Source organism: Sulfurimonas lacustris (genome assembly GCF_059705355.1).
Window position 1 is genome coordinate 1,663,771 of the sequence record NZ_AP046125.1, and the last position, 55,402, is coordinate 1,719,172.

The following is a 55,402-nucleotide window of genomic DNA, read 5'->3' on the forward strand; positions in this document are numbered from 1 at the left end:
TTCAAAAGCCCAAGTTCTCCCGTTAGCAACACTTTTTTTGTAGTATTGCGTTCGCTGACTTGCTCTATATCTCTCTGAGCATCTCTGCTTATCATACGGTTCTTATTTTTTTCTTCAACTTCTTGCTCTCCGAGGAACTCACTTATAAATTTTTGCCCCTTTGGATCATCATACTGAAGCATTAACTTTGTACTCAAGAGCTGAAAAATATTTCGCATGAGATGTTCGCCGTAAAGCTCTTCCAATCTTGCCAAATCTTGAGTAGCCAGCACAACACAACCGCCTTTGCTTCGTCCTTCAGCAAGTTGATCATTAACTTCACTCAATTTTCCGAGAGTTTGTGCCTCATCTAAAAAAATCCATATCCTTCTATTTGGATTATTTTCAAGACTAAGTATTGTTCTAGTCATCATATCAAGCATTACTCTGAAATACCCCTCGTAATTGCCTTCTTCTTTTTTTGTTTGCACTAAAAACAATCTCTGATCTATATTTTTATTTGCAGTTGATTTTATGAACTTAGTTATCGAAAAATCGCTCTCTTCAAAATAAAATTCAGGTCGCATTATCTTTATAAAGTAGGGTTGTAGATTCATCATGATACTTCCCGCCGTTGCTTCTGCCGCTTCCGTCAGTAGAGACTTTATGCTCAATCCATATTTATCGTTTACATCCTGTAAATTAGCCCATATCTCTTCTTTAGTTTGAAACTGTCTAATAAAATCAATAAGCTTTTTTGTAGAAGGTTTCGGACTTGTTTTTACTTTTATGATGATGCCTTTAAGTATCATCCGTGCCGTATTGTCCCAAAACTTCTCTTTTGATTGCGTATCCGGTATAAAAGATTTAACTATCTTATCTGCCTCATCAAGCATCTCCTGCTCATCATCAGGTATATCTAAAAAGAAGTTCCATTTAATGCTTCGTGCATCAGCAGGATAAAATAAAAAATCTCTATCCGCCCTGTAATAAGCTATCCAAAAATCAGGTTTTCTATCATATACAATCATCGTTTCTTTAAAATGGACAACTTGCTCAAGCACTGAAAAAATACCTTGAGTTTTTCCGGAACCCGCCATCCCGATTATTCCGATACTTCTATTTTCATTTGTATATGGCAGCGGCACTTTTTCTTTACCTATGAAAAGTCTTGATTTTTCTTTAATCATCTTTCTCAATTTTTTTGCATCTTCAATTCTATTACCTCTAATAAGACTCGTGCTCTTATCGATTACAAGTTTATCAATCAGCAAAACACTTACTATAAAACCTACAACACCACCCCAAATCAAAGCATTGAGAACCCAATCGCTTAATGCCCAATCATAAAGAAAAGACAACCATTTCGCCAAAATCGGTATCGGAAAATCTTTAAAATAAGCATAAGTTTCATAGTTTCGTATATCGAAATGAAATAAGATAAGATCTATATTGAACATAACACTCAGCGAAACAACAAAAACCATGCTGCCGACAACACCAAGTATTGCCAGTTGTATTTTTCTTAGTCTCAGTGGGCTTATAATCAGACTAGTCATTTGGCAACTCACATTGGATAGCAATTGCAACTTTTTTTATATCTTTAGTGTAGTCCACATTAAACTTATTTTTTTCAATTTTTCTTTTTAGTTTGTACACTAGTTTTATTTCTCTTGCCAATGTTTTTAAGTTTTCACTGCCTTTTGAGGATTCTATTTCCTTTATCAACTTATTGACAACAGTCAACTGCGCCGCCTGTCCAAGCATCTTCTCACTCCTATTTTTCAATTTACTCTTATTCATAATTTTCTAAATTTTCCCACGGGAAATTTTTATAACAATTTATAAAAAAAACAAAGAAGTGCATTAATTTCTACTCAAAATAGCTTTGTAAGTAGAAATCAGATTTTTTCTATAGATTTGATTATACTTCTCTGTTTTAGAGTGATAAGCAGCTATACCTCGCCATGAATATCCGACTTCATTTACCATTTGCTCTACATAATCGCAAGCTTTATGGTAGCTAGGTTCTATTTTGAAATACTCTTCATGTTTCAATCTTTGATATTTATAATTTAACTGATATGCCCCCAAATCAACATTTGTAATACCTACTTTAACAAGATAGTTTAAAAAGTTTACGCAACTATCTAAACGCTTGCAATCAAGAGTTCTTTCATCCAAAAAGAAATCCTTATAGTGTGCTTTTAGAGATTTTGCCTCTGCAGGATTATTGAACGAGATAAGATATTCATATCCTGGATTTTTAGTAGAGTGCCTTTCGTTAAGCAAGATTGACAGCATCAGGTTATTATCAATCTTGCAATCCCCAAAGATATTTGTAACAATCAAACTGCACACAGTAATCATTCTTCTAATTATCTGTAATTTCATCTTCTTGTCTATACTTCAGCAATAACTAAAATTTTAATTTCAAGACTTTCATTGTCAGGCATACTCTTATTCCTTTGTATTTTTGTATAATACTTTTATTCATATTTTTTATGAATAATAAGTAAATTTAAACTGGAGTGATAAAAATGCTAAAAAAAATAACTGCGTCATCGATGCTGGTTGCAACTTTGCTTTTAAGTACTGGATGTGCTGTAAAGACAGGCAATGAGAACTTAGGTACAATGGAAAAGAGTGAGCTTGATACAAAAATTGTAAAAGGCAAATCCACAAAACAAGATATAAAAGCACTGTTGGGCGATCCTGATAGAACAGATTTTGATAATAACTCTTTAGAGAAATGGACATACTTGCACACTAGAAAAGATGCTAAATTTGTAAATTATGTTCCGGTTGCAAACTGGTTTGTTGCTGGCACTAACGACACTACAAAATCATTAGTCATAGTTTTTGAAGAAAACGGTGTTGTAAAAAACTTTATCACTTCTGATGCAAAAGGTGAAACAAAAGGCGGATTATTCCAATAATTTATGTCCGACTTGTGTCGGGCAACAGAAAGAGAAACGATGAAAAAAATCAGTACGACAGCATTGCTTCTTTGTTTATCGCTTTTTGCGCTAGATGAACAAATAGTTTACCAAGATGCCAATACCACCAATTCTGTACCAAATGATAAAAATTCCATACCACAAAAAACAATAAATTTTTTTAGTGGCATAGTTGATGATTTTAGAGAGTTTGCAGCTGACAATAATCTCATAGATAAAAGTAAACGATAGTTTTTACATCCCCATACCCGAACTTCTTACCTGCTCTTTTTCAATATTTATATCTTCCAATACTTTTTCTTGTAAAGCTGCATCTTTGACTTTTTGGTTTTCTTCACTTTGCTGAGTTTCAAATTCTTGTTCTGGCGTATCTTCTTGAGCTTTACTAATCATAGATACAGTTTTGGCAAATTCTATATCATCTCTTAACTCCGCTTGAGTCTCTTTATCTAAACCACTCTCTTTTAAATGTTGCTCTGCTTGTTTTAGCTCACCTTTTTCTATCAAGCTTTGTATGTCTTCTATCTTCGCTTCTTTATTGTCTATAACATAGTTTTGCCAGTCCTCAACGGTTGCGTTGCTTATAAGCCTTTGCTCTACATCAACGCCATTTTTTACAAGGTCATTGATATCTTGTTTGTACTCCCCGACAGCTTCATATTTCACAAAATCAAATTTTTCTATATTTGCTTTTTCTACGATATCAGATACAAATTTCTCTCCGGGCATATCGTTTTGATTATAAAATGTAACTTTTTCAAAACCTTGCTCATTTAGTAGCTCTGCTATTTTGCTGGCTTGCCCTGTACCGTTTCCAATAATGACATTTGTTTCGTTCAGGTCTATTTTAGATGCAGCGGCTGCATAATCCATTTTTGATTCAAATACCGCATAATCTTTTGTATCATTTTCTCCTGGAATAAGTGTCATATCTTTAGGTCCAAAAGATTGTGTTTTCATAGTTGTCCCATCTCTTAAAACTTTAGGATTTAAAAAATGGATATCCGCGCCTACTTTATCTAGCTCTATCGGTTTACTCATATCACCCGTTAGAACGCCAACGCCCATATTGGTATAGCTATACTCTTTTCCATTAGCTCCTACACCACTTATTTGCCCCTCTATGATATACATGTTTTTAGGGATAGAATCTATTTCCCTGTTTGACAAGAACTCTATTGCTTTTGTATCATCCGGAGTAATCTCCCTATAACTTACAACTTTTGAATTTATATTATTTTCTTGAGCTTTTGCAATGTTGATATTTTTTATCTCTTCTAATCTTGATAAATGTTCAGTAGTTAATTGAATTTTTGCCATATTTTGGCTTGATTCGATAGCTTCTGCAAGATAATTTTTTAACCCGCTTGCATCAAGAGAATAGTTGAGTGCATCTTTATAGTTCATGCCTGTTGCAACCATAACCACATTTTCAATAGTACCGCTTTCTCCGCTTCCGAAATCTTTAAACTTCCACACACCGCTTCTACCTAAATACATTGAAGCACTTGGGGTTCTGTCATCTGCTCTAAGTCTAAAACTATAGTTGCTGCCACCCTGTTTTGTTGTAAAATCAATGCCTAGAGAATTTAATACATTTGAAGGGTCTGAATGTATAAGTGTCTCTTTTGTCATAGTCCTTAGAGAATCAATTTCGGCTTGAGATAGCCTAAAATTATTAATATAGCTAGATTTTTGCTGTATTTCGTCAGATATTGCTGGAGCTTCTGCCTCTTCTTTGGTTAAAGTATTCTCATGTTCTTTTTGTTTTGGCAGCATATAGTTATTTGAATTTACCTGCTTCCAATCTTTTAAACTTGTATTGCTTAGTTCTTTAAACTCATCGGTTCTTTTAAAATTTATAATTTGCTGTTTAGTTTCTATCTTTTGGATACTAAACTCTTTTTGCAGCTCTTCCCTTTTAAATCCTGCGTTCTCTAAAGCACTTACAGATACTTGCTGCTGTTTGTCGGCAACATGGCTGATTCTTTCTATCTTATCTTTTTGTTCTGGAGTAAACTCAGGGCTTTGGATCGCTTTTGTTAAAAGTGCATCAAACTTTTGCCCATTGTCTCCATTCTCCAGTTTGATACCATCCATCTCTACTATTTTTTCATCTTTTGAAAAAAAGTTTGTATCAATACCGTATTTTTTTAAAGAGGACTCCGTGATATCATCATAAGCTTTTATCTTACCTCTCAAGCCGTCCAACCGCTCTATATTTGTTTTTTTTTCTTCTTTGGATATCTCATGTGACTTAGCTGCTTTTTGAAAGTACTTAATTCGAGCTTCTATCACATCAATAAGAGCTTTTCTTGTATCGTTTGCAAAAGCCGTTTTGTCTAGTTTGTAATGATGAGTTAGCTTAATTGCACCCATCCTGTCTTCTGGCATAGCAAAAGGTATATCTACTCTTGTGTTTAGATTTTCCAACCTACTATATGTCTCTTTTGACATCCTATCTTTATTTTCACTGTTCCACTCTCTTACGCTCCCCACATTTTTATCAAACCATTCTGTGCTTTTTACAAAATTTTCCATGCCTTTTTTTGTTAGTTTTCCATCTTCATCTTTTTCAAGATTAAGTGAAAGATTTTTGACATCTTTGTCTGTTAGTACAAGTCCTTTGTCGGTAGCTATTTTATCTGCCAAAAATAATTTATCATGTTGTTTTAAAAACTCGCCAAAACCTTCTATATCTTTTGGGACTTCACCAAGATTATATTTTACAGCAAGAGCATTGGCATCATTTGAAAATTTTGTGAATGTATCTGCATATCTATTTTTAGCATTAGTCGTAAACTCATTGTATTTATCTTTATTTGCCTCAAAAAACTGTTTAACCTTATCGGTATCTTTTTGCATTGCCTTATCATCAAATTCAAGATTATATTTTTTTGCAATTTTTTCAGCCAAATAAATATTTTGCTTTGCAAATTCTGCACCGGGAACATCCCCCGTAAATCTTCCAATTTGCATCGCCAAAGAGAAATGTGTCTCGTCTTTATAAAAAAATGTAAACATGTTTTGTTTTGCTTCGGCAACAGTTTGAGTATTTTCATAAAATCTCATCTTTAGTTCAAAGAGTTCATCTTTAAACATTTTAATACCTTCGCCATCAACATCATTCGTTTTCATCAAAATGTGTGCATGTGGATTATCTGTGTTTCTATGAACTGCATAAATAAAATCATAATTTTTATTATATTTTTCTCCAAAGTCAGACAATGTTTTATTTATTATTTTTTGAAATTCACTATCACTCATTTTTAAATTTGGATTTGGAGAAAACACAACTCTTCTCTCGCCTGTTATATCGTCTCCAAAAAATGATTTTGCTTGAGCAATTGATAATTCAAAACCATTCTTATCATAGAGAATTCCACTTTTAAACTCATCACCTAAACTAGCTTCTTTTGCACTATCTCTTGACATATACTCAATATGCTCTTCTGCTCTTTTTAAACTTGCTGCATCATTTTGAGCACCTTCTCTTGCAAAATAATCAATAGCTTTTGTTGCTCTTTCTCCAGCTTTTTTACCTACGGTATAAGCAGATTTTCCAAAATTATCAGCACCTGTAAACTTTACAATTGCAAAATTTCTAACAACTGTAACGGCACCACTTCCGCTGGCGATCTTTGCACTTAAAGACGAGGATGTCTTAACGACACCATCATCAACTATTTTAATAGGAGCTACGCTTGCGCTACTATCACTCGTTTTTACTTCGGGAACATTTTTAAATGAAGCTGCTTCAGATTTTACACCGCTACTATCTGATGTTATCGGTAGTGCAGTGCTAGATATCTGGGTAGATGATGAAGAACTTTTGCCATCATCACTCCCAACATTTATATCATCGATATCTAAACTTACTCCACCACTTTGATTTGATTGTTTTGAAGATGAAGAGCCACTTTTTATAGGTTTCTCACTATTTTCAATAGCCTCTTTTTTTAACTTTTCTCTCTCCAAGTAAAGGAGTAATTCTTTAGAATCCATTGCAAAATCCTTAACTTAAGTGTTCAGGAAAAATATTACTCGTAATATTTTCTTTTGAGTTTAGTGAATCAACAGGATGTGTTTTTAGTGCCGCACTTTTTGAAAGCGATACTATCCTTCTTATTTCTCCAGATATTTTTTCTGGTTCCAAGTCGGCAAAAATCAATTCACCAAAAATATATTTTATAAGATGATGATTGCTAAGTATGTAACTCAAGCTTCTAACATTTTGTATTTCAATTTTTGAAAATTTCTCTTCAATTGTCTCAATGAGTTTTCTTTCAAAACCATCAAATCTCTTAACGACTTTTTCTTCTTGTTTAGCAGAAGCATGGTATGCCTCTCCCAGCTTTATTCTCACGGCTTCTGACTTAGATATATTGTGAGCGATACTGTCTTTTGTAATCATCTCGTATAAGCTATCATCAACGGTTATAGAAAATACTTTCATCATCTTTCCTCTTTGTGTAATTTGCTCTTATTCATAATTAGATGAATTTAACAGCCATCTAACAGCGTTGAAAATTTGTCTAACACAGATGAAAACATAAGTCCTTGTTTTTTTAAAAAACAACCAATTTAAGAAATAACATATAAAATAACAGCGACAATAACAGTTGACAAACCCCATCAAAAGGAGAAAATCAAAAGATTATTAACAGAAAAAATAACACAAAACATCATACCGTTTTAACTTGCTCTCAAAAAAATATATTTTTTTGAAAAAAATTCAACACTTAGCAGCAATAACATTTCCAATCTCAAAAGACAACTACATCAACAACCTACAACACAACTACGAGAAAATAAAGTAACTCAAACTTCAACACAAAATAAAAATCATTTAAAAAAAATAGCAATAAAAAAAAGAAAAAAACTTGATGATTTATTTGGTAAAATTGAAAATAAGATGTAGAAGTGTCTGTGGTATATTTAGCAGCCAATTTTTATCCGAACTGCTAAATATAAAATCTATTTTTATGAAATGTAATTCTCTTTTATGAAATTTTTTAAATCCTCATGAGAGATTTTTTCTTCATAAAATTCTATAGCCTTATCGGCTATTTTTATTTTGCTTTGAGCTTCAAGCTGCTCTGCTTCCTCAATAAGTTTTTTTGATTGTTCTTTTGCTTTTTGCAAAACTTCTTTTGCTTTAAGTCGTAACTCTTCGATTTTATTTTCTGCCATTTGCACTTGACTCCTGTTTTATTTTTTTGTCAAACATTATTCATAATTACTTTTAAAATATCATCTTTGTATATTTCAATTACTCTTTTTTTATTTTATCTAGTTGCTTAATACAAGAATAAAGTAATTTTTAACCCACAGATAAGGCTATAGAATTTTATAAAAAAATTACTGATGTTGTAATTTGAAAATTCATAGGAAAGATGATGAAAATTTGATTTTTTTAGAAGCTTATGAGGTAGTACAACTACCTCATTTTTCATTTACAAGATAATTTTTTTGTATTTTTTTTTAAAAAGTACAAAAAATCTTTATCCTCTTTTGAAATTTTAATACCATTTTCTTCTACTGTTTTCCAGTCGTTAAAACAAATCAATTTTATTAAATCGCGCTTCCCATCGATAGTTACAATTTTTTTAAATTGTTCTTTATATTTGTTGTAAATCCAAATAATCTTTTCAACATCATCTTCATCATCAAATATAATTCCATATTCTGATTTTAATCTATCTAATCCACATCCGACTATAGATGCCTCGTCGGATTGGTTTCCATATTTTTTTGCAAGTAATATATTGAATTTTGGCATATTTTTTCCTTTTGTTTATAAAATATTTGCTTTATCCATTGACAGGGAGCAAAATTTGTTCGGTGCCGTTTTTTTGTTTTGCTGCTGTTACGGCTTCTTCCAAAGTTGGATAAAATCCGTGATTTGTGCTTCTATCCCACGCTCCGCCGTCAAGACATCTTAGGTTATATCTAAAACCGGTGTGCCATGCATTTAACCAGTTGCTTTTTTCTGCTTCTAATCTTTTTAAGTACTGCTCTTTTGTTCCTATTTGTTCATCAGTAAATGAGCAGGGCGGGGCTTTTAGTCTATGGTAATGCTCTTCCCAAGTTTCTTGTTCTAGTTCCTCTATAATGATATATGGCTTGCACCAAAACTGCTCTAACTCTTTTTTGCTTCTTTTTTCGTTTGGTGTGCTGTCAAAATATTTACTTAGCTTTGGATTTACTACTATCCCATCGATTTCAAAAGTTTGTCTCATAATGCAACTCCAATTTTATATTATTCATAAAAAAAGCAATTAAGCAGCCGTAGCCACTTTAATCGCTTGTGTTAAATTATCACACCATACACCGCCCCAATAGTCAGTCATAAGATCATCGTTATCATTTACACCTCTGCATCTGATACAAGTGATATCTTTGGAATCATCATCCATTCTGCCATTCACCATAAATTCAACTACATGTCTGTTTATCTCTGCCCAAAAGAGGTTACCGTCTTGCTTTACCTTGCCGTGTTTTGAGAGTTTTTTAATTGCGTTTGTGAGTTTCATTTTTTTATCCCTGGAATGAATATCTCTAGCCTATATAGCTAGAGCATTTGCAAGATGTTTTATGAAGTGTAAAACATCACCGTTTTTAAAATCAATTTGAACTAAGATATCTTTGATTTTTCTCTGCTCATGCTTTGGAGCAATTACAATAGCATCAACAACAGTTTGAAGTGTCATAAAGTTAGTTCCGCTTTCTCCTTGAGCTTCGATTGAAGTTTCAAGACTTATGTTTTTCTCTTCAAAGAGAGTTTCAAGATACTTTTTCATCTTTTAACCTTTATATTTGTTTTATAGTATAATTATAACAAAATAACGAGTTAATGTCAAGTAATTAAACAAATATTTAAGTAAAATATGAATAAAATAACAAAATAAAAAGTTTTATAGGATACAAATATGATTGAATTAAAAGATGTGTTAGATAGATTAGATATAAATGCAGCTTCTTTTTATGAACTAGCAGGAACTACACAGCAGAAGTTATCTTATGCTAAAAAACATAATCAGGAAGCTTATGAAAATTTTCTCTTTAGTGGTATATGCAGACATTATGAAATGGATCCTGGAAAACTTATTGATTTGATAGAGAGCATCAAAAAGATAAAAGAGTCTATTTAATTTCCCTGGGTAGAGACATAAGAAATCTGTAATCTTCAAAAGATATAATTACGCAACCAATAAGATATAGTTACTTTATGTAATAAATGTCCGCAATTTGCAGGAATGCTAATTGCTCATTGGCAATTGTATGATACAATCATTCAAAAGAAGGAGAGAATATGCAAATAAGAGATGTAACTTACGTATAACAAGTCAAAGACTTGTTATCTATTGAGAGGTGCTCTTCCTTTGGGCATCTCTTCCATTCAAATTAAATTCTTCATATATCCATTTAAAAGATTTTCCTAAGTTTGCATCACGATGAACTTCAATTCTATGCTTTATATAATCTTCCCACAGTTCATAATTAGATTTTATTGGATTCTTCATAAGTTCAACTAAAATATCTCTATCTAAAACATTATTTTTTAGTGCTGCTGCGATTTGCTCGTATATATTAATAAGGTGCAAAATATTAATTACAATTTCCTCTCTCTCCTGCTTTGTTATACATGGATCATAATCTGCCTTTGCTACTCTCTTGTAATTTTTATCTTTTTCTTCACAAACCCATTCATGCAAAGTAGAAGGCAGCAGCTTATTATTTGCTTCCCTCCATGTAGAAAAGTTTATGTATTCTCCATTAGCATCTTTAATTACTTGTTTTGATGGACATGTAAGCTCATCAAGTTTTTTTCTTGTTTGACTTAACTCATTTACAACATCTTTAAGAAATGATGTTGTAAATGACCTTCTGTTCCAGTCATGATTAGCTTCTAACTGTTTTTTATGTAGATTTGAACTGTTTTCTAAATTCTTTCTGTTGTAGCGAATGCTAATGATGATGGCAATAGTTGATATTGCCATACTTGCTAGTGTCAAACCAATATACCAGTTTAATTTATTGGCTGCTAAGTTTAATGCTTCAATAGTGACATTGTTATCCATGTATTTCCTTCACTTTGTTTTAATTTTATCTAATTGCTCAATACAAGAATTTAAAGCAATTATGTAAAGTTTTTCACTTTTATCTTTCATTAATTCGTTTTTATTAATAGTCTCTAAACATAAATATTTTGTATCATTTGATTCAAAATTAGGCTTATCCAAATTAATAGCCTGTGCTGCTGCGAATCCTACACTAAATGCCAAACCTTGATCAACTTTACTTAGTTCTGTAGCATCAGCCAATGATGCTATCAAAAAACAAGATACTATTTTCACAAATATTTTCATTATTTATCATCCTTTTTTTTATTTGCTCTTATTCATAATTTCACTTTTCTAAAACATAAGAATTACCTTCACAAACACAATACTCATTTATCTGTTCTTTGGATTCTTTTGCTTTAGCTTTAAATTTCCATCCGTCATTTAAAGCTTCTTGTAAATTATCATATCCACTATTATTAAAGACATGTTGCGAACATGTTTCACGACACATTTTTTCTGCTGCTTGTTCAGATACATGTTGATATCTTCCACCTAAATCTTTATATCCATATGCTCTGTAGCTACAGCTCTCAAGAAATGTTATGACATGTTGCCCTTTTCTCTCTCTTAATTGTTCAATTTTTTTAAGTTTGTTTGCTGCTTCCAGATATTTTTCTGCTTTCTCTTTTAGTTCTTTCTCTTGCTCTATTTTTTTTAATTCTTCAGTTGCCTCTAAATATCTTTCTTGTTCTCTTTTCTTAAAATTTAATAAATAGTTTTTGAAATCTTTTTCTCCACTATTGTCTACTTTAAATTTGAAAAAAATATCAATGTCTCTAGTATTGTGAGATTCATACTCTGATAAATATTTGTTAAAATTTAAGCTTATATTTTTTTCTAAATTTAAGATAGAGTCACGAAAGAGAATATCCTTTGATGGGACCAATAAGCAAGGGGAACTACTAACAGCACTTCTTGTTCTATCATAAAAAGTGCAAGAGGTAGCATCTGTTTTATTGATTATATTGTCTTTTATTGTATAACAATGTTTATGATTTTTTGTAAAATTATCAATTTTTTCTTGGTATAAAACGCATTCACCGTCTGTTGTTTTAAATGTTGAAAAATTCTTTATAAAATAATTCAAAAAAATTTGTTTTTCCCTGCTTGTCATATTTGATGCTGTTTTATCAATTTTTAACTGAAATGGCTGAAAAGCAGGTGCAGCACAACCACTAACTAGCAAAGCCATAATGCTACTTAAAATCGCTGTTCTCATTTTATTCTCCATGTTTAAATTCTCCCTTTATTCATATTTTACTTTCTAAATTCTACATAAATCAAACTGCTGATTTTGCATCTTCTAATAATATGCCGTTTGTTTCATCTGCCTCTATCTCTGCTTGAGCTGCATCGGCTAAAATTTGATGATAATAGAGTTTTTGTTTTTTTTGATTTAGTTTTCTAAAAGCTTCTAAAATTTCTATCTCTTTTCCAGAAATATTATAATCCAGTCTATTTGGAATAGATATTTTAGCTTTATCATCTATTTTCATTTGAGTATATTTGAGTATATGTTTTTCTGGGATTTTACCTCTCTGCTTCCATACATCAAGAGTGTTTTGCGATACAGAAAGATAATTTGCAAGTTCTTTATAGGTTTTCAAACCTGTTTCAACAAGCCATTTTTCTAGTGTTTCCTTAGCCTCATTCATAGTTTTCCTCTTATGTACTCAAAAGCATATACAAAATATTGACAATCTACTCAAATGTGTATATAATAGCTCATAAGTTATATATTTCTATAGATTTATATAGAAACTAATCTTTTATTTTAGCAAAAAATAGGTTGATGTTTGCAAAAGCATATTTGACTGTGGTTTTTGTTTTAAAGTGTTCTTGTGTCTTGCTCTCTTTCTACACAAGAACACTTTAGAGTAAAAACTCTAAAAATTTCCCGCGGGAAAAAATAACAAATCAAGGAGAAACAAAATGAAAGAAAATATATCTGAGTTAAAGATTGCAAAGGGAACGACTATTCATTACAACGGATTTCCTTTTGAGCTTAAAAATGACACGGAAGTATATGGTTTAGAGAGCAATATGCATTTAGCCAAAAGCTATAAATGTTGTTGTAACCATGAGGAGCATTCATCTTCTAGTCCATACCAAGCTGAATCACGAGAGGATGATAGTTCTGTTACAAATAGCGTATCTGTTTCATGAAGACATTCAAGTAAAAAGTCTCTTATTTGAGATGCCGTATTGTTTGATTTGATGATGTAGATGTTGTTCATGCATTTCCACCAGTTGAAATTACTTTCTAGTTTCTCTGAGATGCATTTGTATTTTTGTCCTACGGCATTAAGGTCATAGGTTATTAAAAAAGATTTCATTTTAAAGTGTCCTTGTGGTTTAAATGGTTTCATTTTATCACAAGAATACTTTAGAGTAAAAACTCTAAAAATTTCCCGCGGGAAAAAGTTATTTGAAAATTTATTGTTGAAGTATTGAGGATGGAAGTTTTAGGGGGCAAGGGGCAAAACCCCCTGGCGTTACCTAAGTAACGGTGCAAAGACGCACATAAGCAAGATTGCAAACATAAGCTTATCCATAATGTCCCCTTTCTAAATGTGAACTCTGGAGGGCAAAAAAAAAGGCTAGAGGCTCATGACTTCCTCTAACCTACTTGCCGCTCCATTGTTCACATGAAGAAAATTATGTTTGCAAATAAAATTATAATGATTTAAGTTTAATAAGTCAATGTGATTTTTAGATGACAAAAAAGTTAATTTAGATTTTAAAAAAAGGAGAACCAAAAGATGAAATATAAACAGTTTCAATTCCTTGCAAGTTTAGCGGCTGAACAAGGAATCAAAACAATCGGTGAATTTAAAAAATTCGTGAAAAATTATAGTGCAACTAATATTAATTGCAACTAAAAACTAAACATCTCAACTACTTCAACAATAAATTTTTAAAAGAGGATAAAAAATGAAAATACAAACAACATTACACAAACTAGACATCACTTTGGATGCAGGGCTATTAAAAGAGATAGAGACATCACAAAGTCAAGACGAGCTTATCGAAAAGCTATTAACAATCGTTGCCAATCGCCCTAAACTTCACTCAAAAGAAGATGTTATGAAATTGACAGGCATACCAAAACAGCGGTTTGAACACCTCGTGCGTGAAAATAAAATTCCACACATTTATATCAATAACAAAATTAGACTATTTGATATTGATGAAGTGTATGGATATCTTAACAAAAATTGCAAAGTAGGTGTAGCATGAACTGGAACTGGCAAGAAGCTCTATCAGTAAAATACAACAGAGATGAGATTTTAAAAGATTTACTAAAAGATCAATCTCTATTATTTGAATTGGCAAAAGAAGATGTTGCAAAAATATTGCAAAAAACAAACTATAACTATATAGTCAGGAAACTACACTACAACGAAATCTACGCTCTTGGGCTTGAAGTAACAAAAAAGCAAGTTGAGAAGATTTTGGAGAGAAAAAAGGGATTTTTGTTTTGTAAAGATGCAAATTGTACTTTTGAAAACTTAACACTTGTAAGAAAGATAGTTCAACGCATAGCAAACAACATCAAAAACCTATTTGACGAGCGATATGAAACTTGTATCAAGGAGAACTTGAAAACAAAATACATAGAAAACAATGAAGAGGGGTCTTATGATGATTATCTAACAACAATGATACTAGAAGAAGAAGCTAAAGAAATCTCAAGCAAAAGAACTAAAGAGCATAACAGCTATGTAGAGTATATGCAAGAAATCATAAAAGTTGATAGTAATGGACAAACATTACTATCATTTTGCTAAGGATTAAATAATGTCAGCTATTTTCCAGTGCTTTTTAACTGCTAAATACCCAATTACAGCAGCTAACATAAAGCCAATCGGCACTACTAAAACACCTATGTTATCCATTTTTCATGTCCTCCAAAGCCCTTATATAAGTATTCAATTTTACATAAGTCACAAATATTGCTATAGATACCAACATAAATACTATAGCAAATACATATCCATAATTACTGTTCTTCTGCAAAAAATTAATTGCATAAGCACCAAATCCACCACCTATTGCAGTCAATATAACAAGTTTCTTATACAAAGCATCTACAATCTTTGCAATAAGTTCACTCTTTTCTTTATTTTCCAAAATAACTTCCAAAAGGCATAATCATGAATGAACAAAATTATAACATAAACATAGAAAAAAGCATTTTAAGCTCAATACTTTTTGAGCCGCAAACATTACAAGATATTTCAAAAATATTATATGTTGAAGATTTTTATCTTCCTACGCATCAGCTCATCTATGATGCAATGCTTAAACTAGACAAGCAAGCGTTACCGATAGATGAAGAGTTTATAAAGCGTAAGTTTCCCAAAGTAGATGATGATGCCATGTTGCAGATCTTAGCTGCCAATGCCATTTCACAAACAAACCTTTTCTCATACATTAAAGAGCTTAAAAAAGACAGTATTGCAAGGCAAATACATCTTACTTCTCTTGAGCTACAGCAAAAGTTTGATATCAAGCTAATAGAACGGCTTAACTTACTTAAAGATGAGTTTGAAAGTCTTGATGGATTTCAAAAACTCAAAAAAGATAGCTTCAGTAACATCTTTGATAAATTTGACATTAATTTTGAGAAAGTCGAAAATGTTAAATTTGAATATTTAATGGATAACTTTTTAGTCAAAAATGAAATCACTATGATATCTGCTCGCCCTGGAACAGGTAAGAGTTTGCTATCTGTTGCAGTGTCAAATATGCTGCTTATTTACAAAACGATAGAGCAGGTCTTTTATATAGACGGCGACAATAGTATTTCAACACTAAAAGATAGGAACATCCATCATCTAAAAAAACAACATGGTACAAAGTTTAGATACTTTGTAGGACTTGGCAAAAGTGAACTTTGGCAAATCATAAACACTCTTAAAAAGATGGATTTGTCGGATGCGTTGATAGTTTTTGACAGTATCAAAAACTTCATAAGCGGAGACAGAGACAAAAACAAAGATGTATCGCCCGTAATGGAAATACTCAGAACATTGAGAAATAACGGTGCAACCGTGGTGTTTCTTCACCATCAAAATAAAGCTCAAAAAGACTTTACAAGTGATTATGCAGGCTCATCGGCTTTTGAGGAAGACACATCAAATGCGTTTACTCTCAAGCGAAACGATGATAAAAACGCTTTGATACTAAAACCGTTTAAAGCCAGAGCCGGCGATTTACAAGAGATAGCATTTAGCTATAACGCTCACAATCATACTCTTACAAAACTAGACCTAAGTTACGCGAAACAGACTAAAGAGATGGACGAGATGATAGAAGAGACTATAGAGTTTTTAAAATCATCTCGAAGTAGACCAATGTGGAGTGAGTTGTCAAAAAATCTTACTGACCTGGGATATGACAAAGAAAAAGCGGCAAAAGTCATTAAAAACAATGAGGGTAAACTTTGGAAATTTGAGAGAGGCGACAGAAACAATCAAAAATTATACTCTCTTGTAGAAACTACTATAAAATCAAAAGTAGTAGAAACAATTTATGAAGATATCGCAAATACTGCTCCGATAAGTCCGATAACTCCGAGAACCTTTAAAATAGGGATTTGCGAGGGGTTAGATGTAGTTTCCGACAAGTCCGACAAGTCCGATAGCCGAAATATACCGCCTGCTTCTCAAAATTTCCCGCTGGAAAATATAACAGTGGCACAAGTAATTTTGGCAAATAGCTCTAATAAATTTTTTCTTGATATGAATGACACTGTTCCGATGGGCGCTTTTGAAAAGATAGAAATGCCGACGCTGTAAAAAATATGAATAATAAACAGGAAGGTTCAAATGAAAAAATATATACAAACTAAAAATTTACCAACTATATTTGATTTAAGCACCGATTACTTTTGCCAAAGAATGGGTAAAGAATTTATAGAAAAAGTTCACTATTTTATTCCGCCAAACTCGTCAAAAACTAAAAAAGCGGTACTCTGGGATATTGAAGCTTTAGAAAATTGGATCAGAGGTAACCAAATTGATGATGAGCTTAAGTCTTTGCTAGATAGAAAATAGGTTAAAATTATGTCGTTAATTACAAATGGCACAAGTCCTTTAAAAAAGGAGCAAGAGTGCAAAACATAAAAGCCTCTATAATAAATAGAGAAGATAGAAAATTTTGGTATGTAATGTACTATGTGTATTTTGAAAACGGCACTGTTAAAAAAGTTGAAGAGAGTTCTAAAGTTTTAAAAACAGAAAAAACTCTTAAGTATATGCAAACAAAATATCTGCCTGCATGGATTTCTAAAAAACAGAATGAATTATCTTTGCAAAAATTTGAGAGCAAGAAGTTTTCATGTTTTTTTCAAAAATATCTGATTGAGCATGATACAGATAAAGGTTTTTTAAACAGATTACCAATTTATCGCAAAGTTGTTCAATATTTTGGAGATTTTGAAGTCTCTAAAATTAATCGGCAGATGGTAAAAGACTTTTTGTTCTCTCTTGGAGATATAAAAAATGATAGCAAAAAGAAATATCTCACTTGTATCAAAGGTGTTTTAGATATTGCACTAGATAGTGAACTGATTTCTAAAAATGTAGCAAAAGATATCATATTTGCAAAAGAAGCCAAAGAAGCTATAAATCCGTTTTCGACTGATGAAATATTGCTACTCTTAAAAAATGCAGATGATATGCTTAAGAATTACCTTGGTATTGCATTTTATACAGGTATGCGAAGCGGAGAGATATTGGGACTTATGCATGGCGATATTTTATCCAATAAGATATCAGTTAAGCGTTCTATCTCAAGAGGAAACATAACTTCACCTAAAACGATAGGGAGCATAAGAGATATCCCAATGTTTGAAAGTGTCAAACCGTTTCTGAGAGAACAAATAAAACAAAGCTCTAAGTCTTTATATTTATTTAACCAAAACGGTACAAATATAGATGATGTTTCTTTTTTTAGATATCGCTGGAGAGAGCTGCTAAAAGTTTGCAATATACCTTATAGAACTATCTATAACACCAGGCACACTTTCATAACTGCAATGCTGAATAGCGGTAAGTTTAAGATTATGGATATTGCTGCAATCGTAGGACATACATCACCGCAAATGATTATGACTAGATATGCAGGGTTTATCAAAGAGAATCATCTAAAGATTGATACTAATTTAGAAATCTTTAGCGACACTTTTAGCGACAGTTTAAAATTTAAGATTGATTGACAAGGCTCCAAAAGTGCCTTCTGGTGGTGGATAGGGAGGGATTTGAAAAAGCACCATGGTTTTTTACTCTTTTGTGATATACTTCTTTTTGTGAAACAAGTTAATCCGTCTGACTGATTATCAGACTATGGAAGTAAGGGCTAGGGCTTCGGCTTTAGCCTTTTTTTTTGCCTTTTTTTCTGGCAAGGTTGGGGAGGGTGGGAGCTTCCAGAAAAGGATTTTATTTGTTTCATGCACTCTTAATAGTCTTTTTAATTCTTATGGTGTTCGCACCTGCTTTGAATTAATCAAAACAGAGGACTTAATCACTCCTCTGGCTATTATGCCTCCATCGGTATAACTTGATACTCTAAAATCTCTCTATTCTCTTCTATGTATGTATATGCGCCTTTTGTTAAACAATTTTTTGAGGTTACATATAAAATTTTTCTTTTGTAGTTTTTTACCAAATTGTTAAAAGATTCATTTTTTTCTAAATACTCTCTTACATCTGTTCTAGTTGCTTTTACTTCTTTGTGGTCTATCTTCCAATTCTCCCAATTCTTGCATTGTACAAAATAGAAATATTCTTCTTTTTTGATTATCAAATCTATACTACTATCTTGTACTCCCTTTTCTTTTCCATGTTCCCAAACAATGTATCCATTTTCTCTAAAGTAGTTTGCTATATATCTTTCGTACTTATCGCCTTTTTCTTTTTTTTCTGCTTTTGTTATTCTTTTTTTTACTATTGTTTCTTCTGGTATTGTTTCTTTTTTTTCAGTTTCTTTTTTAATCTCTGCAACTTCATTTATAATTTCATATTTTCTTTTTACTTCTTCATTCCACATTACATATTTTTGTTTCGTTCTTGCGTTGTATTTTTGCTCTGCTCCATTTTTTAAACCTTTCTCAGTAGCTGTTTGCCAAGTTCCTTTTTGTTCTATCCATCCTAATTTTATAAATATTGCTTCTAAATCATTTTTTGATATATCAAAATGTTTTGCTATTTCTGTGCTTGTTTTTAACTCTATGCTTTCTAATTTCTTCATTTCTGCTTTTTGATGTTTTTCTATTTCTTTGTTTATTGCATGTATTCTTTTCATTATTCCTCTAAACATATTGTCCTACTTTAATTTAAATTTGCCATTACTAGCATCTTTTTTGATTTGTTCCAATCGTTCTAAATGTCGCTTTGTTTCTTCTATGCTCTCATCAAGTGCCATACCTTGATTTATTAATCGCACTAAATCGGGCTTTTCTTTTTCCCAATTATCTAGTGTTCTTAATGAAATTCCTAGTAGTTCTGACAGTTCTTTTCTTGTCATTTTCGTATTTTCCTATTTTAATATGCAAATATTGCATATATTTAAGCTCTCTTTTATGTTATTGCAGATAATATTTTAATTATATGCAAATATTGCATTAAAGGAAGTGACAATGCAGACAAATACAAAAAACCCTCTTTCTCCAAAAGTTCAGAATCAAGAGCTATTTCATGTAAATAGTTTAAAAAATGGATGTAGTGTCACTTCTGCTCTCTATGATAACAAAAAAGCTCTTAAACTCTTAAACGACATGAGTTTTTACGGTTATCCTACTTCTTACGTTTCACTTATTATTGAAGATATAGAAAATCTTCTTCTCTCCTCTGATAGCAATTTCATTATTGAACGTTTGGTTCATGATTTATCACTTGAAGAAAAAAACTTTAAATCTTATAAGCGAAAACTTAAAAAATTAGGTTTTGAGACATTAGAGAAGCATGAGCAAATACTTTCTAAGTGTTGTGTAGCATGATAAACGCTTCCCCCTTGTCGTTCAATAAGTCGTTAAAAAATAGATACGCATCCACGGAACAATGCATTGAGTTTGGAGTAAGTCGTTGATATCACGAGCATTGAGCCAGAACTCGTAAAAAGCTGGTCTCCTCCCGTCAGTCACTTCTCGGGAGTAAAAAAATAAAGGTGATTTGTTAGGTACTTAGAGCATAAACCGTGAGATAAAACGATAGGTTACTTTTTTTTCCTATCTAAGCGAAAAAACTCACTTTATGTTCTAAGTACTTAATTATGACAGTAGTTAAGTAATAAAAAAACAAAAACACTGAGGAGTGACAAATGGCAACATTACATCTTATCGGGCAACTTATGGAAGTTAAACCGACTGAATACGAGGACAAAAAAACCTCTAAAATGAACTACAACACTGAGATAACAGTGATGTTTCAAGGCTTAGATGAACAAGGTTACAAAAAGTTTACAGTTGAGACTGTTACAACAGATGAAGATTATTTTGAAGAACTAAGAGAAAAAATCGGCTCAACCGTTGCGCTTCCATACGTTATGAAAGTCGACCAGTACGGTGTAAAAACTTACCCCGACCGTTCTATGCCTGTGCTTGTTCTTGATAAAAACCCTCTTGATTATAGCAAATTTGAAAAAGCAAAAACTGTAAAACCAGTTACTAAGTAGATATTTAACCACTATTTTTTTTAAAAATAGGGGCAACAAATGAAATGCGTTAGGGATTAAAAAAAGTTCTTTAAAGTTAGTGATACTCTCTTGGCTCTTGGCTCTTGGCTCTTGCGTTAGGGATTAGAACACTTGTGACATGTACCGTGTACTGGTTTTGTTTACAAAATTCAAGCCCGCCCCCTTTAGGGGAACGCCCTTATTGTTGAGAATTTGGGGAATTTAATCCACTTGTTAGTAAATTCAGGCTCGGGCTAGGCGCTCAACAAAAAAGCCCCGCAGGGAAATAAGAAAAAAAAGGTTAAAAAGTGAATAGATTCAAGCTCTTAAATCTCTACTCTCTGCAACACTCAATCAAGAACTGCAAAGATAAAGAGAGAGTTTGTAAATTAAGAAGCATGAGAGATTCTATCCTCTCTAAAATTCGGGTCGCTTAGCGGTTAAGAGTATGCCGAAAAACAAAATTTTCCTTAAAAAGGGGTTCTTATGAAAAAGTTTCTTTCTCTTCTTGGCGTTGTTGGTTTAATGGCTGTACAAGCTCAAGCGGCTCTTACAGTTGACCCAATTTCTCAAACTGACTTTATGACAGTTGCGGGTGCGGTTGTTGTTGCTATGGGTGCTTTCTATGCTGTTAAAAAAGCTCTTGGGCTTTTAAGAGGCTAAAAAATGCCTGTACTTCCTGTCATTAACCTTGAAGTGATAACCGCTACTTTTAGCGTTTTTCTTGTTGCTCTTGGTGTCATGTGGGGAGTAAACAAAGCAATTATCTTGCTTAAATCTCATTAACTCTTTTTGAGTTTTTGGGATTTAAAAATCAAAAAAAGGAAGTGACAAAATGAAATATCTAAAAACATTAACATTCATAATCTTTTTAAATATCTCAACTCTGAACGCTTCTATGCTCTTAGACGCTAATGGTTACTGTATAGAAGATTTCTACATAAAAAACGGTTCTTTCTACTATCTCCGCTCTGACAATAACACTTGGTACTCTACAACGACAGACAACTACACTTTAAAAGTTGTACCCAATTTTATATATCAAGCATCAGACCAGACTTGCAGACCAAACACCGCTTACATCTTAGGAATGACACAAGACGGTTTCCATTTCTTAATGGCTCTCATGGGCTTAATCTTTGGCGCAACGTTCATGTTCTTTACAACTCAAATCTTTACTAACGTAGGCGGCAAAAGATGATCTACATAGAAATAACAGATATACCAACGATAAACTATTTCGCTTCCATACTTATAAACTTAACCGCTGTTATAGCTCCTCTTTTTGGTGCTTTAGCTCTTACAAGACACTAATATGAAAAAGATACTTTTTCTAGTTTTGTTTTTAAACAGTTATTTGTTTTCTTATACGCTTTATTTTACAAATACTTCTGGTTATATGGAATGTGTTCAAAATAATTTAAATATTTCTGAATTTCCCAATGCAGTTCGTAATGATATTAATCCTACATTCCAGTATCTTGGCTTTTCTACATCTTTAAACAGTCATGTTTTTTATCCAGGATCATCTTATCGTGCATATTGGGCTTGCGGCGGTGCTACTTGTCCTTCGGGAACTTCTTATGATTCCCAAAAATTGGCATGTATTCCTACTTCTTGTCCTTATGGTCAGGAAATTATTGGTTTTTCTTGTGCTGTTCCTCCTACTTGTACCCCTCCTCAAATTTGGAACTCTGACACTGATACTTGTGTTGCTCCTCCTGCTCCTGATGCTGATGGCGATGGTACTCCAGATAAATGTGACTTTGATCATCCCGATTTTAAGATATTGGATTGTGATGGCGATGGTAGAATGAACAGCGGTGACCCTGATTTAGATGGCGATGGAACAGATGATAAATATGATGTTGATATGAACAACGACGGTGTTCCAGATGCACAACAGCCTGAAAGTCCAAACTATAATCCAAATTGTCAAGGTGCTGACTTATCTCGTGATTATGTTAAAACGGGTATTATTTATCCAGAAACTAATTATTATTTAAAAGGCAATATGTTCGTTTCTCAGTGCATTGCTTTGGTCGATTATGATACTATTGATTCTTCTTTTACTGCATTTGATAAAAATCCACAGTGTAATGCTTTTTACTGTTATGTTCATCTTTTAAAACCTGATTGCAATGATGAATCCGGTAAATATATTCCTCAGGGTTCTGGATGGATTTATAAAACTGGTATTCAGTCTCAAGCACAATGTAGTGCTTTAGTTGATTATGTAAAATACTCCCAATCTACTTTTGAGGCTCCAAATCTTACTAAATGCCCAGATTCTAAATATTGTTTTTTAAAACGTGTTGAGAATATACCAGATATAAATAATTCTATTTCAGAACCAATAGACATAAATCGTACCTCTTCAGATTTACAGCCTCTTTTAGAAGCTCACAACGTTTCAAATCAACATCTTACAGATATAAAAACTAAGATTGAAACTACAAATACTAAGCTTGAGGATTTAAAAGGTGTTTCAAATGAGATTTTAAACAAAAACGAGAGCATGGACGCTTCTCTTAAGGGTTTAAAATCTAATAGTGAAAAATTATTACAGAATAATTTAGAAGCCCTTTCTTCTCTCACAAATATCTCAAATGCTTCTCAAAAAGCAAATGATATAAACAAAGCTTTTTCAGATATTGCAACAAAAAACCAAGTCATTGGTAATGAACATCTTTCTTCTATAGATGGTAAGATGAATACTAACAATTCACTTCTCACAAGTATTGATAATTCTCTTAAAGGTGATGGCACTTCTCCCGATACTTCCGCTCTTGATGGTGCAGAATCCGCTCTTACTGATTTTGGTTCTTTTGTAAATAGTGTCACTTCTCAATTTTCTACTTTTAAAGATAATATTCAAGGTAATTTAGATGATGTTATGAATCAATACAATAACGCTAAATCTCTCTTGACTTCTGGTCAAGCTCCTACAATGAGCGGTGGCGGTTCTCTTGAATGCGCTTCTTTCAATGTTTTTGGTAAGCATGTTGTGCTTGATTTGTCTTTTCTTTCTGTTTTGTCTCCTGTTTTTTACTATATTTTCACAGCCTATTTTATGTTTTTAAACTTTTCATTTTTGATTAGACATCTTTTTGGAAGTGGGAATTAATATGATAGCCGCTCTTTTTGCGATTTTTTCTGGCGTTGGTGTAATTGTCAAATTTATAAAAGCCTTTCTTGTCAAATATGTTGGCTTTGCCGCAATTTTGTCTTTTCAGTTTGCTATAACTGCTTCTACTATTGCCTTCGTTCTAGGTTTTTATGCTTTTGTAATAAGTTCTTTTGTAACTGCTTATAATTTTGGTGTTTCAACTGCTCAATATATATCTACTGGAGGTGGTGTTTCTAATCAAACTCTTACTTGTTTTCTTTCATTGCTTGAGTCTTTGGGCATTGTTGGTGCTATTAATAACGCCTACACAATGTTTTTCGCTTCTCTCTCTATGATAGCGGCTTTTCATCTTATGAAGTTCACTTATTGGGCTATTAAACAAATTGCAAATGAATTGTTCAAACTTGGTGTACTTCTCGGTCAGGCTTTAACATGATAACTTTCCTCACTGGTGTTCCAGGTTCTGGCAAGAGTTATTATGCTGTTGATAAGATATATAATAATTTCTCAAACGACAAAGAAGCTATAAGAGATAAAAAGGCAACTTTTAAAAACTGTTATACAAATATAAATGAGTTTAAATTTGACAAGGTAGAAAATTGTTTTTATCTCGATTTTGATGATTTAAAAGCAAATCTTACTAAGCTTCATAAGCTTTATAAAGCAAAATCAACGGATGAGGAACTTATAGAGTTTTGCAAAGAGCATAATATTTTAAATACTCTTTTTGTAATTGATGAGGCTCATAATTTTTTTGACAACAAAGATCCTGTTCTCACCTGGTGGCTCTCTTATCATAGACATCTTTTTCACGAAATTATTTTAATAACTCAGAATCTTTCTCTTGTAGAATCCAAATATAAATCATTTAGCGAGTTTTTTTATAAAGCTTTCCCGCAGTCTCTTACTCTTTTTAAAACTCATTTTAAATATAACATTTATTGCAATTCTCGCATGTCGCAAATTTCAAAATCTGGCACTATAAAGATAAAGCGCAATCCTAAAGTTTTTGAACTTTATCAAAGTGGCGACACTATAAATAGTTCTAATATTATTTTGAAATTTCTTTTATTTGCTTTATTTTTTCTCGCTCTTGTTGTTATTATTTTTTATTTTTACAGCGAATCTTTAAAGGGAGATACTGTAACCGAATCCGACAACAACACATCAAAAGCAGCTGCACAAAGTACTCGCAACACATCCGATAAAACCTCGCAAAATAAGTCTTTTTCTAACACAAATCAAATAAACCAAAATGAAAACAACGTAGTTTATTTAGGTGAAAATTCCGAACAATACAGAGAAGCCAAATTTTTAACTTTCTCTTGTAATACCTCTATATGCTATAACAATTCTCTTTCTCTTCCTGTTCCGCTTGTAACTCAGTTCATAAAATCAAAAAATATGAACCTTATCTACTCTCAAAACATCAACAAAAACTACATAAAACTTTTCATTTCATGCAGTGAAGATTTTTATATGTTTTTAAATTCAATCTCAAATCAAGGAAGTTCAAAAAATGAAGAAAAGTCTTTTGTTAATGGTTTTTTTCCTCCTGCTCAACCTACAATTAATCAAAGCAGATGAAAATCTAAAAAGTATAGCTCTGGTTGATTTTGTTCAACTCGTATCTACAAACAATAACATAAACATATTTGTGGACGAAGAGCTTAAAAAAGAGGGAATTTCGCTATTTATTCCTAATGAGCTAGATTCTACAAATCTTTTCTTTTTGTTTAAAAACTCTATGCAAAAGCTTGGCTATGTTGTTTCTCAATTTGGCGACATTTATTATCTAAGCAAAAACCAAAAAGAGCTATACACCTATTTTATCAAGTTAAAATATAACTCTTTTCAAAATGTCTCTCAATATCTCGCTTTTAAAAATATAAAGTTTCAATTTATAGATTCAATCAACAGCTTTATAATATTTTCAGAAACTGACAATATAGACGTTATAAAAAATGAGATTGTCAAGATTGATGCGCAACTAAATCAAGTCACGCTCAAATTTACAATAATTGAAGTTAATGATGATGATATCAAAGAGCAAGGATTAACGCTGAATTCTCTCTATGTTTCTGCTTCTGATGGTTATAAAAATGTCATTGATACGTTCGTAATACCTTATTCAAGCTCTAAGCCTATTTTCCCACGAACTACGTTCTATGGTGCTCTAAAGCTCTTTAATGAGCTAAAATATTTTAACATTGTTCAAAACCCTCATGTTTTGGTCCAGCACTCAAAAGATTTTACATTTTCCGCTGTTACAAATATACCTTTTCAAACTTCAAAAGTCATAACACAAGCTTCTAACTACTCAAATCAAACAAGCATAGATTACAAGGACGTAGGGCTTAAAATCAACGGTAAACCGCTCATTTATGATGACTATATAAACCTTGATTTGGATTTGGTTGTTGAGGACATTTTAAGTACTACCGATAACATCCCTACAACTTACAAACGTCAACTCAAATCAAATACTAATTTGAAGTATGGAGACGTTCTTATTCTTAGTGGTATCAAGCAAGAGAAAAGCACTAAAGATACTATCTCCGTTCCTTTGGTTTCTGATATCCCTTTTGTAGGTAATTTATTCAAGTATGAATCAAGTAAAAAGAATATCAGCACTATCTCAATAGCAATAGAGGTAATACGGTAAATGTGCCTTTGGTGGGCTTTTCCGTCCCATTTGTGAGCCTGCGAACAAATGGGCGGTAACGCCCCTCTTGGCTATCTATAAAAAGTTAGCGGACACGCTTAAATAAATTCAAATAGGAAGTGACAACATGACAAACTACGGTTTAACAAAGTACCAGATTCAAAAATCAAAAGAAAAACTCTTAAAAAACAAAGAGTTTATGCATCAAAACGGTATCCATCTTGATGACAAAATCATCCCCTTTGCTGACTTCGTGGCAAATAGCTACATGAATGCAGATAGATACATAGCAGAGCTTCAACATAGAGCATGGAGTGTTTATGATTATGCAAAAGAAAAAAATCTTTCAAACGCTTTTATAACTTTGACGCTTCCCTCTCACTGGCATCCAAAAAAGACCTATAAAGGTCACTTGATAACAAATAAACAATTTGCTGGGCGTAAATATATCACTACAATCAAAGGCTATAAAATCTTAAATTGCCATGTAAAGCAAAAGTTTAACGGTTTAACTTTTGAGCCTGTTCTTGATTTCTCGCAAACAGTGGATTTTTATACTCCACGTAACGCATCTGTTGAGCTTTCTGAAATGTTTAAAAAACTCCGTGACGATAGAAGCTACAAAAGCATCGAAAAAGAAGACAGAGTATATCTAAGAGTTACCGAACCTCACAAAGACGGCACACCGCATTTACATATCTCTTTATTTGTTCCTGCCGACAAAGTAGAATCAATCGTTAAAGCTTGTAACCGTCTCTTTCCTGCTCCGCTCTCAAAAGTAGAAACTAACGTACAATCTCCAATATCTTACTTGATGAAATACATTTTAAAAACGCTTGATGATTTAAGAGAAGATAGCGACAAAATCACAAATCTTACACTTTGGTATCTCTATCACGGCATTTGCAGATTCTATACTAGCCGTACATTTGTATCTCTTGAAGTTTACCGCAAACTAAACGGCATGTACTCTCTCATAGACTTAACAAAAGCCTACAATGCGGAAGATGTAAACGTTTACATAGACACGCAAACCAAACAAATCAAGCGCATTGACAACGAACACGGCACAATCTACACGCAAAAGCCTGTAAACTGGGCTAACAAGCTTGATGATGTATCATACCTAGAATCGCAATTTGAAACTATCTACAAAGACAAAGAAGCTAAACAAATAGACGTAATCATAGATGGCGAAACATTCGTTTTCTTCAAAAACACTCTCAAAAAAACTAAACTTATGCCATATCAAATGAACTCTTTACAGCTCTGGGACTATTTCGAGGGCTTAGACGTTGAAACGTGTGACTTGAAGCACTACGCATATACTAAAAACATCTTGATTGATAGAGGCTTAATAGACGAACCAAAAGTTAATCTAGCCGCTTATCAAGATAATTTCTACAAATTTGAAGCTGAGGAGGTTTTTTAATGCTTTTTTCTTACTATTCATCCCTATATCTCGACTTTAAAAAACATGAGTTAAAAAACTCTACTCTTGACAAATACACAAACATAGTAAAATCAAGAATAAATCCATTTTTCAAAGACAAAGATATAACTGACGTAAAAGCATCAGATATAAAAATCTGGCTCTACTCCATAGAAGATGTAGGCGCAAAAAGCAAACGCCATTACATGGGCGTATTAAATGGCATACTTCAAGAGGCTCTCTATGATGAAGCAATTACAAAAAATCCTCTAAAGCATGTTAAGCTTCCAAAATATTACCGTCCTATCATCAAACCTTTTAACGCTGACGAGGTTCAACAAATCATGAACCATAGCTACGATAATAATTTCAAGTTCTATATCGCAATCGCTTTTTATACTGGTATGCGCTCGGGAGAGATAATAGCACTCAAAAAAGAGGATATAGACTTAAAAAACAAAATCATCCATGTAAAAAGAACTCGCTCTAAATTTGGAGAGAGTACACCAAAAACTCACGGAAGTATAAGAGAGATTCCGATTATCGAGTTACTAGAACCTTTTATCCATGAGTTATACAATCTTCACGATAACGAGTATCTTTTTATCACTCAATACAAAGAACCATACAGAGACACGCACTCTTTCGTAACAAATCACTGGTTACCGCTTCTTGAACTCTTGAAACTAGAGTACAGACGTCCATACAACACACGTCATACATACGCTACAAATATGCTTTACAATAACCTTGTAACGCCTGTGCAACTCTCGCAACTCTTAGGACATGCAAATACTCAAATGGTTTATGATGTTTATGTTCGCTATATAGAATCAAACTATCAAGATTTTGACAGAAGTATCTCAATTTATAAGTGACGGGATAGGGAGGGATTTTGTAATCTTTTTTAAGGGCTTTGAAAGTCCCTAAAATAGGGCTTTGTGGTGGATAGGGAGGGATTTGAACCCTCGGTACGGTTACCCGTACGCATCCTTAGCAGGGATGTGGTATCGGCCACTCACCCACCTATCCGTTTGGAGAGTGCAATTATAGTCATATATAAATAATATAAAGCTTAATATGGTTTTTTTCTGAAATATGACTTGCTTTTGCTACACAAAAATCTTAAAATGCCGATAACATAACTTCAAAAACATTTATTTGACGGAGGCGGCGGCTGAAAACTTCTCTCTTTTTACTCTTACCTTTTTTTCTTCATGCTTCTAGCTATCCTGAGTTGCAAATTTTTCAGCTTGAAAAACTAGAAAAATCTCTAGACACGACATCTAAAAATAGAGTTATCGACTATTTTAAGACATTGGACACCCTCAAAGCCCTTCCGCTGCAAGAGCGTCTTGTGAGAGCAAATTTCTACCTCAACCAGCTGCGTTCACTTCCTGATATTGTCACCTACAAGCAAAATGACTACTGGGGTACTCCAAAAGAGTTTTTGATTTGTGGGTATGGCGATTGTGAGGATTTTGCTATCATCAAGTATTTTACGCTTTTAAAACTTGGGTTTGAGAAAGAGAAGCTCTTCATCACCACCTCAAACGAAAAATTTACAGGGCAACCTCATATGGTACTAAGCTATTTTGAGTCTAAAGAGAAGCCACCACTCATACTCGACAACCTAAGCTATAAAGTTTTGGATTTGTCAAAGAGAGTCGATTTAGAGCCAAAAATATTTATAAATGAAGAGGGAAGCTACAAGCTTGACACGCACAACAACCTAACCCGCATAGGTGATATGCCGCGTAAGTTTAAAGAGCTTCTTGAGAGAATTGCGCTAGAGAGCTAAAGCGTTTGTAGAATTTTTGCAACCACCAAAGCAGGGTTATCCGATTTGTAAATCGGGCGCCCTACTACTATAAAATCCACATCCGCACTCTTTGCATAAGCAACATCCGCTACTCTTTGCTGATCACCCGCATCCTCACCAAAAGGGCGAATCCCCGGTGTGAGCGTCATAAACTTCTCATTTGTTATATTTTTGATAGAGAGGCTCTCATAAGCTGAACAGACAACACCGTCAAGCCCGCTCTCATAAGCATCTTTTGCGAATTGGTCGGCTTTTATTGCGATAGAAGCACTATAAACCTCACTAAACTCATCATCGCTAAAAGATGTAAGAGCAGTAACTGCTAAAACTACAGGGCGGTTTTCGTACTTTTTTAGTCTCTCCATAACTTCTTGCATAGCTCTTTTTCCGGCACTTGCATGGACGTTGAACATATCCACGCCAAGCCCCATGATAGACTCTGCGGCATCCGCCATCGTATTTGGTATGTCATAGAGCTTTAAATCCAAAAATATCTTAAAGTCGGGATTTATCTTTTTGATATCTTTTAAAAACTCTTCCCCGTCACGGATGTAAGAACGAAGCCCGACTTTTAGCCAGACTGGGTACTCTTTGATTTTATGGATTAAGTCTAAATTTTCTTGTTTTGTAGGTAAATCAAGGGCTACACAAAGCTGCATCGGTTCTCTTTTTCTTTGATTTTTGGATTGAAATTGTAGCATTTTTGCATACGAAAGGAAAGTTGGCGAGGTGGTATAAAGCGTATGCGCTTATCCGCTTTGTGTAGCAAAGAAGAATTACTCAGACAGAATTGTTTTGTTTTGCAAAAAGAAGTTCACGCAACAAAATCATCCGCTTGACATTTTTTTAATGGGGTTTGGTATAGAATTACACCATAAAACAACAAAAGGCAAAAGCAGTGAGTATTTATAGAGAGTATGACATCAGAGGGATTTTTGAAAAAGAGTTGAATGAGCAGAGTGTTACACGCATAGGGTATGCGCTTGCGTCAAAAATCAAAGGTGAGTATGTTGCGGTCGGGTATGATGCGAGAAGCCATTCGCCAATCCTTTTTGAGTACCTTGTTTATGGGCTAAATGCTGGCGGGAAAAAGGTTTTGGACATGGGCATGGTTCCGACACCCGTAAACTACTTTTGTAACTATAACGAGTTTGGGGGAGTGCTTGCTTCTGCTTCCGTGATGATTACAGGTTCACACAATCCGAGCGAATACAACGGCTTTAAGGTTACCATAGACAAAGCGCCGTTTTTTGGAGAGCAGATTTATGCGCTTGGGCGTGAATGTGAAGCGATGACGAGTGTTCCGGGTGCCGTGAGAGATGTGACAAAAATCGATGCAACTTCTCGTTATGTTGACTTTTTGGTAAGTGAGTTTGCACACCTCAAAGGGATGCCGACGCGCATAGTTTATGACTGCGGCAACGGTGTGGCGGGTATTGTGACGGAGAGGATTTTTGCGGGGCTTGGGCTTTATACAAAAGGACTTTATGTTGACCCTGATGGAACATTTCCAAACCACCATCCAGACCCATCAGACGAGCATAACCTTGAAGATATCAAAGAGCTTCTCGCTAAAGAGGGCGACATCGCTTTTGCTTATGACGGCGATGCAGACCGCATAGCTGTTATTACACACAAAAACAACATCAAGGGCGATATGATGGCTCTTTTATATGCGATGAAGATGGACAAACCGACCGTTGTTGGCGAGGTAAAGTGTTCTCAAGTGATGTATGATGAGCTAGAGAAGCGTGGCGCAAAAGCGGTAATGTACAAAACCGGACACTCAAATCTTAAAGTAAAAATGCAAGAGATAGGAGCAGACCTAGCGTGTGAAGTAAGCGGTCACGTCTTTTTCAAAAACCGCTATTTTGGCTATGATGACGCTATCTACGCAACGCTTCGTATGTTAGAGCTTGTTCATGACGGGATTGACCTTGATGCAGAGCTTGCAAAACTCCCACAGGTTTTCTCGACAGAAGAGATAAAAGTAAAAACAACGGAGAGTGAGAAGTTTAAAATCATCGACAAAGTAAAAGAGCTGCTTAAAAACCCTCCTGCATCTTTTCCTGCTATCAAAAACATCATCGATGTCGATGGCGTGCGTATCAACTTTGCGCATGGATGGGGACTTGTACGAGCTTCCAACACAACGCCTATCTTGGTAACTCGTTTTGAAGCGACCTCACAAGAAGAGGCAAAAGAGTATGAAGAGGCTATAAATGCGCTTATCTTAGAGGCAAAAAACGCTCTGTAATAAAGGATAAATCATGAAAACACATACACTTTTGATGCCGCTTGATATGCACCTACACCTACGTGACGGTGTGATGCTTGAAAACATTGCACCTTTGAGTGCGTACAGTTTTAGCGGTGGTTTGGTTATGCCAAACCTTGTGCCTCCTGTTGCAACGCTTGAAGATATAAAAGCTTACAAAGCACGCATTATGGCGTCTGTGCCAAATGATTTCTTTGAGCCATATATGACGCTTTTTTACAAAAACTATGACAAAAAATTTCTTGCAAGCGTGGCGGAGCATATCGTGGCTATCAAACTCTATCCGGCAGGCATTACCACCAACTCTGAGGGCGGCGTTTCGTCGTTTGACATAGAGCAGATGCGCCCGACACTTGAAGCGATGAGCGTACTTGGCATTCCTCTTTGTGTACATGGCGAGACGGATGGTTTCGTGATGGACAGAGAAGCGGAGTTTATGTCTATCTATGAGTTGCTGGCGCAAAACTTCCCAGACTTAAAAATCATTATGGAGCATATCACCACAAAAGAGGCGGTGGCGATGCTAGATAAGTACAAAAACCTCTATGCGACTATTACCGTTCACCATCTTCTTTTTACTCTTGATGATGTTGTGGGCGGTATGATGATGCCGCACAACTTCTGCAAGCCCATCGCAAAACGCCCTGAAGATTTGGATGCACTCTTAAGCGTTGCGCTTGAAGCGCATCCAAAAGTGATGTTTGGTTCAGATTCTGCTCCGCATCCAAAGGAGAAAAAAGAGTGTTCTGGATGTGCGGCGGGTGTCTTTAGCGCACCAATCGCACTGCAAGTCCTCTGCGAAATCTTTGAGCAGTATGACAAACTTGAGAACCTCCAAGCGTTTGTAAGTGACAATGCACAAAGTATCTATAAACTCTGTCCGGAATTTAAAGAGGTGATTTTAGAAAAACGCCCTTTTGTTGTGCCACCACACTATAGTAATGTTGTTCCGATGCTTGCAAACCAAACAATCAGTTGGGCGATAAGAAGCGTTGAGTAGGGTCTTACTCCTTGAAGATGACCTGCTTTTTGCAGAGTCTCTTGTCGATTTGCTTGAAGAAAACGGCTTTGAAGTTGTGCATGTCGCAAATGGGCAGAGTGCGCTAGAGAAGACTTTTTCACAGAGATTTGACCTCTATCTGCTGGATATCAACGTACCACTCATCGATGGAAACACTCTTTTACAAGAGCTGCGAGACGCAAAAGACACCACTCCCGCCATTTTTGTAACATCCCACAAAGACAAAGAGATGCTCAAAAAAAGTTTTCTTTGCGGTGCGGATGATTTTATCACCAAACCTTTTGACAACGAGGAGCTTCTTTTGAGAATCTCCGCTCTTCTCAAAAGAGCAAAAAGTGATAATGTTTCATGTGTCGGGCTGCTTTGCAACGATGCACTGCACAAACGATTTTTGTACAACAACCAAGAACTTGAACTCTCCAAAAAAGAGTATGAACTTCTCTTGCTTCTTGTCAAACATGTAAACGCAACAGTACCAAAAGAGATGATTTTGGACGCACTTTGGAGCAGTAGCGAGGGTGGAAGCGAGGGGGCTTTGCGTGTATATATCAACCGCATCAAAGGGCTTCTTCCACAGTTAAACATAGAAAATATTCGTGGTATCGGGTACAAACTTGTTTCGTAATCTCGGTATCGCTATCTTTCTCTTCTATGTTCTAAGTGTCACGGCTCTTTTAGGTGTGCTTTACTACTTTGTCACTTTTGTACAACTGCAAAACCTTCTACCGCTCTTTGCGATTTTGCTTCTACTGACACTCTTTGGAGGCTTTGTTATCGCCAAACTCTCCATCGACCCGCTTGCAGAGTACATCAAAAATCTGCAAAATCTCTCCACAGAGACGCTTCATGAACTCAACCTTCCCATCAGCACCATCAAAACAAACATCGGTATGCTCAAAAATAACCTTGCAAGCGAAAAAGAGCAAAAGAGGGTGCAGAGAATCGAGAGTGCATGTGAGATGCTCAAAGAGCGTTACAACGAACTTGACTACATGATAAAACTTCAAAGTGCTAACATCACGCACGAGAGTATCGCACTTGATGCACTTGTACAAAACAGAGTTGCTTTTTTGAAGCAAATCTACCCGCACATCACATTTTCGCTTGAACTTACGCCTTTGCAGATACAAAGCGACAAAGTGGGCTTATCCAAAGTCATTGACAATCTTTTGGACAATGCAGTAAAATATTCACTCAATATTCACAAAATAGATATAACATTGCGCGACCGTTCACTTGCCATCAAAGACTATGGTTGCGGGATGGATGAAGTAGAGCTTTTAAAGATATTTGACAGATATTATCAAAGCAATCATAACATGCGAGGCTTTGGAATCGGACTTAGCATGGTAAAACGTTTTTGCGATGCAAACAACATCACACTGGGCTTCAAGTCCAAACCCCACGAGGGAACAACAGTAACACTTACTTTTAAGGAAAAATAGATGCAAAACGGTTTTTTGGCATATGCGGAAGCAACACTAGACTATGGAGTTATGGGGCTTCTTCTACTTATGAGCGTTATCACGCTTTGGCTCTTTATAGAGAGGATGATGTTTTACAGCTCACTACGCTTGGGCGACTATGACAACAGAGACACGCTGGAGATGGAGCTTACAAACAACCTTAGCGTTATCAGCGTTATAGGCTCAAATGCTCCTTATGTCGGGCTTTTGGGGACGGTTATCGGGATTATGCTTACGTTTTACACGATGGGTGAAGTCGGTACGATTGATGCCAAAAAGATTATGGTAGGACTTGCACTCGCACTCAAAGCTACGGCGATGGGACTTGTGGTCGCTATGCCCGCCATCATCTTCTACACCATGCTTTTGCGTAAAGTGGAGAAGATTTTGACTCACTTTGATGTTATGCAAGAAAAAAAGCAAGTAAGCAACAATGGCTAAATTTAAAAAACAAAGAAAGCGTTTTGATGAGATAAATGTTATCCCATTTATCGACATCATGCTTGTTCTCTTAGTGATGGTTCTCACAACCGCAACATTTGTCAACCAAGGCATCATCCCCATAGAACTCCCAGAAGCAAAAGCCTCCAAAAAAGAGGACACTAAACAGGAAGTAACTGTACATGTAAATGCCAAAGGAGAGATATTTTTTGAAAAAGAGAAGGTTGATTTAAAAGCTCTTGAGACAAAACTCGCCGCACTCTCAAAAGAGCAGACAGTAGTTCTTAGAAGCGACAAAGAGTCAAGATTTCAAGACTTTGTAAGCGTCATGGACATCCTCAAACGCTTGAAGCATGAACAGATGTATATCGTTACAAAAGAGTAGTTAGTTGAGTTTGGTATTAATCTTATATTAAGCTTCGTTTTGTCACTTTTTTGTTAAACTTACAACTAGTCATAAAAGGATATTTAGCATGCCGACCGTTCTTAAAATTAAAGACTACCGTTTTTTCTTTTTTTCTCGTGAAGAGGTGCGTATGCATATCCATGTCATCTGTCCTGATGGAGAAGCAAAGCTTTGGCTTGAACCGACTATCGAAATTGCAACGAGTTATAAGCTCTCAAATATTCGTCTAAAAGAGATTGAAATAATGACAAAAGAAAATGTTGAAACTTTTAAAAATGCATGGGAGGCGCACTTTGGAAACTGAAATTACCAACATTTCCCCTAATGGCATATGGATTCTAACTGAGGGTAGAGAGCTGTTTATGTCTTTTGAAACCTTCCCGTGGTTCAAAGATGCTTCAGTAGCAAAAATCGGCAATGTCGAAACCTATGCAAACGGTCATCTTTACTGGCCGGATTTAGACATTGACCTCACCGTTGATATTATCGAACACCCTGAACGATTCCCGCTGATTGCGTCATAGATTGGTTAGTACCCCTTTTCCAAGAGTTTAAACTGCGGCTTTGAACTGTTCTGTTCATCGCTAGGCTCTTGCTTCTTCTCTTTTTTGCTCTCTTGCTCAAAAACTCTCTGCTCAACCACTGCAACATCGTGAAAAAGAGATGTCGCAAAAAAGAACAAAATCATAATAACTACAACACTCACGTATAACAAAACATAATTTTTAATATGACCTGTTTCAAAGGGATTTTGCACCTTTTCTCCTCTACTCATTGATGCGCAATTATAGTCAAAAATGCAGGTTGCAAAGTTGAATTACATATTTTTTATGTTACCATAATTAAAAAATTAAGGGGATATTTATGCAATCAACAAAGTTTAAAGGAACAAAAGTAACACTTATCGGAGATGCTATCGGGGTTGGTGATGCTGCGCCTGTTGTAACAGCGGTTGGAACAGACCTTGAGGATGTAGAAATCGGCGGTGCAAAAGACAAAATCCAGCTCATCGTTACGGTTCCATCACTCGACACGGACACATGTGCGGCGGAGACGAGAAGATTTAACGAGGATGTCAACAACCTCGATATTTGTGAAACAACCGTTGTCTCTATGGACTTGCCGTTTGCTTCTGAGCGTTTTTGTACTACTTCAGGCATTGAAAACCTGAGCGTGGTGAGTGACTACATCGACAAAAGTGTGAGCCTTGCGTACGGTGTTTTGATGGATGACAACAAACTCAAAGGTCTTAGTGCCAGAGCGGTTTTTGTGGTGGATAGAAGCGGAACGATAGTCTATAAAGAGATAGTTCCCGAAGTTACATCTGAGCCAAACTATGAAGCAGCGCTTGAAGCGATTAAGCAAGCGAGATAATCATTGAAAATTTTTCTCTTTTTTGTTTCTACCCTGATTTTGCATGCGCATGAAGTTACGCAAAGAAGTTTAAACATAAGTGGTGCAACAACTATCCAGCCCATCATAGAAGAGGTTGTGAAACGCTACCTTGAGGAGATGCAAGGAGAGCTTTTCATTGAGGGCGGTGGAACTGAGGGAGGGTTGCAAAAACTAAGAGAAAAAAAAGCAGATATTGCCATGGTCGCAAGAGATTTAAGCCAAGAGGAGAAACAAGACTTCTCTCACGCCTCCATAGCCATCGACGCTGTTGCCGTGGTGCTTAACAAAAACAAAAACGTCCAAAATCTTACTAAAGAGCAGCTTTTGGATATTTATGGCGGTAAAACGACAGATTTTATCGTTATATCAAGAAAAATGAACAGAGCAACACTCAATGTTTTTGAAGCTTACAGCGCCCTCTTTAGTCCAAAACGTAAAAATATGCCATCAGATACTAAGCGTATCAGAGAAGATGCATGGGAGGCAGAGTCCAACATCAACACCCTTCTTTGGGTTGCCGGACTTAAAAACACCATAGCCATTGTTTCACACGCTGAAGCCTTGCGCTACATAGAGATGGGTTATCCCATCGTCATAGCAGCTATCGATGGCATCTCTCCTACAAATGAGAGTATCAAAAATGGCACATACCCCATTACAAGAAAACTCAATCTTGTATGGGACAAAGAGAACAAAAGAGCAGTAGAGTTTATCGAGTGGAGCAAACAACCCTCTTTCATAAAAGCAGTACAAAAGCTCGGTTTTACGGCGGTAGAGAGATGATCAAAAGATGTTCTTTTTGTACGCTCTGGCTTCCTACTGTTGTCATAAGTATTTTTACCGTGGTGAGCTTTTTAGTCATTTTTATTTTGTTAAATCACTCTTTAGATGAGATGATCCAAGCGCACAAACACTCTAACTCTTTGACAAAAAAAATAGAAAAGATGGTCTCCTCCACACTCAATGCAACTTTTTTGGGCAATGAAGAGCGCTTTTTAGAAGTAGCCCTCATCTCCAACGAGATACACGATGCCATCGCCTCCATAGAGCAGAGCGATACCTACAACACAGCCTCGTTACTAGAGAGTTACCGACAACTTTACAAAAACCTTATAAGTGCGGTCTCTTACAGCAAAGAAAACCGTCTTGAAGATGCACAAAAAGCACTCGAGGAGGTAAAGGCATATACGCTTACACTTGAAGAACAGATGAATAAGCTCGACGCTCATTTTCTACAAAATGAAAAAGAGCATGAAAAAACGCTCTTTCTTGTCATGTTTGTCTCTGGAACACTTCTGCTCTTTACAGCCCTCTTTAACGGCTTTTATCTTATCCCACAGCGTGTTATCCGCCCACTTGAAGAGTCTAGTCAAAAACTCCAGCGTAGTGAAGAGAAGTACCGCATCGTTGCGAACTGGACGCATGACTGGGAGTATTGGGTGGGAAAAGGCAAAGAGATTATCTTTATGACGCCATCGGTGCAGAGGATAACCGGCTACACATCGGATGAGTTTGCAAAAAACCCCTCCCTTTTGACCAGCATCATCCATCCTGATGATAAAGCTTTGTGGGAACAACATGTCCAAGAGGCACACCTTCCAAATAGACCGGAAGAAGATGCGCAGGGCGTGGAGTTTAGAGTTATCGCAAAAGATGGGCGCATAGTCAACATAGACCATATCTGCCGCCCCGTTTATAGCGCAAATAAAGAGTTCCTTGGTGTTCGAGTAGCCAATCGTGACATTACGCTAAAAAACAGGCATCCTCAACGAGCTTAAAGAGAAAAACACTCTCTTAGACACACTTGCAACGACAGACGCGCTGAGCGGACTTTACAATCGCCGTTATTTTAACGAAGCCTTTGAGCGAGAGATAGCGCATGCAAAACGCATGAGAACAACACTCTCCATCATCATGTGTGATATCGACTACTTTAAACGTTATAACGATACCTATGGGCATCAAATGGGCGATAGTGTCATCCAAAAAGTCTCAAATGTATTAAAAACAACTTTTGGTCGTGGAGTGGATGTTGTTGCTCGTTATGGCGGAGAGGAGTTTGTTGTTTTAGCACCCTCAACGCCTTCAGAGGAGATCACAAAATTGACAGAAAAAGCAAGAGAGGGTATCATGGCACTTAACATAGAGCACGCCAACTCACAAACAGCACCCTTTGTAACTATGAGCTTTGGTATAGCTAACTGCACACCAGACGTGGCACTCACAGCAGACAAACTGCTCAAAACCGCGGATGACGCACTCTATGAAAGCAAAGAGAGAGGGAGAAACTGCATAACATTTGTTGTGTGCTAGCTCTCCACATTAAAGATGATTTTGGCGTTTGCAATATTTTTGTAGAGTAAAATCTTCTTTTTATAAGGCATCCACCTTATCAAAAATGTAGCAAGTGCCTCCCACAAAGAGACCCACGCTGCAACACTCAAACCCTCTGCAACAACTGCAAAAGCGATACTTTTCTCCATCCAATCACTCTGATTCATAAAAATCGACACCCCCGCAAGCACTGCCCCAATGCCAAAAAAGATAGTTGACTTACGAAGCATCTCTTTCATCTTTGCATGTTCATGCTCTTGCATGTAGAGAAAAAAGCGGTTGACACTGTTTTGCACTCTTTGGAAAAACTCCTCTTGAGTAGGCATCTCAAAGTTAAACCGGATAACAAATCTCTCTCCATCGATTTCACGCACACTCTCGATAAGATACGCAACCAAGTCTTGGTTCAAATCCTTCTTCATAAAGTGCGATTTTTTGTCAAAATTGTTATACAAATCCTCGATTTTTCTAGCAGAAATATCGACGATTATCTCATCATCCCCAGTACGCTCATACCGCTCTAAAATATCTTTTTTCATACTGCTGCCAAATTTTTTCTTTCATTATACCAATGGTTGAAGCTATTTTGTTTGAATCACCAAAAATCTAGCGTTTCCCCGCATTCATTTTGTAAACATACGCAAGAACCTCTGCAACTGCGGCAAAAAGGTCGCTTGGAATGGCTTTGTCTAAATCTACCTTAGCATAAAGTTCCCTTGCAAGCGGTGGATTTTGGACGATGTGCACTCCGTTTTCTCTGGCGATTTTTTTAATCTGTAGAGCGATGTTGTCCATCCCTTTTGCCACAACAACAGGGGCATGAAACTTTTGTTCATCATACTTGATGGCAACGGCGTAGTGGGTTGGGTTTGTGATGATCACATCAGCTGTCGGGATGGCAGACATCATCCTTTTTCTTGAAGCCTGCATCTGAATCTGGCGGATTTTGGACTTGATGAGCGGATCACCTTCCATATTTTTAAACTCATCTTTTATCTCTTGCTTACTCATCTTTAGCCCGTCAAAATACTGCTTTCGCACGATAACAAGGTCAATGACGGCAAAAACAAAGATGATGAGCAGCATCACAAAAGCAATAATAATTGTTTTATCCCGCAGCCAAAGCATTTGATCACCAAAACCAAAAAGCGCAACAGTCGGAAGTTCCATAATGAAGAAAAAGAAAAAAACGAACCCAATGCCAAGTGTTGTAAAAGATTTGAAAGTTATCTTTACGCCTTCGATAAGTTTTTTCAAAGAGAATAGATTTTTAAGCCCTTTAATGGGGTCTATCTTGCCGATATCAGGAGTGATGGCTTTGGTGGTAAACAAAAACCCAAATTGCGCAACCGCCGCAACAATTCCGGCAATCGCCACGGCAATAGAGAGAGGCATAACAATCAAAAAAAACTCTTTTATGGTAACAATGGCGATATCTATCATAAAAGACCTGTCAACACTCATCCCGACAAGTGAGAAGTAGTACTTAAAAAGCTGAAGTGTATGCATACTCATGTATGGAAAAAGCATCAAAAAAGATAAAACTGCCACAAAAAGCGTCACAACACCGGATGTATCCTGCGACTTGGGAACATTCCCCTCTTCTCTGGCATCCTCTATCTTTTTGGAGGTAGGCTCTTCTGTTTTTTCTAAATCATCTGCCATAAAAATTTCCTAGAAGAATCTACTCAAATCTTTTTGAAAAGATTTGCTTTAGTAGCCATAGCGGCAAGCGTAGAAAAAGGGACGTGTTCCTTTTTCGTTCAAAGAAAATAATACTTCTGTTTTTTCTAAATCATCTGCCATCTACTAGAGCTCAATCCATCTTCATCGACAAATCAATCCAATTTGCCTGATGAATCATCGAACCGCTGCTGATGGCATCAACACCTGTTTTTGCATAGCTCTCTATGGTCTCAAAGGAGATATTGCCGCTTGCTTCAAGGAGAATATGTGAAAAGTGCGCATCTCTATAGCGGACAACCTCTTCTACCTGCGATGGCGTCATATTATCACACATAATGATGTCTGCACCCGCTGCAAAAGCTGTTTTTGCCATCTCAAAATCTTCAACTTCCACCTCTATTTTAGAGGTAAAAGGTATAACTCGTCTGGCTTTTTGGATGTAGCTTGTCAAATCTTTTATGGTCTTTAGATGTGTATCTTTTATCATCAAGGCATCATCAAGTCCCATACGGTGGTTGACTGCACCGCCGCATCTTGAGGCATATTTTTCAAAAACTCTCAAAAGCGGTCTTGTCTTTCTGGTATCTAAAAGTTTTGTTCCGTAAGGCTCGATGATAGTAACATACTTGTTTGTTAGCGTTGCAATGGAGCTTGCATGCAAAAGCATATTGAGAAGTGTTCTCTCAATTCTCAAAAGCACATGAGAAGTTCCGCTTAAAGTGGCTATTACATCCCCTTTTTTAAAGCTCTCTGCATCACAAAAGTTCCAAACTATCTCAAAATTCTCCAATTTTGCCAAAGCGTCACAATAAAGCACTCCCGCTAAAACGCCATCGCTCTTTGCGATGATTTTTGCCGATGCCTCTACGCTTGGCTCCACAAGAGCATACAAATCCCCTCGCCCGACATCCTGCTCCAAAGAGGCTTTTACAAACGCATCTATCATAGTGCCATCATCCGCTCTAAAGCGATTTTCGCCCAACTCTGAGTATCTTCATCGATAAAAATCTCATTGAGCGGCTCGCCCTCATCGATAGACTTTAAAACATCATAAACATCTTTTAGCGTCGTCTCATTCATCGTCGGACACTCCGGTTTTGTGGAAGAGAGAACATAAGTGTTTTTGGCACGCAAACGATTTACAAGGTTAAACTCCGTCCCAACCGCCACCTTTTGCTCTTCTGGAAGCTCTTTGATATACCTTATGATTTGCGAAGTAGAGCCTACAAAGTCTGCCGCATCGCAGATAGCAGGGTCACACTCAGGATGCACGACAATCAAAATGCCTGGATATTTTTTGCGGTAAAAAGCGATATCGTCCACGCTAAAGAGCTGATGCACGGAGCAAAAACCGTTATAGCAGATGATATCTGCATCGGCAGGATTTGTTCCGTCACCTAAAACGCAAGAGCGAAGCCCCATCTGGTTTGCTATATTTTGCCCCAAACATCTATCCGGTACAAAAAGTATCTTTTTCCCCTCTTGGAGTGCGGTTGTAATGATTTTTTTGGCGTTGGAACTTGTACAGACCATTCCACCCATCTTCCCGACTTTTGCTTTAACATCGGCATTGGAGTTGATGTATGTAATGGGCAAAATGTTTTCGTTTGGCACTCCCGCTTCATTGAGCGCTTTGACCGAAGCATCAAACTGCATCCCGTCAATCATAGTAGCCATCGCACAACACGCCGCTTTTGGCATGACCACTCTTTTGTTTGGAGAGAGAACTTTGACACTCTGCCCCATAAACCCCACACCGCAAAAAACAACAAATTCAGAATCATCCGCTCTTGTTTTTTGCGCCAACTCAAGCGAATCGCCGGTAATATCGCCTATCTCAAAAACCTCATCCCTCTGGTAAAAATGGGCAACTACAGTCACACTTAGCTTTTTTTTATATTCGTTTATTTTTTCTTTTAGCTCTTCATTACTCAACTGCAAAAATTTTCCTTATATTTAATAGTCAGGGTATTATACCAAATAGATTTTATATCTCTATAATGGTATCTTATGTACAATGCCAAATAAAACGACAAGGTTACTTTATGGACTTTTTATTCAATACAAACGCACAGTTTTTTATCGCAGCGTATCTTATCGGTGGGATTCCATTTGGGCTTCTTTTGGCAAAAAAGTTTGCAGGAGTTGATGTGCAATCAAGCGGCTCAAAAAGTATCGGAGCTACCAACGTCTTAAGAGTTGTCAAAGAGACAAATCCCTCTTTAGCCAAAAAACTCGGTGCGGCTACACTTGCTCTTGATGCCATCAAAGGGGTTTTGGTTCTAGCAGTCGCTTACTTTATGGGACTTAGTGAAGCGACACTTTGGGGCATATCTGTTTTAGCGGTTATCGGACACTGCTACTCTCCGTATCTTGGTTTTGAGGGTGGCAAAGGTGTTGCAACGGGGATGGGTGTAATGATGTTTATGCTACCGCTTGAGACACTTATCGCTCTTGTGGTTTGGGCAGTCGGTGCAAAAGTTATCCGTATCTCTTCACTCTCTTCTCTTACGGCTCTGCTAGCTCTTGTCGTTGCAAGTTTCATCCTCCATCCCAACATGGCACACGCTCCTGTTCTTATTATCGGGTTTGTTCTTTTCTACAAGCACATTCCAAATATCATCCGCCTTATCAAAGGTGAAGAAAAAAGAGTCGTATGACCATCCACATCGAAGATCTAAAATTTCAGTGCATTATTGGAATTTTAGATTTTGAGAGATTAGCGCCTCAAGATGTTATCATCAATCTCAAAATCGAGTATGCTTACAAAAAAGATGAGTTTATCAACTATGCTCTTGTTGCACAAAAAGTAAAAGAGGTGATGATTAAGCGTCAATTTTATCTACTCGAAGAAGCATTAGAAGAGCTATCTATTACACTTCACACAGAGTTTACTGCCATAAAAAACCTCACTATCAAAATCATAAAACCCTCCATTTTAGATGATTGCAAAGTTGGTCTTAGCAATTATTACGAATTCCAATCTTAAATATAAGTTAAAGATTTATTAAAAAAAATTGAAATTTTCTTTAAATTAACCTAAAATTATGATATGATTCCGCCAAAATATTCACGTATAGGACACAATAAATGCGCATTCTTATTATAGAAGATGAAGTTACACTCAACAAAATGCTCGCAGAAGGGCTTAAAGAATTCGGTTACCAAAGTGACGTGGTAGAAACTCTCAAAGATGGAGAGTATTACCTTGATATTCGTAACTACGATTTAGTACTGATGGACTGGATGCTTCCGGATGGAAACAGCGTTGACATTATCGGCGATATCAAATCAAAAACTCCAAAAACTGTTGTTGTTGTTCTCTCTGCTAGAGATGACAATGAGAGCGAAATAGAAGCTCTAAGAAGCGGCGCTGATGACTATATTAGAAAACCTTTTGATTTTGATGTTTTAGTTGCACGCCTAGAAGCGCGTCTTCGTTTTGGCGGAAGCAATATCATCGAAATTGATGATTTGATTATCAATCCTGAAGAGGAAAAAATCACCTACAAAGAGGTAGAGATTGAACTAAAAGGCAAGCCTTTTGAAGTTTTAACACACCTTGCACGCCACCGTGACCAAATCGTATCTAAAGAACAACTTCTTGATGCTATCTGGGAAGAGCCAGAACTTGTTACTCCAAACGTAATAGAGGTTGCAATCAACCAAATCAGACAAAAAATGGACAAACCTTTAAACATCACAACTATCGAAACAGTACGCCGCCGTGGTTATCGTTTCTGTTTTCCAAAAGAAATCAACTAATTTTCATACAACAAAGGGTTCTAGCACCCTTTTTGTATAACAATTCCCCTTTTTATTTCCTCTCTAATCTGATACAATTATCGCCATATTTATATTTGTAGGTAAAAGATGTTTTCACAAAGAAGTATCAGACAGCGTTTCTTAATTCAGCTTATCATCGCTTCTGCATCGCTCATTTTTATTTTTTCCTCATTGCTTTACTTCTATATTGAAAAATCCATTATTGATGAAAAATACCAAGAACTTTTAGTCTATGCACAAAACACCGCTTCCAACCAATCTGTTTACGGCTCAGAAGTGCCTACTCCAGATGTCTATCTAGGGCTTAGCATCGAGATTATGTACCTTAACAAAGAGCATATTGACCTTGATTTTTATGAAACAACAAAAGATAAAAAAGCCTACCTTACACTTCTTTACCCTTTTAACTTTGATGAACTCAGCTACTTAAAAATCACAAAAGAGATATCAGCAACGCGCAAACTCTTAGACCAAATACTCAACTACATCTTTATCATCAATATTGCTGGATTTTTGCTTGTTGTACTCTACGCTATTGGTCTCTCTAAGATGCTTGTTGCTCCGGTTAAAACGCTTAGCAACAAGCTCTCCAATATGAACGAACACCTTATGCGCCCCATTGTTGTAGAGGAGCTTCCAGAGGAGTTTGAACCTCTTGGTGCAACCATCAACCATCTTATCGCTAGAATCCAAAACTTCGTGAAGTACCAAAAAGAGCTCTTTATAGGAACAGCGCATGAGCTCAAAACCCCTCTTGCAGTTATCAAACTCAAAAACCAAGTAACGCTTATCAAAAAACGCTCCGCTGAAGAGTATATAGACGCACTTAAAGTAACAAACAAAACAGTTGACGAGATGAATGTTATCGTCTCAAACATACTCAACATCGGGCGTCAAGAGGCTGCACAGCTTGAACAGCCTCGAGAGGTAGATGTGATAGAGTTCTTAAAGCAAAAAGCAAATGATTTCCATCTCCTTGCTGAAAATGAGGGTAAAAATCTTACTATGCACTTTGAACCAGATGGTTTTATGGCAATTTTGCAAGTAAGTCTTCTCAACCAGATTGTGCAAAATTTCCTCCAAAATGCACTCAAATTTACACCAAAAGAGAGAAGTGTGCATCTTAAAAGCTCCCTTAACAGCTATGGACTTCTCATAGAAGTTATTGACGAGGGGTGCGGGATAGATGAGAGTTCTGATTTGTTTGCGCCTTTTAAGAGAGAGGGAAACAAACCAGGTGTCGGGCTTGGACTCTTTTTGGCAAAAAGTGCGGCTGATGCTCTGGGTGCAAAGATAAGTATCAAAAACAGAACAGATGGAACAAACGGAGCAGTTGCATCACTCAATCTCAACTCAAAACTTTCATGTATTTTACCAAGTAGATAAACGTCTCCTTTCTTAAAACTAAATAAGTTTTAAGAAAATCTCGAAAAACTTGTTTTTCGTAGCTTTAGGGGGTTGTAGGGACTTTAGTCACTGCCACTAAAACGGACGAGTTCGTTTGAGTGCGTAACATCAATAATACCTAGTTTAAAAAATAATAAAGCTTTATTTCGCTATAAATCGGGCACTTTAAATTTGACTATGAGGTATTTTGATGGCTTTAATAATTAGTGATGAATGTATTGCATGTGATGCATGCCGCGAAGAGTGCCCAACTATAGCTATTGAAGAGGGAGACCCGATTTACTTCATCGATCCAGATCGTTGTACAGAGTGCGTTGGTGTCTATGATGAGCCTGCTTGTATCTCTGTGTGCCCAGTTGACTGTATCATCCCTGACAAAGACAATGTAGAGTCTATTGCAGAACTTCAGTTCAAGTACAAACAACTCCAAGAAGAAGAGCTTTAACCCTCTTTATGGCAAAACGTGTAGCAGTCATAGATATAGGTTCTAACTCGGCTAGAATGGTTATCTATGAAAAAACCTCTCGCTTTGCGTTTCATATTCTTCATGAAGCCAAAAGCAGAGTAAGGATATCCCAAAACGCGTACCAAAACGGCGGAAACCTCCAAGAAGTCCCTATGCAAAGAGCTTATGATGCTTTGGAAGATTTCCTCTGCATCATCGCCTCTTTTAAAGCAAGAAAAACGCTTTGTGTTGCTACTTCTGCGCTTCGCGACGCTCCAAACAAGGGAGAGTTTCTCCAAAGAGTAAAGAGCGGCTTAGGTCTTGCTATCAAAGTCATTGATGGAGAGAGAGAAGCTTACCTTGGCGCTATCGCATGTGCAAACCTTTTGCCGCAGCAGCAAAACGCTCTAAGCATCGACATCGGTGGAGGCTCTACGGAGTTTTCTCTTATCCACAACAAAGATATCCTCTCAAAGATATCTCTCAACCTTGGAACTGTACGGCTAAAAGAGCTCTTTTTTGATTTTAACAACATTGATGGTGCAAAAAAACTCATTGATGCAGAACTAGAAAAGCTAGATGGGCTTGATGCAGCAAGGCTTATAGGTATAGGGGGAACATTTAGAGCCATCTCCTATGCGATTCAAACAAACAGCAATCACCCACTAGAAAAACTTCACGCCTACACACCAAACTATAAAGAGTTTGAACTTTTTTTGGAAAAAATCCTAGATGCCGATGAAGATGGTCTTAAAAAACTTGGGATTAAAAACAGCAGATTTGATGTTATCAAACCTGGTGCGCTTATCCTTTTGCGTGTACTTAAGAGATTTAAAATCAAAGAGCTGATTACAAGTGGTGTGGGCGTGCGTGAGGGGGCTTTTTTAGCAGATTTACTTAGAAGTTCCAAAGACAAGTTTCCTGCAAACTATAACCCATCCGTACGCTATCTCCTTGATGCACACATAGATGACCTCTCACATGCAAACTTACTCGCAAAGGTTACAAAAGAGCTCTTTGACCTCACTTGTGAGACACTGAAGATAGAAAAAAAGTACCGTTATGAACTAGGTCTTGCAGCCAAACTCTGCATGAGCGGAAGCACTATCCATTTCTACTCTTACAACAAACATAGTTACGAGCTTATTGAGGATGCTTTGGAGTTTGGATTTACGCATGAGCAAATCGTACTCATCGCAACCCTTGCAAGATTTTCAAAGAGAAAACTTCCCTCATCCTCACATATAGAGAGATTTGAAGCTCTTTTACCTGAGGCAAACCAACTCAACGCACTCAGCTATCTTCTCTCTCTTAGCGTTGCCCTCGTAAGCCATAGACCAAGAAATATTGATTTTACACTCCATTTTGAAAATGGCGTACTTGAGATAGTATCAAAAAAGAGTCTTTATTTGGCAAGAGAGAGTGTGGAAAAAGTAGAAGCACTCAAAAACAACCCTATAAAAATCTCGTTCTTATAGTCCAATAGCATCATGGAAGTGAGGCTTTAGCCTCGCCCTGTTGCTAAAAAATTACAATCTAAATGAAGTTTTTTGCGGGGCTAAAGCCCCACTTCCTAAAGTGAAATGAGAGCGTTTTTAGAACCGCTGCCCCATAGTAAACTCAAAGAGGGATGTCTCATCACCCTCCTCTTCAGCAAGAGGTTTAGAGAACATTAGTTGGATTGGTCCAACCGGAGAGAACCACTCAAGTCCTGCACCAAATCCTCCACGTGAGAGATTTTTAACTTTGTAGTCTGCATTCTCTTTTTCTGTTGTACCGATATAACCCCAATCAAGATAAGTTACCAAACGCATTTTGGCTGCTGGCACAAGTGGAAAACTGAGTTCAAAACTGTTGGTTGCACTATACTCTCCACCGTAACGTCTCACGCCATTTGTTGCATTTGCATCCTCTACTGTAGTTGGAGAGAGGGAGTAGGACTCATAGCCACGCACGCTTCCTATACCACCCATATAAAACTTCTCAGCGATTGGTAAAAATCCTGAATCGTGGACATAGTTAATCTTTGCTTTATAACGTGCAATGAGATCAAATCCAAACCACTCTTCTAGCCCTTTGTAAGCACCAAACGTCGTTCTTGTTTTAATAAACTTAGCTTCACCGCCAACGCCAGCATTTTCAATACTTTGAGAGAGAATAATCCCTTTTCTTGGAAGGTAAAAATCATCCGTATCGTCATACTTTAGACTCATGGTCACTGAGCTTTTTGTATAATCTTCAAAAAGATACTCATCTACATACGTTAAGTCAGCATCCTCATCTATCTCATACTTGTTTTGCGAGTAACCATACCCTAAATGACCACTTATATAGCGTGTAAATCTATGTCCAACACCCATATTTAAACCATCAGACATAACACTGTAGTCTTCATACTCAAAATCAGAGGTAAAGACAGAGAAGTTACCACTAAAATCGCTATCGTTAAGACGAGAGTTTGCGATACTAAAAGAGTAGTTCGATGAGAGTTCGGAGCGCTCAGCCTTGACGCCTACATCGATTCCTGAACCCCATACGTTTCTATCATCCACTGCCACACTTACCAAAAGACCACCGTAACTTCCATAACCGCCGCCTAACTGGATGTTACCCGTTGGTGCCTCTTTGACTTTTACGACCAAATCCATTGTTTGATTGTCCACTCTTTTCTCTTCGATTGTGTTGCCATCAAAAAAGCCAAGACGTCCAAGAGCACTTCTTGAATCGCCTAAATCTGTTAAAGAGTACATATCTCCAGGACCGAGATAGAGCTCTCTTCTGATAATTCTATCGAGGGTTCTGCTGTTGCCTGAAATGATGACGTTTCTGATTTTTACTTTATCCCCTGGGACAATTTTGTAGATAACCTCAACTTGTCTCTTCTCTTTGTCTTTTTTCAAGTCTGGAACAATCTGAACGAATGCGTAACTTAAATCCGCTATAAGTGTCTTAATTTTTTGAGAGTCATTACGGAAAGTCTCTATGTTAAAAACTTCTCCAACTTTTAAGCTCAAGAGCTCCTCTATCTGCGCATCTGCAACAACTTGTTTCTCTTGCACAATGGTAATCTTGCTTACAGAGTAAACCTCACCCTCTTTGACTTGGTAGCTCATATCTGCTGTATAGTTGTCAAAGTTTACCTTAACAAACGGTTCTTTAACATCTATGTCCAAATAACCGTGCTGCATGTAGAGGTCACGGATACGAAGAGGGTCGTAAGCTAAGTCGGCAACTTTCATCTTACCGTCATTACGTCCCCAAAACCAGCCCATAAACTCTTTTTCTTTGTTTGCGATGATAGCATCAAAGTCATCACTCTCTAAACCAGAAATACCACTATAGAGAAGCTCTTCGATGATAATCTCTTCGCCTTCATTGACGATAAAAGTAACTTTATAACTACCATTTTCCAAAAGCTCTTTTTCTATCTCTACAACGCTATCAACCTTCGCTTCTTGGTTAATCGCTTCTATGATTCTCTTTTTTGCAGCCTCTATCTTTTTCTCATCATAAAGTGCACCGACCTTAATCTGAACAACACCATCAATAGCCTCAGAATCATTCTCTTTCCACCCTTTGAGCTCTATCTTTGAGATAAGCGGTTTCTCTTTGAAGTGAAAGGTTAAAACACCGTCTTTGTCGATATCTGTCCAGATGTCTTGAAAATACCCCTGTTTAAAGTACGTTTTGATTGACGCATCAATCATTGCATCATCTACTTCACTGCCTGCTTCAAAGCTAAGCATCCTTAGGGCAACAGACTCTGACATCTGCACCATTCCATCAAACTTGATTGCTTTTATCGTATATGCGTGTGAACTGAGTGCCAAAAAGAGTAGCACCATTGCGAAAAATATTCTCATTGATTTTCCATGATTTATAAAATAAGTGATGATTCTACCTTTTATGAGGTTAATATTAAGTAAATTTTGTATAATTTGCCAAATAAAAAACTGATGTTACTCTCTTTTTTACAAAAGTGCGTAATTACCTCTAAATTTCTCGAAAAGTAAACTTTTCGTAGCTTTAGGGGATTGCAAAGGACTTTAGTCCTTGCCACTAAAACGGACGAGTTCGTTTTAGTGCGTAACATCAGGAAAAAAGAAGAAATGAAATGAATGTAGCAATAATTGGATTAGGTCTTATGGGCGGTTCGCTTGCTAAGAGCCTTAAAAAACTTGATTTTATCAAAGAGATTGTCGGGAGCGACCACAATCCTAAGCATCAAAAAGAGGCTCTTGAACTCTCTCTTGTGGACAAAATAGTTGATATAAATGAAGTAAAAAAATATGATGTGATTTTTCTCGCCATTCCCGTAGATGGTATCATTGCGGCTCTTCAAAATCTTGTGGGAGTTAAAGAGAGTACTACCATCATAGATTTGGGAAGTACAAAAGCAAAAATCATCGCTTCTGTTCCGCATCAAATACGCAAAAACTTTGTCGCTGCACACCCGATGACGGGAACTGAGAACTTTGGTCCGAGTGCGGCTGTTGAAAATCTTTATGATGACAAAGTGGTTGTTTTATGCGATATAGAAAATAGTGGCGAACATCAGATAGAAGTTGCAAAGAGAATATTTAAAGCACTTCATATGAAGAAGCATTTTATGCCGGCACACCAACATGACCGCCATGCGGCATTTATCTCGCATATGCCTCATGCCATCGCTTACTCTTTGGCAAATACAGTGATGAAACAAGAACAAAAACATACTATTTTAGCCCTTGCGGCTGGTGGTTTTCGCTCCATGAGCCGTCTGGCAAAAAGCTCTGCGTTTATGTGGGAAGATATCTTTAGACAAAACAAAACCAACCTGCTTGAAGCAATAGAGCTTTTTGAAAATGAGCTAAATATCCTCAAAGAGCATATCAAAAACGATGAGTGGGAGAAAGTGCATAAAAACATAGAGGCCGGAAACAGACTTCATGAAGTTCTTGACTAGCACTTTTTCGGAAATGGAACTTTAGTCCCGTTAAACAACTTTTGACAAAAAAACTAGTCTATTTTATACCTTTTCAAAACCTCTTTAAGCACTTTTTTGTTTATCTCTGTTTTGTCGTTTGTGTAGATATTTTTCTCTAATATCTCTATAACTCTCTTTACCTCTGCATCTTCTTTGTATGCCATCAGTTTTGTCAAAAGCTCTTTTGGCTCTTTGATGGAGCTTTTTTTGGCTTTTTTTAGCTGTGGTAATTTTTTTAGCATCATAAGTGCCGCGCCGACTACAAGCCCCGCAAAGAAGACGAAAAAGAGTGTAACGGTGTCACTTCTCTCTTTTGAAGTCGGCGTTAAAGTCTCCTCTTGAAGCTCTTCTCCTTTTTTGATAGTAAGCTCCTCTTTTGGCTTTTGGTTTTTTACCTTAATAGCAATCTCGTTTGTCGTGATGGTTTTTATCTCTTTGGTGTTTATATCAAAATAGGTAAGTTTCAATGGCGGTATCGTAAAGTCATGTTCGGCTACAAAAGTCAGTTTTTGGGAGAGTTTTTTACCCTCTATGGCTATTTTTTCATCAAATACCGCCACATTTGGGATGTGTGATTTGAAACTCTTTATATCTTCGAGATTGCCGTTGCCGCTTACTATAACAGTTGCATCAACTGCCTCGTTGGCATTGACCTCTGCTTTGTCCAAAGAGATAGTGATGGTAAAATCTCCGACCAAAGACACGCCTGCGGGAAGCGGTTTTACGCTCAAATCAAGCTCATTTGAGAAGTGGTTTTTCCATCTTATGGTTGGAATCCATCCGCCCCAGCCATCTATTTTGGTATCTCTTGAAGCTATCTGTATCTTGGCTCTGCCAATCTTTTGCACACCGACCCTTTGAGGAAGAAGCGTATAGACGACTTTTGTAACGGTGTAGCTATCCTCTTGATACTTTTGTGGCTTGCTCTCTTCTCGCACCCAAAAACCATCCATGGATGGCGGTGTGAACTTGCTGTCTATGGCATCGGAGCCGTTTTTTTGCTTAAAAAGAAGTGTGAGTTCAAACGCTTCGCCAATGTAAAGCTCTTTTTTATCGCTCTGTAACAAAAGCATAAAGTTTGCATCTTTGGTTTGGCTTGGAGCTTTTACGCTAATCTCTATCTCTTTTGTGCGCTCTTTTTTGCCGTCTATCTCAACTTCAAAACTCTCTATTTTGCAGTTTTTTTGCGGGGCAAATTTGTAGCTTAGAGTGTAGTTTTTACTCACTGCACCGTTGATGATTTGCATATTTGTCTGTGAAGAGGTTGAGAGTACATCACTTTGGCAGATGGTTGTAATCTCTGGTCGCTTCACGCTCTCGCCAGTGATGTGCAAAGAGTAGGTAACAAGCTCGCCCTCTTCAACGCTCTGCGTATCAACGCTTGCACTCACTCCTGCAAAGAGTATCTGTGCTGTTGTAAAAAATAGGAGTAAAATTTTTATCATAACTATCCCTTTACCACGGTTTTTCATCCATGGATTTTTGCGTTTTTTCATCGCTGAGTTTGTACATATAACTGCTTACATTTTTGCCCAGCATCTCTATCCATTTGCGCTCTTCTGCTTCACTCATGCCCTTTTCATCTTGGGCTTTTGCCTCGTCTGCATCACTGTTTTGCTCTTGCTTATCATCTTTTTTTGTATCAGTGGCTTTTTTTTCCTCATTTTTGGCTTTTGGCTCTTTGGCATCTTCTTGTTTTTGTTTGCCTTGGCTCTCTTTTTGCTCTTTAGAATCATCTGCTTGGTTGGACTTTTTTTGCTCATCTTTGCTCTGTGAACTCTTCTCTTTATCTTGTTTTTGTTCATCCTCTTTTGAGCTTTGTTCCTCTTGTTTTTGTTCATCTTTTTGCTGTTGCTTTTGAAGAGCTTTTTTGACAGATTCAAGGTTTTCTTGTGTCTCTTTCTCCTCTTTTATCTTCAAAGACTCCTCATAAGAGGTTATGGCTTTTTGCAAGTCGCCGCTCTTTGCGTAAGCGTTTCCGAGGTTGGAGAGGTTTTTGGCTCTTGACTCATCATCTTCAAATGCCGCTTTTTTGTATGCCTCTGCCGCCTCTTTGTAGTTGCCATTTTTGTAGTAGGCGTTGGCTGTGTTGTAGTAGCTTTGCGGGTTTTGGCTCTTTGTGGCGTGGGCTTCATAGAGTTGTGCGGCTTTGTCAAATTCGCCGCTCTCATAAGCTTTTTTAGCCTCTTGAAGCTTCATAAAATCAAACATTCCCGCATCCGCATCTTGATGAAAACTGAGAAAAAAGAGTGCGACAAAGAGCGATTTTGCTCCTCTGCCAAAAGAGCTTGTAGCGAGAAGCAAAAAGAGCATCGCCATGCCCAGAGGGTAGTAAAATAGAGGTTTTGTTCTCTCTATCTCTTGGCTTTTAAGCTCTTTTTTTTCGTCTTGGTGCACCATCTCTCCAAACATCGTCTTGATATCTTCAAAAGAGGTTGTTTGTTCTATATAAACACCGCCTGTTTTTGTGGCAAGCGTGGCGATATGCTCATTTAGTTTTGTAAAAATCATCTCGCCGTTGTGTTGCAAAAATGTCCCGTCATGAAGCCTAACGGGTGCGCCTTTTTTTGTACCCATGCCTAAGACAAAAACTCTTATGCCATGCTTCTTGGCAAATGCTATCTCCTGTGAAAAGTCATCTTTGTCTCCGCCGTCACTCAACAGAAGCACAATCTTTCTCTCATGCTCTTTTTGGCTCTTTTGCACAACATCTAAAAGTGCCAAAAAGTCTGTTCCTTTTTCTGTTATGGAGGAGCTGTCAAGCTGACGCAACAAAAAAGCAACTGCCGCTGTATCGAAACTAAGCGGCGAGACAAGGTAGGACTCTTTTGCAAAAGCAACAATACCTATGCGTTCACTCTTTGCCTCCTCCAAAAGAGTGAGTGCTTTTTGTTTGGCTGCTTCAAGGCGGTTTGGGTACGCATCTTGTGCGAGCATAGAGTCGGAAATATCAAGTGCGATAGTTATATCCGTACTCTTTGCCTTGATTTCGACCTTTCCATCTTTGATAATAGGCTGTGCAAGGGCTATGATGGTAAAAAACCCGACAAGCAAAAAGAGTGCATTTCTGGCTTTGAGCGTGAGTGTGTTTGCGCTGACACGGAGCTTCTCCATCACCTCTTTGGAAAAAAACTCTGCTTGTTGCTCCTTTTGAGTAAGTAAAAGCCCAAAGAGCAAAAAGAGCGGCGGCAACATGTAGTAGAGAAACTCAGGATGCAAAAAGGTCATGCGTAACCTCTTTTGTTTTTGAGGTAAACATAAAGCATCAAAGAGAGGAGTGCGATAAAGAGAGGAAACTGATAGTAGTAGTGTGTGAGCGTAAAACTCTCGCCCTTAATCTCGGACTTCTCAAGCTCATCTATCTTTTTATACACCTCTTGAAGTTGCTTTGCACTTGAAGCTCCAAATGCCACGCCGCCGCTCTCATTTGCTATTTTTAAGAGGACTTCCCTGTTATACTCATGCGGCATTCCTATGCCTATGGGATAGACTTTAATCCCCTCTTTTTTTACCATATCAAGCGCAATCTCAAGCGGTACCCTGTCAATTTCGGGTGTGCTGTGTCCATCGGTGAGCAAAATCGCTATCTTTGTTTTTGATTTGCCCATCTTCAAAAGATTGACGCCTTGGGCAAGAGAGGTGTTGAGCGCGGTGTATTTTCCTGCCATGCCGATAGAGAGCTGTGAGAGAATTTTGTTCAAAATATCTGCATCATAGGTAAGCGGCGAGGCGATAAAAGCGTAAGAGCCAAAGACAACAAGCCCCATGTTATCGCTTTTCCTCTTGCCTATAAAATCGCCCACTATCTCCTGCACCGCATCAAAACGTGTTAAATGCCCGTTTTTTGCATCAAATCCTCCCTCTTTCATCGATTCGGACGCATCAAGAATGAGCGCAATCTCAACGCCGTCTTTTGGCGTAATCTCATAAGGCTCTTCTTTGATGGGCGACATCAGTGCAAAAACCATCATCACAA

At 36.6% G+C, this 55,402-nt stretch carries 66 protein-coding genes and 1 tRNA gene (2 of these 67 running past the window's edge); 38 read left to right on the plus strand and 29 right to left on the minus strand.

Annotated features, from left to right (window positions below; all coding sequences use genetic code 11):
* From AC6H4V_RS08590 to AC6H4V_RS08600, 3 genes are all read right to left on the minus strand, one after another.
* Positions 1–1,538 carry the 5' portion of a type IV secretion system DNA-binding domain-containing protein gene (locus tag AC6H4V_RS08590; protein WP_497606504.1) on the minus strand. 340 nt of this gene lie to the left of the window's left edge, so 1,538 of the gene's 1,878 nt are visible here — the first part of the coding sequence; the start codon lies at positions 1,536–1,538; its stop codon lies off the left edge, out of view.
* Positions 1,531–1,746, minus strand: a complete 216-nt coding sequence (locus tag AC6H4V_RS08595; protein WP_497606505.1) for a hypothetical protein — start codon at positions 1,744–1,746, stop codon at positions 1,531–1,533. Before AC6H4V_RS08595 ends, AC6H4V_RS08590 begins: the two co-directional genes overlap by 8 nt.
* Positions 1,747–1,845: 99 nt before the next feature.
* Positions 1,846–2,373, minus strand: coding sequence for a hypothetical protein (locus AC6H4V_RS08600; protein WP_497606506.1), 528 nt, complete (start codon positions 2,371–2,373; stop codon positions 1,846–1,848).
* Between the two features lie 146 nt (positions 2,374–2,519).
* Between AC6H4V_RS08600 and AC6H4V_RS08605 the strand changes: the two genes are divergently transcribed.
* Complete coding sequence (locus AC6H4V_RS08605; RefSeq protein ID WP_497606507.1) at positions 2,520–2,918, plus strand: SEN1984 family lipoprotein; 399 nt, start codon at positions 2,520–2,522, stop codon at positions 2,916–2,918.
* 39 nt (positions 2,919–2,957) lie between these two features.
* Positions 2,958–3,170, plus strand: a complete 213-nt coding sequence (locus tag AC6H4V_RS08610; protein ID WP_497606508.1) for a hypothetical protein — start codon at positions 2,958–2,960, stop codon at positions 3,168–3,170.
* A 3-nt stretch (positions 3,171–3,173) separates the two neighbouring features.
* Here AC6H4V_RS08610 and AC6H4V_RS08615 read toward each other — a convergent pair whose 3' ends face one another.
* The 7 genes from AC6H4V_RS08615 to AC6H4V_RS08645 form a co-directional block, all read right to left on the minus strand.
* Positions 3,174–6,944: a relaxase/mobilization nuclease domain-containing protein gene (locus AC6H4V_RS08615; protein ID WP_497606509.1), complete on the minus strand. Its 3,771-nt coding sequence runs from the start codon at positions 6,942–6,944 to the stop codon at positions 3,174–3,176.
* A gap of 10 nt (positions 6,945–6,954) precedes the next feature.
* Positions 6,955–7,398 carry a hypothetical protein gene (locus tag AC6H4V_RS08620; protein WP_497606510.1) on the minus strand — a complete coding sequence of 148 codons (444 nt, stop codon included), beginning with the start codon at positions 7,396–7,398 and terminating at the stop codon, positions 6,955–6,957.
* A 524-nt stretch (positions 7,399–7,922) separates the two neighbouring features.
* A complete protein-coding gene (locus tag AC6H4V_RS08625) occupies positions 7,923–8,132 on the minus strand; it encodes a hypothetical protein (protein ID WP_497606511.1) in 210 nt (69 codons plus the stop codon).
* A gap of 259 nt (positions 8,133–8,391) precedes the next feature.
* Positions 8,392–8,721, minus strand: coding sequence for a hypothetical protein (locus tag AC6H4V_RS08630; protein ID WP_497606512.1), 330 nt, complete (start codon positions 8,719–8,721; stop codon positions 8,392–8,394).
* 31 nt (positions 8,722–8,752) lie between these two features.
* Positions 8,753–9,181, minus strand: a complete 429-nt coding sequence (locus tag AC6H4V_RS08635; RefSeq protein WP_497606513.1) for a hypothetical protein — start codon at positions 9,179–9,181, stop codon at positions 8,753–8,755.
* Between the two features lie 39 nt (positions 9,182–9,220).
* The gene (locus AC6H4V_RS08640; RefSeq protein WP_299857379.1) at positions 9,221–9,475 is read right to left on the minus strand and encodes a hypothetical protein; all 255 of its coding nucleotides are present in this window, start codon (positions 9,473–9,475) and stop codon (positions 9,221–9,223) included.
* 30 nt (positions 9,476–9,505) lie between these two features.
* A complete protein-coding gene (locus AC6H4V_RS08645; RefSeq protein WP_497606514.1) occupies positions 9,506–9,742 on the minus strand; it encodes a hypothetical protein in 237 nt (78 codons plus the stop codon).
* A gap of 129 nt (positions 9,743–9,871) precedes the next feature.
* Between AC6H4V_RS08645 and AC6H4V_RS08650 the strand changes: the two genes are divergently transcribed.
* Positions 9,872–10,093, plus strand: coding sequence for a hypothetical protein (locus AC6H4V_RS08650; protein ID WP_497606515.1), 222 nt, complete (start codon positions 9,872–9,874; stop codon positions 10,091–10,093).
* A 210-nt stretch (positions 10,094–10,303) separates the two neighbouring features.
* Here AC6H4V_RS08650 and AC6H4V_RS08655 read toward each other — a convergent pair whose 3' ends face one another.
* The 5 genes from AC6H4V_RS08655 to AC6H4V_RS08675 all read right to left on the minus strand — a co-directional run bounded on the left by AC6H4V_RS08655 (position 10,304) and on the right by AC6H4V_RS08675 (position 13,404).
* Positions 10,304–11,023 (minus strand): DUF4760 domain-containing protein, encoded by a 720-nt coding sequence (locus AC6H4V_RS08655; RefSeq protein WP_497606516.1) that lies wholly within the window; start codon positions 11,021–11,023, stop codon positions 10,304–10,306.
* 9 nt (positions 11,024–11,032) lie between these two features.
* The gene (locus AC6H4V_RS08660) at positions 11,033–11,311 is read right to left on the minus strand and encodes a hypothetical protein (RefSeq protein WP_497606517.1); all 279 of its coding nucleotides are present in this window, start codon (positions 11,309–11,311) and stop codon (positions 11,033–11,035) included.
* A gap of 40 nt (positions 11,312–11,351) precedes the next feature.
* Positions 11,352–12,287 (minus strand): hypothetical protein, encoded by a 936-nt coding sequence (locus tag AC6H4V_RS08665; protein ID WP_497606518.1) that lies wholly within the window; start codon positions 12,285–12,287, stop codon positions 11,352–11,354.
* Between the two features lie 61 nt (positions 12,288–12,348).
* Positions 12,349–12,723 carry a helix-turn-helix domain-containing protein gene (locus tag AC6H4V_RS08670; protein ID WP_497606519.1) on the minus strand — a complete coding sequence of 125 codons (375 nt, stop codon included), beginning with the start codon at positions 12,721–12,723 and terminating at the stop codon, positions 12,349–12,351.
* A 405-nt stretch (positions 12,724–13,128) separates the two neighbouring features.
* Positions 13,129–13,404 carry a hypothetical protein gene (locus AC6H4V_RS08675; protein ID WP_497606520.1) on the minus strand — a complete coding sequence of 92 codons (276 nt, stop codon included), beginning with the start codon at positions 13,402–13,404 and terminating at the stop codon, positions 13,129–13,131.
* 598 nt (positions 13,405–14,002) lie between these two features.
* Here AC6H4V_RS08675 and AC6H4V_RS08680 point away from each other — a divergent pair.
* The gene (locus tag AC6H4V_RS08680) at positions 14,003–14,308 is read left to right on the plus strand and encodes a hypothetical protein (RefSeq protein WP_497606521.1); all 306 of its coding nucleotides are present in this window, start codon (positions 14,003–14,005) and stop codon (positions 14,306–14,308) included.
* Positions 14,305–14,859 carry a hypothetical protein gene (locus tag AC6H4V_RS08685; protein ID WP_497606522.1) on the plus strand — a complete coding sequence of 185 codons (555 nt, stop codon included), beginning with the start codon at positions 14,305–14,307 and terminating at the stop codon, positions 14,857–14,859. The genes AC6H4V_RS08680 and AC6H4V_RS08685 overlap by 4 nt, the downstream gene beginning before the upstream one ends.
* A 100-nt stretch (positions 14,860–14,959) precedes the next feature.
* Here the strand turns inward: AC6H4V_RS08685 and AC6H4V_RS08690 are convergent, their stop codons facing one another.
* Positions 14,960–15,202 (minus strand): hypothetical protein, encoded by a 243-nt coding sequence (locus tag AC6H4V_RS08690; RefSeq protein WP_299856402.1) that lies wholly within the window; start codon positions 15,200–15,202, stop codon positions 14,960–14,962.
* Positions 15,203–15,225: 23 nt separating this feature from the next.
* On the opposite strand from AC6H4V_RS08690, the gene AC6H4V_RS08695 reads away from it, so the two are divergent.
* The 3 genes from AC6H4V_RS08695 to AC6H4V_RS08705 are packed head-to-tail and all read left to right on the plus strand — an operon-like array spanning position 15,226 to position 18,293.
* Positions 15,226–16,872 carry a DnaB-like helicase N-terminal domain-containing protein gene (locus tag AC6H4V_RS08695; protein WP_497606523.1) on the plus strand — a complete coding sequence of 549 codons (1,647 nt, stop codon included), beginning with the start codon at positions 15,226–15,228 and terminating at the stop codon, positions 16,870–16,872.
* Between the two features lie 30 nt (positions 16,873–16,902).
* Positions 16,903–17,130 (plus strand): hypothetical protein, encoded by a 228-nt coding sequence (locus AC6H4V_RS08700; RefSeq protein WP_299870860.1) that lies wholly within the window; start codon positions 16,903–16,905, stop codon positions 17,128–17,130.
* 56 nt (positions 17,131–17,186) lie between these two features.
* A complete protein-coding gene (locus AC6H4V_RS08705) occupies positions 17,187–18,293 on the plus strand; it encodes a tyrosine-type recombinase/integrase (protein WP_497606524.1) in 1,107 nt (368 codons plus the stop codon).
* A gap of 320 nt (positions 18,294–18,613) precedes the next feature.
* Here the strand turns inward: AC6H4V_RS08705 and AC6H4V_RS08710 are convergent, their stop codons facing one another.
* Together AC6H4V_RS08710 and AC6H4V_RS08715 are read right to left on the minus strand one after the other, a co-directional pair.
* Complete coding sequence (locus AC6H4V_RS08710; protein ID WP_497606525.1) at positions 18,614–19,393, minus strand: restriction endonuclease; 780 nt, start codon at positions 19,391–19,393, stop codon at positions 18,614–18,616.
* A 6-nt stretch (positions 19,394–19,399) separates the two neighbouring features.
* Positions 19,400–19,600 (minus strand): MerR family transcriptional regulator, encoded by a 201-nt coding sequence (locus tag AC6H4V_RS08715; RefSeq protein WP_497606526.1) that lies wholly within the window; start codon positions 19,598–19,600, stop codon positions 19,400–19,402.
* A gap of 112 nt (positions 19,601–19,712) precedes the next feature.
* On the opposite strand from AC6H4V_RS08715, the gene AC6H4V_RS08720 reads away from it, so the two are divergent.
* The 10 genes from AC6H4V_RS08720 (at position 19,713) to AC6H4V_RS08765 (ending at position 28,851) form a co-directional block, all read left to right on the plus strand.
* A complete protein-coding gene (locus tag AC6H4V_RS08720; RefSeq protein WP_497606527.1) occupies positions 19,713–20,072 on the plus strand; it encodes a hypothetical protein in 360 nt (119 codons plus the stop codon).
* 320 nt (positions 20,073–20,392) lie between these two features.
* Complete coding sequence (locus AC6H4V_RS08725) at positions 20,393–20,746, plus strand: hypothetical protein (RefSeq protein ID WP_497606528.1); 354 nt, start codon at positions 20,393–20,395, stop codon at positions 20,744–20,746.
* A 486-nt stretch (positions 20,747–21,232) separates the two neighbouring features.
* Complete coding sequence (locus tag AC6H4V_RS08730) at positions 21,233–21,409, plus strand: hypothetical protein (RefSeq protein WP_497606529.1); 177 nt, start codon at positions 21,233–21,235, stop codon at positions 21,407–21,409.
* A gap of 172 nt (positions 21,410–21,581) precedes the next feature.
* Positions 21,582–21,947 carry a hypothetical protein gene (locus tag AC6H4V_RS08735; RefSeq protein ID WP_497606471.1) on the plus strand — a complete coding sequence of 122 codons (366 nt, stop codon included), beginning with the start codon at positions 21,582–21,584 and terminating at the stop codon, positions 21,945–21,947.
* Positions 21,948–22,061: 114 nt separating this feature from the next.
* The gene (locus tag AC6H4V_RS08740; RefSeq protein WP_497606530.1) at positions 22,062–23,873 is read left to right on the plus strand and encodes a hypothetical protein; all 1,812 of its coding nucleotides are present in this window, start codon (positions 22,062–22,064) and stop codon (positions 23,871–23,873) included.
* A gap of 1 nt (position 23,874) precedes the next feature.
* Positions 23,875–24,312, plus strand: a complete 438-nt coding sequence (locus tag AC6H4V_RS08745) for a hypothetical protein (RefSeq protein WP_497606531.1) — start codon at positions 23,875–23,877, stop codon at positions 24,310–24,312.
* Positions 24,309–25,463 carry a zonular occludens toxin domain-containing protein gene (locus AC6H4V_RS08750; RefSeq protein ID WP_497606532.1) on the plus strand — a complete coding sequence of 385 codons (1,155 nt, stop codon included), beginning with the start codon at positions 24,309–24,311 and terminating at the stop codon, positions 25,461–25,463. The genes AC6H4V_RS08745 and AC6H4V_RS08750 overlap by 4 nt, the downstream gene beginning before the upstream one ends.
* Positions 25,417–26,541, plus strand: a complete 1,125-nt coding sequence (locus AC6H4V_RS08755) for a type II secretion system protein GspD (RefSeq protein ID WP_497606533.1) — start codon at positions 25,417–25,419, stop codon at positions 26,539–26,541. Before AC6H4V_RS08750 ends, AC6H4V_RS08755 begins: the two co-directional genes overlap by 47 nt.
* A gap of 127 nt (positions 26,542–26,668) precedes the next feature.
* Entirely contained in the window at positions 26,669–27,973 is a 1,305-nt protein-coding gene (locus tag AC6H4V_RS08760) for a rolling circle replication-associated protein (protein WP_497606534.1), read from the plus strand.
* Positions 27,973–28,851 (plus strand): site-specific integrase, encoded by an 879-nt coding sequence (locus AC6H4V_RS08765; protein ID WP_497606535.1) that lies wholly within the window; start codon positions 27,973–27,975, stop codon positions 28,849–28,851. Before AC6H4V_RS08760 ends, AC6H4V_RS08765 begins: the two co-directional genes overlap by 1 nt.
* A gap of 64 nt (positions 28,852–28,915) precedes the next feature.
* Here AC6H4V_RS08765 and AC6H4V_RS08770 read toward each other — a convergent pair.
* A tRNA-Ser gene (locus tag AC6H4V_RS08770) sits at positions 28,916–29,005 on the minus strand.
* A gap of 205 nt (positions 29,006–29,210) precedes the next feature.
* Here AC6H4V_RS08770 and AC6H4V_RS08775 point away from each other — a divergent pair.
* Positions 29,211–29,774 (plus strand): transglutaminase-like cysteine peptidase, encoded by a 564-nt coding sequence (locus AC6H4V_RS08775; RefSeq protein ID WP_497606536.1) that lies wholly within the window; start codon positions 29,211–29,213, stop codon positions 29,772–29,774.
* Here AC6H4V_RS08775 and pyrF read toward each other — a convergent pair.
* Positions 29,771–30,454, minus strand: coding sequence for an orotidine-5'-phosphate decarboxylase (pyrF, locus tag AC6H4V_RS08780; protein ID WP_497606537.1), 684 nt, complete (start codon positions 30,452–30,454; stop codon positions 29,771–29,773). The two genes, AC6H4V_RS08775 and pyrF, sit on opposite strands and share 4 nt — an antisense overlap.
* Before the next feature lie 239 nt (positions 30,455–30,693).
* On the opposite strand from pyrF, the gene AC6H4V_RS08785 reads away from it, so the two are divergent.
* The 8 genes from AC6H4V_RS08785 (at position 30,694) to AC6H4V_RS08820 (ending at position 35,931) form a co-directional block, all read left to right on the plus strand.
* The gene (locus AC6H4V_RS08785; protein WP_497606538.1) at positions 30,694–32,052 is read left to right on the plus strand and encodes a phosphomannomutase/phosphoglucomutase; all 1,359 of its coding nucleotides are present in this window, start codon (positions 30,694–30,696) and stop codon (positions 32,050–32,052) included.
* A 13-nt stretch (positions 32,053–32,065) separates the two neighbouring features.
* Positions 32,066–33,073, plus strand: a complete 1,008-nt coding sequence (gene pyrC / locus AC6H4V_RS08790; RefSeq protein WP_497606539.1) for a dihydroorotase — start codon at positions 32,066–32,068, stop codon at positions 33,071–33,073.
* Positions 33,066–33,719, plus strand: a complete 654-nt coding sequence (locus AC6H4V_RS08795) for a response regulator transcription factor (RefSeq protein WP_428729440.1) — start codon at positions 33,066–33,068, stop codon at positions 33,717–33,719. The genes pyrC and AC6H4V_RS08795 overlap by 8 nt, the downstream gene beginning before the upstream one ends.
* Positions 33,709–34,539 (plus strand): sensor histidine kinase, encoded by an 831-nt coding sequence (locus tag AC6H4V_RS08800; protein ID WP_428729441.1) that lies wholly within the window; start codon positions 33,709–33,711, stop codon positions 34,537–34,539. Before AC6H4V_RS08795 ends, AC6H4V_RS08800 begins: the two co-directional genes overlap by 11 nt.
* Positions 34,540–35,001 carry a TonB-system energizer ExbB gene (gene exbB, locus AC6H4V_RS08805; RefSeq protein WP_428729442.1) on the plus strand — a complete coding sequence of 154 codons (462 nt, stop codon included), beginning with the start codon at positions 34,540–34,542 and terminating at the stop codon, positions 34,999–35,001.
* Positions 34,994–35,386 (plus strand): TonB system transport protein ExbD, encoded by a 393-nt coding sequence (gene exbD, locus AC6H4V_RS08810; RefSeq protein ID WP_497606540.1) that lies wholly within the window; start codon positions 34,994–34,996, stop codon positions 35,384–35,386. The genes exbB and exbD overlap by 8 nt, the downstream gene beginning before the upstream one ends.
* Positions 35,387–35,474: 88 nt before the next feature.
* Positions 35,475–35,711, plus strand: a complete 237-nt coding sequence (locus AC6H4V_RS08815; RefSeq protein WP_428729444.1) for a DUF4160 domain-containing protein — start codon at positions 35,475–35,477, stop codon at positions 35,709–35,711.
* Positions 35,701–35,931, plus strand: a complete 231-nt coding sequence (locus AC6H4V_RS08820) for a DUF2442 domain-containing protein (RefSeq protein WP_428729445.1) — start codon at positions 35,701–35,703, stop codon at positions 35,929–35,931. Before AC6H4V_RS08815 ends, AC6H4V_RS08820 begins: the two co-directional genes overlap by 11 nt.
* Positions 35,932–35,936: 5 nt before the next feature.
* Here AC6H4V_RS08820 and AC6H4V_RS08825 read toward each other — a convergent pair whose 3' ends face one another.
* Complete coding sequence (locus AC6H4V_RS08825) at positions 35,937–36,164, minus strand: hypothetical protein (protein ID WP_497606541.1); 228 nt, start codon at positions 36,162–36,164, stop codon at positions 35,937–35,939.
* A gap of 107 nt (positions 36,165–36,271) precedes the next feature.
* On the opposite strand from AC6H4V_RS08825, the gene tpx reads away from it, so the two are divergent.
* From tpx to AC6H4V_RS08845, 4 genes are read left to right on the plus strand one after another with little or no spacing between them, the layout of a single operon-like run.
* Complete coding sequence (gene tpx, locus AC6H4V_RS08830) at positions 36,272–36,781, plus strand: thiol peroxidase (RefSeq protein WP_428729447.1); 510 nt, start codon at positions 36,272–36,274, stop codon at positions 36,779–36,781.
* A gap of 3 nt (positions 36,782–36,784) precedes the next feature.
* Entirely contained in the window at positions 36,785–37,585 is an 801-nt protein-coding gene (locus AC6H4V_RS08835; protein WP_497606542.1) for a substrate-binding domain-containing protein, read from the plus strand.
* Positions 37,480–38,580 carry a PAS domain-containing protein gene (locus AC6H4V_RS08840; RefSeq protein ID WP_497606543.1) on the plus strand — a complete coding sequence of 367 codons (1,101 nt, stop codon included), beginning with the start codon at positions 37,480–37,482 and terminating at the stop codon, positions 38,578–38,580. Before AC6H4V_RS08835 ends, AC6H4V_RS08840 begins: the two co-directional genes overlap by 106 nt.
* On the plus strand, positions 38,564–39,115 hold the full coding sequence (locus AC6H4V_RS08845; protein WP_497607926.1) for a GGDEF domain-containing protein: 552 nt from the start codon (positions 38,564–38,566) through the stop codon (positions 39,113–39,115). Before AC6H4V_RS08840 ends, AC6H4V_RS08845 begins: the two co-directional genes overlap by 17 nt.
* Here the strand turns inward: AC6H4V_RS08845 and AC6H4V_RS08850 are convergent.
* The 4 genes from AC6H4V_RS08850 to nadA form a co-directional block, all read right to left on the minus strand.
* Positions 39,112–39,675 (minus strand): hypothetical protein, encoded by a 564-nt coding sequence (locus tag AC6H4V_RS08850; RefSeq protein WP_497606544.1) that lies wholly within the window; start codon positions 39,673–39,675, stop codon positions 39,112–39,114. The two genes, AC6H4V_RS08845 and AC6H4V_RS08850, sit on opposite strands and share 4 nt — an antisense overlap.
* A 67-nt stretch (positions 39,676–39,742) precedes the next feature.
* A complete protein-coding gene (flhB, locus tag AC6H4V_RS08855; protein WP_497606545.1) occupies positions 39,743–40,801 on the minus strand; it encodes a flagellar biosynthesis protein FlhB in 1,059 nt (352 codons plus the stop codon).
* Positions 40,802–40,952: 151 nt separating this feature from the next.
* The gene (nadC, locus tag AC6H4V_RS08860) at positions 40,953–41,768 is read right to left on the minus strand and encodes a carboxylating nicotinate-nucleotide diphosphorylase (RefSeq protein WP_497607927.1); all 816 of its coding nucleotides are present in this window, start codon (positions 41,766–41,768) and stop codon (positions 40,953–40,955) included.
* A complete protein-coding gene (gene nadA / locus AC6H4V_RS08865; RefSeq protein WP_497606546.1) occupies positions 41,765–42,763 on the minus strand; it encodes a quinolinate synthase NadA in 999 nt (332 codons plus the stop codon). Before nadA ends, nadC begins: the two co-directional genes overlap by 4 nt.
* Positions 42,764–42,867: 104 nt before the next feature.
* Here nadA and plsY point away from each other — a divergent pair, with 104 nt between their 5' ends.
* The 6 genes from plsY to AC6H4V_RS08895 all read left to right on the plus strand — a co-directional run bounded on the left by plsY (position 42,868) and on the right by AC6H4V_RS08895 (position 47,938).
* Positions 42,868–43,482, plus strand: a complete 615-nt coding sequence (gene plsY / locus AC6H4V_RS08870; RefSeq protein WP_497606547.1) for a glycerol-3-phosphate 1-O-acyltransferase PlsY — start codon at positions 42,868–42,870, stop codon at positions 43,480–43,482.
* Positions 43,479–43,811, plus strand: a complete 333-nt coding sequence (locus AC6H4V_RS08875) for a dihydroneopterin aldolase (RefSeq protein ID WP_497606548.1) — start codon at positions 43,479–43,481, stop codon at positions 43,809–43,811. Before plsY ends, AC6H4V_RS08875 begins: the two co-directional genes overlap by 4 nt.
* 101 nt (positions 43,812–43,912) lie before the next feature.
* Positions 43,913–44,587, plus strand: coding sequence for a homeostatic response regulator transcription factor HsrA (gene hsrA, locus AC6H4V_RS08880; RefSeq protein ID WP_300694843.1), 675 nt, complete (start codon positions 43,913–43,915; stop codon positions 44,585–44,587).
* A 108-nt stretch (positions 44,588–44,695) separates the two neighbouring features.
* The gene (locus AC6H4V_RS08885; protein ID WP_497606549.1) at positions 44,696–45,994 is read left to right on the plus strand and encodes a sensor histidine kinase; all 1,299 of its coding nucleotides are present in this window, start codon (positions 44,696–44,698) and stop codon (positions 45,992–45,994) included.
* A gap of 211 nt (positions 45,995–46,205) precedes the next feature.
* The gene (locus AC6H4V_RS08890) at positions 46,206–46,460 is read left to right on the plus strand and encodes a YfhL family 4Fe-4S dicluster ferredoxin (protein ID WP_428729456.1); all 255 of its coding nucleotides are present in this window, start codon (positions 46,206–46,208) and stop codon (positions 46,458–46,460) included.
* A gap of 8 nt (positions 46,461–46,468) precedes the next feature.
* Positions 46,469–47,938 (plus strand): Ppx/GppA phosphatase family protein, encoded by a 1,470-nt coding sequence (locus AC6H4V_RS08895; protein WP_497606550.1) that lies wholly within the window; start codon positions 46,469–46,471, stop codon positions 47,936–47,938.
* A 117-nt stretch (positions 47,939–48,055) separates the two neighbouring features.
* Here the strand turns inward: AC6H4V_RS08895 and bamA are convergent, their stop codons facing one another.
* Positions 48,056–50,323 (minus strand): outer membrane protein assembly factor BamA, encoded by a 2,268-nt coding sequence (bamA, locus tag AC6H4V_RS08900; RefSeq protein WP_497606551.1) that lies wholly within the window; start codon positions 50,321–50,323, stop codon positions 48,056–48,058.
* Positions 50,324–50,574: 251 nt separating this feature from the next.
* Between bamA and AC6H4V_RS08905 the strand changes: the two genes are divergently transcribed.
* Positions 50,575–51,405: a prephenate dehydrogenase gene (locus AC6H4V_RS08905; RefSeq protein WP_497606552.1), complete on the plus strand. Its 831-nt coding sequence runs from the start codon at positions 50,575–50,577 to the stop codon at positions 51,403–51,405.
* A 53-nt stretch (positions 51,406–51,458) separates the two neighbouring features.
* Here the strand turns inward: AC6H4V_RS08905 and AC6H4V_RS08910 are convergent, their stop codons facing one another.
* The 3 genes in view from AC6H4V_RS08910 to AC6H4V_RS08920 are tightly spaced (each overlapping or abutting the next) and all read right to left on the minus strand, a layout consistent with a single transcriptional unit that may run on beyond the window.
* Entirely contained in the window at positions 51,459–52,922 is a 1,464-nt protein-coding gene (locus tag AC6H4V_RS08910) for a BatD family protein (protein ID WP_497606553.1), read from the minus strand.
* Positions 52,882–54,654: a VWA domain-containing protein gene (locus tag AC6H4V_RS08915; protein ID WP_497606554.1), complete on the minus strand. Its 1,773-nt coding sequence runs from the start codon at positions 54,652–54,654 to the stop codon at positions 52,882–52,884. The genes AC6H4V_RS08910 and AC6H4V_RS08915 overlap by 41 nt, the downstream gene beginning before the upstream one ends.
* Positions 54,651–55,402 carry the 3' portion of a vWA domain-containing protein gene (locus AC6H4V_RS08920; protein WP_497606555.1) on the minus strand. 178 nt of this gene lie beyond the right edge of the window, so only the last 752 of its 930 coding nucleotides appear in the window; the start codon falls outside the window, past its right edge; its stop codon occupies positions 54,651–54,653. The genes AC6H4V_RS08915 and AC6H4V_RS08920 overlap by 4 nt, the downstream gene beginning before the upstream one ends.

What these genes read in the sequence shown, in the direction of transcription:
- AC6H4V_RS08595 (WP_497606505.1), bottom strand. Translation starts at nt 1,746, where the DNA reads ATGCTTGGACAGGCGGCGCAGTTGACTGTTGTCAATAAGTTGATAAAG.
- AC6H4V_RS08600 (WP_497606506.1), bottom strand. Translation starts at nt 2,373, where the DNA reads ATGAAATTACAGATAATTAGAAGAATGATTACTGTGTGCAGTTTGATT.
- AC6H4V_RS08605 (WP_497606507.1), top strand. Translation starts at nt 2,520, where the DNA reads ATGCTAAAAAAAATAACTGCGTCATCGATGCTGGTTGCAACTTTGCTT.
- AC6H4V_RS08610 (WP_497606508.1), top strand. Translation starts at nt 2,958, where the DNA reads ATGAAAAAAATCAGTACGACAGCATTGCTTCTTTGTTTATCGCTTTTT.
- AC6H4V_RS08615 (WP_497606509.1), bottom strand. Translation starts at nt 6,944, where the DNA reads ATGGATTCTAAAGAATTACTCCTTTACTTGGAGAGAGAAAAGTTAAAA.
- AC6H4V_RS08620 (WP_497606510.1), bottom strand. Translation starts at nt 7,398, where the DNA reads ATGATGAAAGTATTTTCTATAACCGTTGATGATAGCTTATACGAGATG.
- AC6H4V_RS08625 (WP_497606511.1), bottom strand. Translation starts at nt 8,132, where the DNA reads ATGGCAGAAAATAAAATCGAAGAGTTACGACTTAAAGCAAAAGAAGTT.
- AC6H4V_RS08630 (WP_497606512.1), bottom strand. Translation starts at nt 8,721, where the DNA reads ATGCCAAAATTCAATATATTACTTGCAAAAAAATATGGAAACCAATCC.
- AC6H4V_RS08635 (WP_497606513.1), bottom strand. Translation starts at nt 9,181, where the DNA reads ATGAGACAAACTTTTGAAATCGATGGGATAGTAGTAAATCCAAAGCTA.
- AC6H4V_RS08640 (WP_299857379.1), bottom strand. Translation starts at nt 9,475, where the DNA reads ATGAAACTCACAAACGCAATTAAAAAACTCTCAAAACACGGCAAGGTA.
- AC6H4V_RS08645 (WP_497606514.1), bottom strand. Translation starts at nt 9,742, where the DNA reads ATGAAAAAGTATCTTGAAACTCTCTTTGAAGAGAAAAACATAAGTCTT.
- AC6H4V_RS08650 (WP_497606515.1), top strand. Translation starts at nt 9,872, where the DNA reads ATGATTGAATTAAAAGATGTGTTAGATAGATTAGATATAAATGCAGCT.
- AC6H4V_RS08655 (WP_497606516.1), bottom strand. Translation starts at nt 11,023, where the DNA reads ATGGATAACAATGTCACTATTGAAGCATTAAACTTAGCAGCCAATAAA.
- AC6H4V_RS08660 (WP_497606517.1), bottom strand. Translation starts at nt 11,311, where the DNA reads ATGAAAATATTTGTGAAAATAGTATCTTGTTTTTTGATAGCATCATTG.
- AC6H4V_RS08665 (WP_497606518.1), bottom strand. Translation starts at nt 12,287, where the DNA reads ATGAGAACAGCGATTTTAAGTAGCATTATGGCTTTGCTAGTTAGTGGT.
- AC6H4V_RS08670 (WP_497606519.1), bottom strand. Translation starts at nt 12,723, where the DNA reads ATGAATGAGGCTAAGGAAACACTAGAAAAATGGCTTGTTGAAACAGGT.
- AC6H4V_RS08675 (WP_497606520.1), bottom strand. Translation starts at nt 13,404, where the DNA reads ATGAAATCTTTTTTAATAACCTATGACCTTAATGCCGTAGGACAAAAA.
- AC6H4V_RS08680 (WP_497606521.1), top strand. Translation starts at nt 14,003, where the DNA reads ATGAAAATACAAACAACATTACACAAACTAGACATCACTTTGGATGCA.
- AC6H4V_RS08685 (WP_497606522.1), top strand. Translation starts at nt 14,305, where the DNA reads ATGAACTGGAACTGGCAAGAAGCTCTATCAGTAAAATACAACAGAGAT.
- AC6H4V_RS08695 (WP_497606523.1), top strand. Translation starts at nt 15,226, where the DNA reads ATGAATGAACAAAATTATAACATAAACATAGAAAAAAGCATTTTAAGC.
- AC6H4V_RS08700 (WP_299870860.1), top strand. Translation starts at nt 16,903, where the DNA reads ATGAAAAAATATATACAAACTAAAAATTTACCAACTATATTTGATTTA.
- AC6H4V_RS08710 (WP_497606525.1), bottom strand. Translation starts at nt 19,393, where the DNA reads ATGTTTAGAGGAATAATGAAAAGAATACATGCAATAAACAAAGAAATA.
- AC6H4V_RS08715 (WP_497606526.1), bottom strand. Translation starts at nt 19,600, where the DNA reads ATGACAAGAAAAGAACTGTCAGAACTACTAGGAATTTCATTAAGAACA.
- AC6H4V_RS08720 (WP_497606527.1), top strand. Translation starts at nt 19,713, where the DNA reads ATGCAGACAAATACAAAAAACCCTCTTTCTCCAAAAGTTCAGAATCAA.
- AC6H4V_RS08725 (WP_497606528.1), top strand. Translation starts at nt 20,393, where the DNA reads ATGGCAACATTACATCTTATCGGGCAACTTATGGAAGTTAAACCGACT.
- AC6H4V_RS08730 (WP_497606529.1), top strand. Translation starts at nt 21,233, where the DNA reads ATGAAAAAGTTTCTTTCTCTTCTTGGCGTTGTTGGTTTAATGGCTGTA.
- AC6H4V_RS08735 (WP_497606471.1), top strand. Translation starts at nt 21,582, where the DNA reads ATGAAATATCTAAAAACATTAACATTCATAATCTTTTTAAATATCTCA.
- AC6H4V_RS08740 (WP_497606530.1), top strand. Translation starts at nt 22,062, where the DNA reads ATGAAAAAGATACTTTTTCTAGTTTTGTTTTTAAACAGTTATTTGTTT.
- AC6H4V_RS08745 (WP_497606531.1), top strand. Translation starts at nt 23,875, where the DNA reads ATGATAGCCGCTCTTTTTGCGATTTTTTCTGGCGTTGGTGTAATTGTC.
- AC6H4V_RS08750 (WP_497606532.1), top strand. Translation starts at nt 24,309, where the DNA reads ATGATAACTTTCCTCACTGGTGTTCCAGGTTCTGGCAAGAGTTATTAT.
- AC6H4V_RS08755 (WP_497606533.1), top strand. Translation starts at nt 25,417, where the DNA reads ATGGTTTTTTTCCTCCTGCTCAACCTACAATTAATCAAAGCAGATGAA.
- AC6H4V_RS08760 (WP_497606534.1), top strand. Translation starts at nt 26,669, where the DNA reads ATGACAAACTACGGTTTAACAAAGTACCAGATTCAAAAATCAAAAGAA.
- AC6H4V_RS08765 (WP_497606535.1), top strand. Translation starts at nt 27,973, where the DNA reads ATGCTTTTTTCTTACTATTCATCCCTATATCTCGACTTTAAAAAACAT.
- pyrF (WP_497606537.1), bottom strand. Translation starts at nt 30,454, where the DNA reads ATGCAGCTTTGTGTAGCCCTTGATTTACCTACAAAACAAGAAAATTTA.
- pyrC (WP_497606539.1), top strand. Translation starts at nt 32,066, where the DNA reads ATGAAAACACATACACTTTTGATGCCGCTTGATATGCACCTACACCTA.
- exbB (WP_428729442.1), top strand. Translation starts at nt 34,540, where the DNA reads ATGCAAAACGGTTTTTTGGCATATGCGGAAGCAACACTAGACTATGGA.
- exbD (WP_497606540.1), top strand. Translation starts at nt 34,994, where the DNA reads ATGGCTAAATTTAAAAAACAAAGAAAGCGTTTTGATGAGATAAATGTT.
- AC6H4V_RS08815 (WP_428729444.1), top strand. Translation starts at nt 35,475, where the DNA reads ATGCCGACCGTTCTTAAAATTAAAGACTACCGTTTTTTCTTTTTTTCT.
- tpx (WP_428729447.1), top strand. Translation starts at nt 36,272, where the DNA reads ATGCAATCAACAAAGTTTAAAGGAACAAAAGTAACACTTATCGGAGAT.
- AC6H4V_RS08840 (WP_497606543.1), top strand. Translation starts at nt 37,480, where the DNA reads ATGGGACAAAGAGAACAAAAGAGCAGTAGAGTTTATCGAGTGGAGCAA.
- AC6H4V_RS08850 (WP_497606544.1), bottom strand. Translation starts at nt 39,675, where the DNA reads ATGAAAAAAGATATTTTAGAGCGGTATGAGCGTACTGGGGATGATGAG.
- flhB (WP_497606545.1), bottom strand. Translation starts at nt 40,801, where the DNA reads ATGGCAGATGATTTAGAAAAAACAGAAGAGCCTACCTCCAAAAAGATA.
- nadC (WP_497607927.1), bottom strand. Translation starts at nt 41,768, where the DNA reads ATGATAGATGCGTTTGTAAAAGCCTCTTTGGAGCAGGATGTCGGGCGA.
- plsY (WP_497606547.1), top strand. Translation starts at nt 42,868, where the DNA reads ATGGACTTTTTATTCAATACAAACGCACAGTTTTTTATCGCAGCGTAT.
- AC6H4V_RS08875 (WP_497606548.1), top strand. Translation starts at nt 43,479, where the DNA reads ATGACCATCCACATCGAAGATCTAAAATTTCAGTGCATTATTGGAATT.
- hsrA (WP_300694843.1), top strand. Translation starts at nt 43,913, where the DNA reads ATGCGCATTCTTATTATAGAAGATGAAGTTACACTCAACAAAATGCTC.
- AC6H4V_RS08885 (WP_497606549.1), top strand. Translation starts at nt 44,696, where the DNA reads ATGTTTTCACAAAGAAGTATCAGACAGCGTTTCTTAATTCAGCTTATC.
- AC6H4V_RS08890 (WP_428729456.1), top strand. Translation starts at nt 46,206, where the DNA reads ATGGCTTTAATAATTAGTGATGAATGTATTGCATGTGATGCATGCCGC.
- AC6H4V_RS08895 (WP_497606550.1), top strand. Translation starts at nt 46,469, where the DNA reads ATGGCAAAACGTGTAGCAGTCATAGATATAGGTTCTAACTCGGCTAGA.
- bamA (WP_497606551.1), bottom strand. Translation starts at nt 50,323, where the DNA reads ATGAGAATATTTTTCGCAATGGTGCTACTCTTTTTGGCACTCAGTTCA.
- AC6H4V_RS08905 (WP_497606552.1), top strand. Translation starts at nt 50,575, where the DNA reads ATGAATGTAGCAATAATTGGATTAGGTCTTATGGGCGGTTCGCTTGCT.
- AC6H4V_RS08910 (WP_497606553.1), bottom strand. Translation starts at nt 52,922, where the DNA reads ATGAAAAAACGCAAAAATCCATGGATGAAAAACCGTGGTAAAGGGATA.
- AC6H4V_RS08915 (WP_497606554.1), bottom strand. Translation starts at nt 54,654, where the DNA reads ATGACCTTTTTGCATCCTGAGTTTCTCTACTACATGTTGCCGCCGCTC.